Source organism: Micromonospora sp. NPDC049523, from assembly GCF_040676775.1.
Classification (GTDB): domain Bacteria; phylum Actinomycetota; class Actinomycetes; order Mycobacteriales; family Micromonosporaceae; genus Micromonospora_G.
The window spans coordinates 171,012-228,682 of sequence record NZ_JBFAPP010000005.1; the positions used below are offsets into that span (position 1 = coordinate 171,012).

Annotated in this window: 51 protein-coding genes (2 of these 51 cut by a window edge); 39 read left to right on the forward strand and 12 right to left on the reverse strand. The window is 70.7% G+C overall.

Translation table 11 applies throughout. The features are described 5' to 3' along the window. Positions 1-877: the beginning of a S9 family peptidase gene (locus AB0J90_RS09535; RefSeq protein WP_363593943.1), read on the reverse strand. The gene continues 1,214 nt to the left of window position 1, outside the view; 877 of the gene's 2,091 nt are visible here — the first part of the coding sequence; its start codon is at positions 875-877; the stop codon falls past the left edge of the window. 81 nt (positions 878-958) lie between these two features. Between AB0J90_RS09535 and AB0J90_RS09540 the strand changes: the two genes are divergently transcribed. Further along, positions 959-2,275 (forward strand): FAD-binding oxidoreductase, encoded by a 1,317-nt coding sequence (locus AB0J90_RS09540; RefSeq protein WP_363593945.1) that lies wholly within the window; start codon positions 959-961, stop codon positions 2,273-2,275. 76 nt (positions 2,276-2,351) lie between these two features. Here the strand turns inward: AB0J90_RS09540 and AB0J90_RS09545 are convergent, their stop codons facing one another. Next, complete coding sequence (locus AB0J90_RS09545; protein WP_363593947.1) at positions 2,352-3,380, reverse strand: aldo/keto reductase; 1,029 nt, start codon at positions 3,378-3,380, stop codon at positions 2,352-2,354. Between the two features lie 169 nt (positions 3,381-3,549). Here AB0J90_RS09545 and AB0J90_RS09550 point away from each other — a divergent pair, with 169 nt between their 5' ends. Continuing rightward, the gene (locus AB0J90_RS09550) at positions 3,550-4,170 is read left to right on the forward strand and encodes a TetR/AcrR family transcriptional regulator (RefSeq protein WP_363593949.1); all 621 of its coding nucleotides are present in this window, start codon (positions 3,550-3,552) and stop codon (positions 4,168-4,170) included. 5 nt (positions 4,171-4,175) lie between these two features. On the opposite strand, the gene AB0J90_RS09555 is transcribed toward AB0J90_RS09550, so the two are convergent. Beyond that, complete coding sequence (locus tag AB0J90_RS09555; RefSeq protein ID WP_363593951.1) at positions 4,176-4,793, reverse strand: helix-turn-helix domain-containing protein; 618 nt, start codon at positions 4,791-4,793, stop codon at positions 4,176-4,178. Positions 4,794-4,961: 168 nt separating this feature from the next. Continuing rightward, positions 4,962-7,025 (reverse strand): SpoIIE family protein phosphatase, encoded by a 2,064-nt coding sequence (locus AB0J90_RS09560; protein WP_363593953.1) that lies wholly within the window; start codon positions 7,023-7,025, stop codon positions 4,962-4,964. Positions 7,026-7,190: 165 nt separating this feature from the next. Here AB0J90_RS09560 and AB0J90_RS09565 point away from each other — a divergent pair, with 165 nt between their 5' ends. The 3 genes from AB0J90_RS09565 (at position 7,191) to AB0J90_RS09575 (ending at position 12,785) form a co-directional block, all read left to right on the forward strand. Beyond that, complete coding sequence (locus AB0J90_RS09565; protein ID WP_363593955.1) at positions 7,191-11,552, forward strand: HAMP domain-containing protein; 4,362 nt, start codon at positions 7,191-7,193, stop codon at positions 11,550-11,552. Positions 11,553-11,580: 28 nt separating this feature from the next. Continuing rightward, positions 11,581-12,135 carry a response regulator gene (locus tag AB0J90_RS09570; protein WP_363593957.1) on the forward strand — a complete coding sequence of 185 codons (555 nt, stop codon included), beginning with the start codon at positions 11,581-11,583 and terminating at the stop codon, positions 12,133-12,135. An 86-nt stretch (positions 12,136-12,221) separates the two neighbouring features. Next, a complete protein-coding gene (locus AB0J90_RS09575; RefSeq protein ID WP_363593959.1) occupies positions 12,222-12,785 on the forward strand; it encodes a hypothetical protein in 564 nt (187 codons plus the stop codon). A 10-nt stretch (positions 12,786-12,795) separates the two neighbouring features. Here the strand turns inward: AB0J90_RS09575 and AB0J90_RS09580 are convergent, their stop codons facing one another. Further along, on the reverse strand, positions 12,796-13,131 hold the full coding sequence (locus AB0J90_RS09580; protein WP_363593961.1) for an STAS domain-containing protein: 336 nt from the start codon (positions 13,129-13,131) through the stop codon (positions 12,796-12,798). 156 nt (positions 13,132-13,287) lie between these two features. Between AB0J90_RS09580 and hemL the strand changes: the two genes are divergently transcribed. From hemL to mqnP, 9 genes are all read left to right on the forward strand, one after another. Continuing rightward, complete coding sequence (hemL, locus tag AB0J90_RS09585) at positions 13,288-14,625, forward strand: glutamate-1-semialdehyde 2,1-aminomutase (RefSeq protein WP_363593963.1); 1,338 nt, start codon at positions 13,288-13,290, stop codon at positions 14,623-14,625. Positions 14,626-14,629: 4 nt separating this feature from the next. Further along, on the forward strand, positions 14,630-15,277 hold the full coding sequence (locus AB0J90_RS09590; RefSeq protein WP_363593965.1) for a histidine phosphatase family protein: 648 nt from the start codon (positions 14,630-14,632) through the stop codon (positions 15,275-15,277). Positions 15,278-15,281: 4 nt separating this feature from the next. Then, complete coding sequence (locus AB0J90_RS09595) at positions 15,282-15,962, forward strand: TlpA disulfide reductase family protein (RefSeq protein ID WP_363593967.1); 681 nt, start codon at positions 15,282-15,284, stop codon at positions 15,960-15,962. After that, positions 15,962-16,810 (forward strand): cytochrome c biogenesis protein CcdA, encoded by an 849-nt coding sequence (locus AB0J90_RS09600; RefSeq protein ID WP_363593969.1) that lies wholly within the window; start codon positions 15,962-15,964, stop codon positions 16,808-16,810. The genes AB0J90_RS09595 and AB0J90_RS09600 overlap by 1 nt, the downstream gene beginning before the upstream one ends. After that, a complete protein-coding gene (locus AB0J90_RS09605; protein ID WP_363593971.1) occupies positions 16,810-18,462 on the forward strand; it encodes a cytochrome c biogenesis protein ResB in 1,653 nt (550 codons plus the stop codon). Before AB0J90_RS09600 ends, AB0J90_RS09605 begins: the two co-directional genes overlap by 1 nt. After that, positions 18,463-19,458, forward strand: a complete 996-nt coding sequence (gene ccsB / locus AB0J90_RS09610; protein WP_363593973.1) for a c-type cytochrome biogenesis protein CcsB — start codon at positions 18,463-18,465, stop codon at positions 19,456-19,458. 119 nt (positions 19,459-19,577) lie between these two features. Continuing rightward, positions 19,578-19,982, forward strand: coding sequence for a hypothetical protein (locus AB0J90_RS09615; RefSeq protein WP_363593975.1), 405 nt, complete (start codon positions 19,578-19,580; stop codon positions 19,980-19,982). A 60-nt stretch (positions 19,983-20,042) separates the two neighbouring features. After that, positions 20,043-21,506 (forward strand): menaquinone biosynthesis decarboxylase, encoded by a 1,464-nt coding sequence (locus AB0J90_RS09620; RefSeq protein ID WP_363593977.1) that lies wholly within the window; start codon positions 20,043-20,045, stop codon positions 21,504-21,506. Continuing rightward, on the forward strand, positions 21,503-22,411 hold the full coding sequence (gene mqnP / locus AB0J90_RS09625) for a menaquinone biosynthesis prenyltransferase MqnP (protein ID WP_363593979.1): 909 nt from the start codon (positions 21,503-21,505) through the stop codon (positions 22,409-22,411). Before AB0J90_RS09620 ends, mqnP begins: the two co-directional genes overlap by 4 nt. Here the strand turns inward: mqnP and AB0J90_RS09630 are convergent. Further along, positions 22,395-23,414 (reverse strand): terpene synthase, encoded by a 1,020-nt coding sequence (locus tag AB0J90_RS09630; protein ID WP_363593981.1) that lies wholly within the window; start codon positions 23,412-23,414, stop codon positions 22,395-22,397. The two genes, mqnP and AB0J90_RS09630, sit on opposite strands and share 17 nt — an antisense overlap. A 183-nt stretch (positions 23,415-23,597) precedes the next feature. On the opposite strand from AB0J90_RS09630, the gene AB0J90_RS09635 reads away from it, so the two are divergent. Then, positions 23,598-24,248, forward strand: coding sequence for a UbiX family flavin prenyltransferase (locus tag AB0J90_RS09635; protein WP_363593983.1), 651 nt, complete (start codon positions 23,598-23,600; stop codon positions 24,246-24,248). Between the two features lie 62 nt (positions 24,249-24,310). Here AB0J90_RS09635 and AB0J90_RS09640 read toward each other — a convergent pair whose 3' ends face one another. Further along, positions 24,311-24,592, reverse strand: a complete 282-nt coding sequence (locus AB0J90_RS09640) for a BldC family transcriptional regulator (RefSeq protein WP_363593985.1) — start codon at positions 24,590-24,592, stop codon at positions 24,311-24,313. A gap of 248 nt (positions 24,593-24,840) precedes the next feature. On the opposite strand from AB0J90_RS09640, the gene AB0J90_RS09645 reads away from it, so the two are divergent. Further along, complete coding sequence (locus tag AB0J90_RS09645; protein WP_363593987.1) at positions 24,841-25,308, forward strand: Lrp/AsnC family transcriptional regulator; 468 nt, start codon at positions 24,841-24,843, stop codon at positions 25,306-25,308. 12 nt (positions 25,309-25,320) lie between these two features. Here AB0J90_RS09645 and AB0J90_RS09650 read toward each other — a convergent pair whose 3' ends face one another. From AB0J90_RS09650 to AB0J90_RS09665, 4 genes are all read right to left on the reverse strand, one after another. Continuing rightward, positions 25,321-25,959 (reverse strand): putative glycolipid-binding domain-containing protein, encoded by a 639-nt coding sequence (locus tag AB0J90_RS09650; RefSeq protein WP_363593989.1) that lies wholly within the window; start codon positions 25,957-25,959, stop codon positions 25,321-25,323. Positions 25,960-26,090: 131 nt separating this feature from the next. Beyond that, the gene (locus AB0J90_RS09655) at positions 26,091-27,815 is read right to left on the reverse strand and encodes a DEAD/DEAH box helicase (protein WP_363594370.1); all 1,725 of its coding nucleotides are present in this window, start codon (positions 27,813-27,815) and stop codon (positions 26,091-26,093) included. Between the two features lie 522 nt (positions 27,816-28,337). Continuing rightward, positions 28,338-30,110: a hypothetical protein gene (locus AB0J90_RS09660; RefSeq protein ID WP_363593991.1), complete on the reverse strand. Its 1,773-nt coding sequence runs from the start codon at positions 30,108-30,110 to the stop codon at positions 28,338-28,340. A gap of 206 nt (positions 30,111-30,316) precedes the next feature. Further along, positions 30,317-31,834, reverse strand: coding sequence for a C40 family peptidase (locus AB0J90_RS09665; protein WP_363593993.1), 1,518 nt, complete (start codon positions 31,832-31,834; stop codon positions 30,317-30,319). A 304-nt stretch (positions 31,835-32,138) separates the two neighbouring features. Here AB0J90_RS09665 and mqnE point away from each other — a divergent pair, with 304 nt between their 5' ends. From mqnE to AB0J90_RS09760, 19 genes are all read left to right on the forward strand, one after another. Continuing rightward, positions 32,139-33,308: an aminofutalosine synthase MqnE gene (mqnE, locus tag AB0J90_RS09670; protein ID WP_326561494.1), complete on the forward strand. Its 1,170-nt coding sequence runs from the start codon at positions 32,139-32,141 to the stop codon at positions 33,306-33,308. A gap of 114 nt (positions 33,309-33,422) precedes the next feature. After that, the gene (locus AB0J90_RS09675; RefSeq protein WP_363593995.1) at positions 33,423-33,842 is read left to right on the forward strand and encodes a hypothetical protein; all 420 of its coding nucleotides are present in this window, start codon (positions 33,423-33,425) and stop codon (positions 33,840-33,842) included. Positions 33,843-34,187: 345 nt separating this feature from the next. Further along, positions 34,188-34,724 (forward strand): hypothetical protein, encoded by a 537-nt coding sequence (locus AB0J90_RS09680; protein WP_363593997.1) that lies wholly within the window; start codon positions 34,188-34,190, stop codon positions 34,722-34,724. Then, positions 34,724-35,761: a phosphate ABC transporter permease subunit PstC gene (pstC, locus tag AB0J90_RS09685; protein ID WP_363593999.1), complete on the forward strand. Its 1,038-nt coding sequence runs from the start codon at positions 34,724-34,726 to the stop codon at positions 35,759-35,761. Before AB0J90_RS09680 ends, pstC begins: the two co-directional genes overlap by 1 nt. Positions 35,762-35,810: 49 nt before the next feature. Then, positions 35,811-37,250 carry a phosphate ABC transporter permease PstA gene (gene pstA / locus AB0J90_RS09690; protein WP_363594001.1) on the forward strand — a complete coding sequence of 480 codons (1,440 nt, stop codon included), beginning with the start codon at positions 35,811-35,813 and terminating at the stop codon, positions 37,248-37,250. A gap of 82 nt (positions 37,251-37,332) precedes the next feature. Beyond that, positions 37,333-38,898 (forward strand): phosphate ABC transporter substrate-binding protein PstS, encoded by a 1,566-nt coding sequence (locus AB0J90_RS09695; RefSeq protein WP_363594003.1) that lies wholly within the window; start codon positions 37,333-37,335, stop codon positions 38,896-38,898. Then, on the forward strand, positions 38,895-41,495 hold the full coding sequence (locus AB0J90_RS09700; protein WP_363594005.1) for a hypothetical protein: 2,601 nt from the start codon (positions 38,895-38,897) through the stop codon (positions 41,493-41,495). The genes AB0J90_RS09695 and AB0J90_RS09700 overlap by 4 nt, the downstream gene beginning before the upstream one ends. 156 nt (positions 41,496-41,651) lie before the next feature. Continuing rightward, positions 41,652-42,689 carry a hypothetical protein gene (locus AB0J90_RS09705; protein ID WP_363594007.1) on the forward strand — a complete coding sequence of 346 codons (1,038 nt, stop codon included), beginning with the start codon at positions 41,652-41,654 and terminating at the stop codon, positions 42,687-42,689. 294 nt (positions 42,690-42,983) lie between these two features. Further along, entirely contained in the window at positions 42,984-44,027 is a 1,044-nt protein-coding gene (locus tag AB0J90_RS09710; RefSeq protein ID WP_363594009.1) for a hypothetical protein, read from the forward strand. Between the two features lie 313 nt (positions 44,028-44,340). Next, positions 44,341-45,093: an Ig-like domain repeat protein gene (locus tag AB0J90_RS09715; RefSeq protein WP_363594011.1), complete on the forward strand. Its 753-nt coding sequence runs from the start codon at positions 44,341-44,343 to the stop codon at positions 45,091-45,093. Between the two features lie 114 nt (positions 45,094-45,207). Further along, complete coding sequence (locus AB0J90_RS09720) at positions 45,208-46,542, forward strand: Ig-like domain repeat protein (protein WP_363594013.1); 1,335 nt, start codon at positions 45,208-45,210, stop codon at positions 46,540-46,542. Between the two features lie 124 nt (positions 46,543-46,666). Further along, positions 46,667-47,452, forward strand: a complete 786-nt coding sequence (locus AB0J90_RS09725; protein WP_363594015.1) for a hypothetical protein — start codon at positions 46,667-46,669, stop codon at positions 47,450-47,452. Continuing rightward, positions 47,449-48,432, forward strand: a complete 984-nt coding sequence (locus tag AB0J90_RS09730) for a class E sortase (RefSeq protein WP_363594017.1) — start codon at positions 47,449-47,451, stop codon at positions 48,430-48,432. Before AB0J90_RS09725 ends, AB0J90_RS09730 begins: the two co-directional genes overlap by 4 nt. A gap of 118 nt (positions 48,433-48,550) precedes the next feature. After that, positions 48,551-49,273 carry a phosphate ABC transporter ATP-binding protein gene (locus AB0J90_RS09735; protein ID WP_363594372.1) on the forward strand — a complete coding sequence of 241 codons (723 nt, stop codon included), beginning with the start codon at positions 48,551-48,553 and terminating at the stop codon, positions 49,271-49,273. Positions 49,274-49,571: 298 nt separating this feature from the next. Beyond that, positions 49,572-50,798: an Ig-like domain repeat protein gene (locus AB0J90_RS09740; protein ID WP_363594019.1), complete on the forward strand. Its 1,227-nt coding sequence runs from the start codon at positions 49,572-49,574 to the stop codon at positions 50,796-50,798. 176 nt (positions 50,799-50,974) lie between these two features. Continuing rightward, on the forward strand, positions 50,975-52,138 hold the full coding sequence (locus AB0J90_RS09745; protein WP_363594022.1) for a DUF916 domain-containing protein: 1,164 nt from the start codon (positions 50,975-50,977) through the stop codon (positions 52,136-52,138). A 10-nt stretch (positions 52,139-52,148) separates the two neighbouring features. Beyond that, positions 52,149-53,006 carry a hypothetical protein gene (locus tag AB0J90_RS09750; protein WP_363594024.1) on the forward strand — a complete coding sequence of 286 codons (858 nt, stop codon included), beginning with the start codon at positions 52,149-52,151 and terminating at the stop codon, positions 53,004-53,006. A 17-nt stretch (positions 53,007-53,023) separates the two neighbouring features. Further along, a complete protein-coding gene (locus AB0J90_RS09755) occupies positions 53,024-53,446 on the forward strand; it encodes a hypothetical protein (protein WP_363594026.1) in 423 nt (140 codons plus the stop codon). Positions 53,447-53,460: 14 nt separating this feature from the next. After that, positions 53,461-53,769 (forward strand): DUF4229 domain-containing protein, encoded by a 309-nt coding sequence (locus tag AB0J90_RS09760; protein ID WP_363594028.1) that lies wholly within the window; start codon positions 53,461-53,463, stop codon positions 53,767-53,769. A 52-nt stretch (positions 53,770-53,821) separates the two neighbouring features. Here the strand turns inward: AB0J90_RS09760 and AB0J90_RS09765 are convergent, their stop codons facing one another. Beyond that, a complete protein-coding gene (locus AB0J90_RS09765; RefSeq protein ID WP_363594030.1) occupies positions 53,822-54,223 on the reverse strand; it encodes a YbaB/EbfC family nucleoid-associated protein in 402 nt (133 codons plus the stop codon). 137 nt (positions 54,224-54,360) lie between these two features. On the opposite strand from AB0J90_RS09765, the gene AB0J90_RS09770 reads away from it, so the two are divergent. The 4 genes from AB0J90_RS09770 to AB0J90_RS09785 all read left to right on the forward strand — a co-directional run. Beyond that, complete coding sequence (locus AB0J90_RS09770; protein ID WP_363594032.1) at positions 54,361-54,963, forward strand: hypothetical protein; 603 nt, start codon at positions 54,361-54,363, stop codon at positions 54,961-54,963. Continuing rightward, positions 54,960-55,271 carry a hypothetical protein gene (locus AB0J90_RS09775; RefSeq protein ID WP_363594034.1) on the forward strand — a complete coding sequence of 104 codons (312 nt, stop codon included), beginning with the start codon at positions 54,960-54,962 and terminating at the stop codon, positions 55,269-55,271. Before AB0J90_RS09770 ends, AB0J90_RS09775 begins: the two co-directional genes overlap by 4 nt. Further along, positions 55,268-56,059: a WXG100 family type VII secretion target gene (locus tag AB0J90_RS09780; RefSeq protein ID WP_363594036.1), complete on the forward strand. Its 792-nt coding sequence runs from the start codon at positions 55,268-55,270 to the stop codon at positions 56,057-56,059. The genes AB0J90_RS09775 and AB0J90_RS09780 overlap by 4 nt, the downstream gene beginning before the upstream one ends. 200 nt (positions 56,060-56,259) lie before the next feature. Next, positions 56,260-57,671, forward strand: partial view of a M14 family zinc carboxypeptidase gene (locus AB0J90_RS09785; RefSeq protein WP_363594038.1) — the 5' portion only. 478 nt of this gene lie beyond the right edge of the window; the window shows 1,412 of its 1,890 coding nt (coding positions 1-1,412); its start codon is at positions 56,260-56,262; its stop codon lies beyond the right edge, outside the window.

Genomic DNA, 57,671 nt, shown 5'->3' on the forward strand with positions numbered 1-57,671 from the left:
GGTGTTCGATCGAGTACTCGATGCCCTGCCGGCGCGGCGCGATGACCGCGGGCTCGCCGGTCGGGTTGCTGGCCGGGATGACCCGTACCTCGCTGGTGACCTTGCTGTGCGAGTCGATGACGATGAACTTCTCCGACCGGGTCAGCTCCACCCCGACCCAGAACCGCTCGTCGTCCTCCTGGTAGACGACGACGTCGTCGGCGGCCGCCGCGCCCACGGTGTGCCGCCATACCTGGTTGGGCCGCCACGCCTCGTCCACGGTCAGGTAGAACAGCGTGGACCCGTCGCCGGACCAGGCGGAACCGTAGAACGTGTCCGGCACCTCGTCGGCGAGCACCTCGCCGGTCTGGAGGTCCTTGACCCGCAGCGTGAAGCGCTCGTCCCCGGCGAAGTCCGTCGAGTACGCCAGCCAGCGCCCGTCCGGGCTGACGTCGAAGGTGCCGAGGGCGAAGAAGTCCTGGCCCTGCGCGAGCTGGTTGCCGTCGAGCAGGATCTCCTCGCCGTCCAGCGGGGCACCGTCACCGGTCGCCGGGGGCTCCGTCTCACCGTCGGCGACCGGGCGGCGGCACTGGATGCCGTACTGCTGGCCCTCGACCGTGCGGGTGTAGTACCAGTAGCCGCCCTTGCGGGCCGGCACCGACAGGTCCGTCTCCTGGGTGCGGTCCTTCGTCTCGCCGAAGAGCGTCTCCCGCAGCGCGGCCAGAGGTGCGGTGACCGCGTCGGTGTGGTCGTTCTCGGCGGTCAGGTAGGCGATCGTCGCCGGGTCCTCCTTGTTCGCAAGCCACGCGTACTCGTCGATGACGGTGTCGTCGTGGTGGGTGCGCTCGGTGGGGATCCGGTTCGCGACGGGGGCGGCAACGGGCGTCTCAGTGCTCACCCCGGCCACGTTACCGCCCCCGGCCCCGCCGGTCCGGCACCGACCGTTGGCAATCGTTCGAACATGTGTACGATAAACCTCGTGGGGACATCGACAGCGGTTGAGCGGACAACTGGTGGGGGGATCGGTCAGCGCCTGGCCGAGATCTGTGGAGAGCGTTTCGCCCGACCGGCCGGAATGGCCGACGGGGTTGCCGGAGCACCGGCTGCCTGGGTGGCCGCACCGGGCACCGCCGAGGCGGTGGGCGCGGTGCTGCGAGCGGCCGCCGACCGGGCGCTGTCGGTGGTTCCGCGCGGCGCCGGCACCAAACTGGACTGGGGTGCACCACCGTCGCGGGTGGACATCGTCCTCGACACCGGCCGGCTGGCCGGCGTCTGGCACCACTCCGGCGAGGACATGGTCGCGGAGGTCGGCGCCGGCACGCCGCTCCGGGCGGTGCAGGCCGCGCTGGCCCGTACCGGCATGCGGCTGCCGATCGACGCGCCCTCGGCCGAGGCGACCGTCGGCGGGGTGGTGGCCGCCGACGAGACCGGTCCGATGCGGCACCGGCACGGCTCGCCCGGCGACCGGCTGTTCGGGGTCAGCTACGTCGACGCGACCGGAGTGTTGCACCACGCGGGCGGCTGGGCGGCCGGTGAGACCGCCGGACACGACCTCGCCAGACTGCTCTGCGGATCGAACGGCGCCCTCGGGGTGCTGGTCTCGGCGACCCTGCGGGTGCAGCCGGTTCCGGCCAGCCGGATCTGGGTGACTCGTCAGGTCCGGTCTCCGCTGGAGATGTACAACCTGGTCCGGTTGATCCACGGCTCCTGGCTGAGCCCTGCGGCGATCGAGATCGACCTGCCCAGGGAGGGGCCCACCGGCTCCCGTGGTAGCCATCCGGCCGGGTCAGCTCTGGTGGCCGGCAGTCTTGCCGTACTGCTGGAGGGTGGGCAGGCCGACGTCGGGGGCAGGGTGGCCCGGCTGGTCGAGCTGCTGGAGGGCGACAGCCGGGTGCACACCGCCGCGCCGTCCTGGTGGGGCCGCTACCCGTTCACCGCCGACGACGTCGCGCTCCGCATCGACGTACCCTCCGCCGACCTGCACGCCGCCGTCTACGCGCTGCGCGACGCCGCCGGCACGCCGATCCCGGTGCGCGGCTCGGCCGGACTCGGGGTGGTCTACGCGGCACTGCCCGGCTACCTCGCCCCCGAGCAGATCGCCTCGATCCTTTCGGTGGTACGGCGGGTGCTGCTCGCCCGCAACGGCCGGTGCGTGGTGCTGTCCGCCCCGCCCCGGATCCGCCGGGAGATCGACTTCTGGGGCCAGCTTCCCACCCTGCCACTGCTTCGCCGGGTCAAGGAGCGTTTCGACCCGGACCACCGGCTCGCTCCCGGCCGCTACACCGGCGGCATCTGACTCCTCCGTCGGCACCCGAGCCGCTGACGCCCGGCACCGCGCCACCAGCAGGGTGCCGGGCGTCAGCTTTCCCGTACTACTGCTGCGGGTAGCGGACGTCCCGGTAGAAGCCGCTCTGCACCCAGTTCGGGTAGCTCGGCACCGGCTTGCTGATCTCGTCGAGTTCGGCCAGGTCCTGCTCCGTCAACGTCAGGTCGATGGCGCCGAGGTTGTCGGTGAGCTGGTGCGGCTTGCGGGCACCGACGGTGACGCTGGTGACCCCCGGCTTGGCCAGCACCCAGGCGAGCGAGACCTGGGCGATGCTGACGTCGTACCGCTGCGCGATGGTACGGACCACGTCGAGGATGTCGTACCCGCGCGAGTGGTCGACCGGCGGGAAGTCGGGGAAGCCCTCGCTCCCGCGCCGGCCGCTGGAGTCGCTGGCGTCACGGTTGAACTTGCCGGTCAGGAAGCCGGCCGCCAGCGGCGCCCAGACGAACAGGCCGACACCCTCGTCGAGCACCATCGGGATGATGTCCCGCTCGGCGTCCCGCCCGACCAGGGAGTAGTAGCTCTGCAGGGCGGCGAAGCCGTTCAGGTTGAGCCGACCGGAGACGCCCAGCGCCTTGCTGACCTGCCAGGCCGAGAGGTTGGCGGCGGCGATGTACCGGATCTTGCCCTGGTGTACCGCGTCGTCGAGGGTGCGCAGCGTCTCCTCGAACGGCGTCAGGTGATCGAAGTTGTGCATCATGTAGACGTCGATGTAGTCGGTCTGGAGCCGGCGCAGGCTCTGCTCCAGGTTCCGCATCAGGTGCAGCCGGGTCTGGCCCACGTCGTTCGGCCCCGGCCCGGTACGGGCGTGCGCCTTCGTGGTCAGGATGACGTCCTCGCGGCGGCCCCTGAGAATCGTGCCGAGCTGTTCCTCGCTCTCGCCGTCGCCGTACCCGTCGGCGGTGTCGATCAGGTTGACCCCGGCGTCGAGTGCGGTGCCGACGATCCGTTCCGAGTCCGCCACCCCGAGTCCGCCGACCATGTCCCAGATCGGGCCGGAGCCGCCGAAGGTCATCGCACCGAGGGAGATCTCCGAGACGTACAGGCCGGTACGGCCCATCAGGCGGTATTTCACCACAGCTCCCAGAAGGTCGTCGGTCGAGTCGGCCGGGCTCCGCCCCCTCACTCTGCTACCCGTGGTCGCCGGACAGGGGCGAAAGCCCTCAAGCCGTACGGATGGCATGAGCAGGCGTTCCGTGGCAGCAGACCATGATCATCGCGGTCGGTCCGGATACGATCTGGGCATGCCCTCGATCACCCGCCGCCCCTATCTGGGGCCCGAGCAGCGTGCCGGGGTGGAGGCCCAGGTGCTGGCCGCGACCGAACGCCTGCTGGCGGACGGGTCGACCTTCACCGAGCTGGGCATCCAGCGGATAGCCGCCGAGGCGGGTGTCGCGCGATCGACCTTCTACGTGCACTTCCGCGACAAGACCGACCTGGTCGTACGCCTGGCCGGGACGATGGTGCAGACGGCCTTCGACCTCGTCCGCTCCTGGCGCCCCGAGCAGGGGGTCGCCGGACTGGAGGACGTGCTGCTCCGGGTGATCCGGCACTACCGGGACCGGGCGCACGTGCTGCGGGCGGTCAACGAGGTGTCCGCGTACGACCCGGCGGTGCAGAGCCTGTGGAACGCGGAACTGGACCGGTTCGTGGAGTTCGGGGTGGGACTGCTCACCGAGCTCCAGGTGGCCGGGCGGATCCCGGCCGACCTCGATCCCCTGACGGTCAGCCAGGTGATCGTCTGGGGTGGCTACCGGGTCATCTCCAACCAGGTCATGACCGACGACCCCGGTCGCGACGTGGCGGTTGCCCGGGAACTCGCCAGAACGCAGTGGTACGGCGCCTTCGTCCGCCCCGGCACCTGATTCGGCTACGGCTGGCGCCGGTAGGCCCCGTACCACCAGATCTTGGCCAGTTCCGCGCCGAAGGCGTCGTCGCCGCTGCTGTCGTCGGTTGTCGCCACATGGTCGGCGATGGCCCGCTCCCCACCGATCACGATTATCCGGATCGCCTTTGTCACGTCCATGTCGGCCGGGACACGACCCGCCTGCTGCTCCGCCTCCAGAATCCGACCGCCGAATTCGAGGAACCGGTTGGACCCGGCCGCCCAGAACTCCCGCACCGCGGTGTCGTACCCGGCGACCTCGCTGATCGCGGCGAACACCACGGCGTACTCCCGGTAGAGCGCGGTGACCCGCTGGAAGACGTCGATCAGGGCATCCAGGCCGTCGGCGAGCTGCCAGGTGGCCACGATGTCGTAGCCGGACGTACGCATGGTGCCGGCGAGCCGCATGAGCAGTTCGCTCTTGTCCCGGAAGTGGGTGTAGAAGGTCGACCGGGCGACACCCGCCTCGGCGGCGATCCGCTGCACCCCGAGTTCGGTGAAGCTCACCCCTTCGGCCAGCAGGCGCACGGTCGCGGCCACGATCTCGGCCTCGACCGAGGCCCGGCGATCGGGGTCCACTGAGCGTCGGGTGATCGATGGCATGGCCGCCAGTCTAGATCGACCGGCTTCCACCAGGCCTCGCACCGACCCCACCAGGCCGTTCACCGGCTCCGGCTCCGGCGGCGCGGCCCGGCGGCTCAGACCGGGAGGGCGTCGTTGCGCAGTACCCGGCGGCTCAGACCGGGAGGGCGTTGCGCGGTACCCGGGGGCTCAAACCGGGAGGGCGTCGTTGCGCAGTACGAGGATGGCGATGTCGTCGCGCGGGGTCTCGCCGGAGAACCCGATCGCGGTCGAGCGCAGCCGGGCGGCGACCACGTCCGCCGAGTAGCCGGCCAGTGGCCCGGCGGCGTCCCGGAGCCGGTCGAGCCCGAACAGCTCGCGGCCACGGCGCCGCTCGGTCACCCCGTCGGTGTAGAAGATCAGCGAGTCGCCCGGACCCATCGGCACGCTCGCCGACGGGGTGGCGATCGAGTCCAGCAGGCCGAGCGCGGTGCCGCCGGTGCCGACGAACGAGGCCCGGCCGTTTCCGCGTACGAGCACCGGGCGGTCGTGGCCGGCCAGGTGCAGTTCGACCGAGAGCTGCCCGTCCTGGCGTTGGCCGACCGCGGCGAGGGCGAGCGTGCAGTAGCGTCCGCCGCCGCGCTCGACCAGGGTCTCGTTGAGGCGGTCGAGTGCCTCGGGCAGCGGCTTGCCGTCACCGACCAGCACCCGGATCACGTCCCGGACCAGCCCGGTGACCGCCGCGGCCTGTACGCCCTTGCCGGAAACGTCCCCGACCACCACCAGCCACCGCCCGTCCGGCAGCGGTACGACGTCGTAGAAGTCGCCGCCCACGTCGGCGTCGTCACCGGTCGGCACGTACTCGGCGGCGAAGCCGATGCCGTCGACGACCGGCAGCACCGGTGGCAGCAGCGACTGTTGCAGGGTGTGCGCGATCCGCCGCCGTTCGGCGTGGATGCGCGCGTTCTCGATCGCCAGCGCGGCCCGCCGGGCCACGTCCTCCAGCACCGCGACCTCGTCCGGGTCGTGCCGGTGTCGCAGGTGGCGTCCGACGGCGAGGGTGCCGAGACGCTGACCCCGGGCGACCAGCGGGACCGCGAAGCCGTCCATCGGCCCGCCGATCGGCACCTGGGAACCACTGCGGGACGCCTCCCGCAGGCGGGCCTGCACCGAGTCCGGACCGTCCTCACTGAGGACCTTGTGCAGTTCCGGCAGGACCGCCTCGTCGGCGTGGCTGGCCGCGGCGAGCTTGAGCCGGCCCCACTCGTCGGCGGTGTGCACCGCGCACCACTGGCCGAGCCGGGGCACCACGAGCTGCGGAATCAGCGCCATGGTCAGGTCGACGTCGAGGGACTGGGCGAGCAGTTCGCTCGCCTCGGCGAGGAAGGTCAACCAGGTCTGCCGGCGTACGTCGGCCCGGCGGAGCCGGTCGTTCTCCAGGTGCAGGGAGAGCCGTTCGGCCATCAGCGCGGCGAGCGGCTGGACATATCCCGAGGGTGCGGCGTCGAGTTCCAGTTCCCCGGCGTACGGGCGGTGCACGGCGAGCGGTACGCGGAGCAGGTCGTCGCCGGGGCGGGGGTGCCGGCCGTAGCGGGCGAGCACCTGGGACCCGTTGCCGTCGCCCCGGTCGAGTCGGACGGTGCCGCCGGCCGCGCCGACCATCTCGCCGACCCGGGCGAGCAGGTTGGCGGCGAAGTCCGGCAGCGGGTCGTCGGTGTACGGGTCGGGCACGGTGTGCATCAGCGCGGTGAGCGCGCCCGCGCTCGGTGTCGGGCCGGTGGGCGTACCGCTGGCCGGCATCGAGCCGGTGCGGCCGGGGGCGGTGTCGGGGGCGCTCTTGCGGTCGAGCCGGAACCAGACGCCCTTGCCGGTGGGGAGGTGGGTGGTGCCCCAGCGGCTGGCGAAGTGGTCGACGAGCAGCAGTCCCCGTCCTCGTTCCGATACCTCAGAGATGTCCGTCAGGTCGTTCTTGGGGCGGGCGGTTACCTTTTCCAGCGGTCCGACGGCAAAGTCGGAGACAGTCACGGTAAGTCCGCTCTCATCCGCGACGACCTCTATGTCCAGTTCGGTGCCGGCGTGCTCCACCGCGTTCGTGGACAGCTCGGTGGTGAGCAGAAGTGCCTCGTTGAGCAGTTCGTCCAGGTGCGCCTCGGCGAGCACCGACCGCACGATCGCCCGCGCGGCGGCCGGCGTACGGCGGTCGGCTGGTAGCCGTACCCGCCGGACACGTTCGTCCGCACCGTCGCTGAACGGCCCCCCGATTTCCGCTGACACCGTTTCATCCTCCACCGCGCGGCTGTCGGTGCCAAGCCTGCCGGCACGCCGCCCCAGGTCAGCATGGACTGGTATCAGCGGGATCGGAGCACAATGATGGGGGTGCCGCCGCCGCTACCGGGGCCGGCCAGGCACGGTCCACCTCCCCCAGCTGAGCGAGGAAGAATGACCACGGCGAAACAATTGTCCGCCGCAGACCCGTCGACCACCGACGACGCGGTCCTGCTCGGCGAGCTCGCCGAGGCGCTGCGGCGGGTCCGTCGCGGCGATCTCAAGGTACGGCTGCCGCGCCGCGCGGGAGTCGGAGGCGAGGTCGCGGACGCCTTCAACGAGGTGGTTTCCCTGCAGGAGCGGCAGAACCTGGACCTGCGGCGGGTCAGCCGGATAGTCGGCCGGGACGGGCGGCTCACCGAGCGGCTCGACGAGGAGGGCTTCGACGGTGCCTGGGCTGACGGGCAGCGGGCGATCAACTCGCTGATCGACGACCTGACCAACCCGACGACCGAGATCGCCCGGGTCATCGTGGCGGTCGCCGACGGTGACCTCTCCCAGCACATGGCGCTGGAGATGGACGGCCGGCCGCTGCGCGGTGAGTTCCTCCGGATCGGCCGCACGGTCAACACGATGGTGGACCAGCTCTCGTCCTTCTCCAACGAGGTGACCCGGGTGGCCCGCGAGGTGGGCACCGAGGGTGAACTGGGCGGCCAGGCCGACGTACGCGGGGTCGCCGGCACCTGGAAGGACCTGACCGAGTCCGTCAACACGATGGCGTCGAACCTGACGTACCAGGTGCGATCGATCTCACAGGTGGCCACGGCGGTGGCCCGCGGCGACCTGTCGCAGAAGATCACCGTATCGGCCAAGGGTGAGGTGGCCGAGCTGGCGCACACCTTCAACTCGCTCACCGACACGCTGCGCCTCTTCGCCGAGCAGGTGACCCGGGTGGCCCGCGAGGTCGGTACGGAGGGCAAGCTCGGCGGCCAGGCCGAGGTGCCGAACGTCGCCGGGACCTGGAAGGACCTGACCGACAGCGTCAACTCGATGGCGTCGAACCTGACCTCCCAGGTGCGCAACATCGCCCAGGTGTCGACGGCGGTGGCCCGGGGTGACCTGAGCCAGAAGATCACCGTCGCGGCGCAGGGCGAGATCCTCGAACTCAAGGACACCGTCAACACGATGGTGGACCAGTTGTCGTCGTTCGCCGACGAGGTGACCCGGGTGGCCCGCGAGGTGGGCATCGAGGGCAAGCTCGGCGGCCAGGCCCAGGTACGCGGTGTCTCCGGCACCTGGCGGGACCTGACCGAGAACGTGAACCAGCTCGCCGGGAACCTAACCTCCCAGGTCCGGAACATCTCCCAGGTCTCCACCGCGGTCGCGAAGGGCGACCTGTCGCAGAAGATCACCGTCGACGCCCGGGGCGAGATCCTGGAGTTGAAGTCGACGGTGAACACGATGGTGGACCAGTTGTCGTCGTTCGCCGACGAGGTCACCCGTGTTGCCCGCGAGGTCGGTACGGAAGGCAAGCTCGGCGGTCAGGCCCAGGTGAAGGGTGTATCCGGCACCTGGCGGGACCTGACCGACAACGTGAACTCGATGGCGTCGAACCTGACCTCGCAGGTACGGAACATCGCCTCGGTCACCACGGCGGTGGCCCGGGGCGACCTCGGCCAGAAGATCACCGTCGACGCTCGGGGCGAGATCCTGGAGTTGAAGTCCACGGTGAACACGATGGTGGACCAGTTGTCGTCGTTCGCCGACGAGGTGACCCGGGTGGCCCGCGAGGTGGGCACCGAGGGCAAGCTCGGCGGCCAGGCCCAGGTACGCGGCGTCGCCGGCACCTGGCGCGACCTGACCGACAACGTGAACTCGATGGCCTCGAACCTGACCTCCCAGGTGCGCAACATCGCCCAGGTTTCCACGGCGGTGGCGCGCGGTGACCTGTCGCAGAAGATCACGGTGGACGCCCAGGGCGAGATCCTGGAACTCAAGTCCACGGTGAACACGATGGTGGACCAGTTGTCGTCGTTCGCCGACGAGGTCACGCGGGTGGCCCGCGAGGTCGGCACCGAGGGCAAGCTCGGTGGTCAGGCCGAGGTGAAGGGTGTCTCCGGTACCTGGCGGGACCTGACCGACAACGTGAACTCGATGGCGTCGAACCTGACCTCACAGGTGCGCAACATCGCCTCGGTGACCACGGCCGTGGCGCGCGGTGACCTGCGTCAGAAGATCACCGTGGACGCGCAGGGCGAGATCCTGGAGCTGAAGAACACCATCAACATCATGGTGGACCAGTTGTCCTCGTTCGCCGACGAGGTGACCCGGGTCGGCCGCGAGGTGGGTATCGAGGGCAAGCTCGGCGGTCAGGCGCAGGTGAAGGGGGTTTCCGGCACCTGGCGGGACCTGACCGAGAACGTGAACCAGCTCGCCTCCACCCTCACCACCCAGCTTCGCGCGATCGCCCAGGTGTCGACCTCGGTGACCCGGGGCGACCTGACCCAGCGGATCACGGTCGAGGCGCAGGGCGAGGTCGCCGAGCTGAAGGACAACATCAACCAGATGATCGTCACGCTCCGGGAGACGACCAAGAAGAACGCCGAGCAGGGTTGGCTCGACTCCAACCTGGCCCGGATCGGTGGTCTGCTCCAGGGACAGCGCGACCTCGGCGAGGTCTGCCGGATGATCATGACCGAGGTGACCCCGCTGGTCGACGCGCAGCTCGGCGCGTTCTTCCTGGCCGACACCGAAGAGGCGTCGATGCGGCTGCGGCTGACCGCGTCGTACGGCTACGTCGCCCGGCACCACAATGTCACCTTCGGACCCGGTGAGGGACTGGTCGGCCAGGCCGCGCTCTCCCGGCGCACGATCAGGGTGAACGTCCCCGACGGCAAGCTCACCGTACGGTCCGGGCTGGCGGCGACACCCCCGGCCGACCTGGTGGTGCTGCCGGTGCTGTTCGAGGGCGAGATGCTCGGCGTGATCGAGTTCGCCAGCGTCGCCGCCTTCTCCGAACTGCACCTCACCTTCCTGGAACGGCTGGTGCTGACGATCGGCATCGCGGTCAACACCATCCAGGCCAACCGGCGTACGGAGGAACTGCTGGCGCAGTCCCAGCGGCTCGCCCACGAGTTGCAGGAACAGTCGGCCGAACTCCAGCGCACCAACGCCGAGTTGGAGGACAAGGCGCAGCTCCTCTCCGAGCAGAAGGGCAACATCGAGACCAAGAACCGGGAGATCGAGATGGCCCGGATCGGTCTGGAGGAGAAGGCGCAGCAGCTCAGCCGGGCATCGGCGTACAAGTCGGAGTTCCTGGCGAACATGAGCCACGAGCTGCGTACGCCGCTCAACTCGCTGCTGCTGCTGGCCCGGCTGCTCGCGGACAACTCGGAGCAGAACCTGACCGAGAAGCAGACCGAGTTCGCCCGGACCATCCACAGCGCCGGTTCCGACCTGCTGCGGCTGATCGACGACATCCTCGACCTGTCCAAGATCGAGGCCGGTCGGATGGACGTCGAGCCGACCGAGGTACGGTTCGCCGAGGTCCGGGGCTACGTCGAGCAGGCGTTCGCCCCGCAGGCCGAGGAGAAGAGCCTGGACTTCCAGGTTCGGGTCTCCCGTGACCTGCCCGAGGCGGTGATCACCGACGCCCAGCGGCTCCAGCAGATCCTGCGCAACCTGCTGTCCAACGCGGTCAAGTTCACCGACAACGGAGCGGTGACGCTGCGGATCGCGCCCGCGCCGGAGGGCATGTACTTCGACGTACCGGCGCTGGCCACGGCACGGCAGGTGGTCGCCTTCACGGTCATCGACACCGGCATCGGCATCTCCGACGACAAGCTGTCGCTGATCTTCGAGGCGTTCCAGCAGGCGGACGGCACCACCAGCCGGCGTTACGGCGGCACCGGGTTGGGGCTGTCGATCAGCCGCGACCTGGCCCGGCTGATCGGTGGCACGATCACGGTGGCCTCGGCGCCCGGTCAGGGTTCGACCTTCACCCTCTTCGTACCGGACGTGCTGGCGCCGGACGCGGTGGTCGCGCCGATGCCGATGCCGACCATGCCGGTCCGCAACGAGATGCCGCCGCTGCTTCGGTCGACGGAGTTGGAGCGGGTGAGCGCACCGGTCACCCGGCAGCTCGACGGCGCCACCGTACTGATCATCGACGACGACGTACGCAACGTCTTCGCCTTGACCAGCGCGTTGGAGCTGCACGGCATGACCGTGCTCTACTCGGACAACGGGGTGGACGGCGTACGGCTGCTCGCCGAGCATCCGGAGGTCGACATCGTGCTGATGGACGCGATGATGCCCGACCAGGACGGTTACGAGACCACCCGGGCGATTCGGCGCAACCACCGGTTCGCCGACCTGCCGGTGGTCTTCCTGACCGCGAAGGCGATGCCCGGCGACCGGGAGTCGGCGCTCGGGGCCGGGGCCAGCGACTACATCACCAAGCCGGTCGACCTGGACGAGCTGATCGAGCTGATGGCTTCCTGGGTCAACGGCAGCGGACGGGAGATGACCGAGTGAGCGAGTACGGCGGCAACGTGGTGGTCCGATGAGCGAGGTGGCGAAGGCGCTCCTGGTCGACGACCGGCGGGAGAACCTGCTGGCCCTGGAGGCGATCCTGCAGGGCCTGCCGGTGCACTCGGTCGCGGTGGAGAGCGGTGAGGCGGCGCTCAAGCAGCTGCTGGTGGACGACTTCGCGGTGATCCTGCTGGACGCCCAGATGCCGGACATGGACGGGTTCGAGACCGCGAGCCACATCAAGCGGCGGGAGCGGACCCGACACGTACCGATCATCTTCCTGACCGCCGCGGACCGGGACGCCCAGCTCGCGCTCCGCGGTTACGCGGTCGGCGCGGTCGACTACCTGACCAAGCCGTTCGACCCGTGGGTGCTGCGGGCCAAGGTGTCGGTCTTCGTGGACCTGTGGACCAAGAACCGGCAGCTCGTCGCCCAGGCCGAGGTGGTACGCGAGCGCAACGCCCAGTGGCGCAACCTCACCGACGCGGTCGACGAGGCCACCCGCCTCCTCCGGTCCGACGACCCGACCGCCCAGGCTCGCGCCACCGAGATCCTCGAACAGGCCCGCTGGGGCACCACCTCCTGACCCCCGTACGGCCCGAGGGTGGCTGTGGCGGATTCGTACCCCTCCAGGGGTGGTAATTCGCCGCAGCTCGGCCTAGGTCCGGTTGAATGGGTGTTGTGGACGTCACCAGGGACGGGCAGAGCTGGCGGATCGGTACGGCCGACGAGGTGGCCTGGCTCGCCGGGCAGACCACGCAGGGGCTCTCGATCACCACGGCGATCCCGCCGGTGTTCGACGCGTACGCCACCTTCTATCCACCCGACGGCGTCGGCTACCCGGCCCACGAACGCGCCGTGGTCGACGTGCTCGTCAAGCACACCCCCGAGCAACCCTGGTGGCTGGGCTACCTCGAAACCGGCGCCCACGACATCGTCTTCCCTCGCGCCCCGAGGGTGTCGCTGTACTGGAACTGGCCGTACGTGCTGGTGGAGGCCGGGCCCGAACAGGCCCTGAACTGGCGGACCGGTCACATGCGCGGGGACGGGCCGCTGCCCGATCTGCTCTTCCCCGCGGACCGGTCCTGGCTCGTCTCCGCGCTCTGGGACGACACCTGGACCGACATCGGCGGCACCGCCGACCTGATCACCGCCCTGCGCCACAACCCGCTGGTCAACGCCCGCCCGGTCGGACCCGACGAAGACGCGCTCCCGCCGGGACTGACGCGCGAGTGACCGGTCCCGTCTAGCTGTTGGCGGGTTCGTTGCGGATCATCAGGGCCGACCGCAGGCCGGTGATGTCCAGGACGCGGAGCAGGAAGTCGCCGACGTTGGTCAGGACCAGCAGGGTCTGGGCGTGACTGGCCTTACGGCTCAGCACGACCAGGGTGCCGAGCCCCTGTGAGTCACAGAACGTGACTCCGGCCAGATCAAGGACCAACCGGGGCGGCGCGTCGGAAAGTGCCTCGTTCACGACGGCCGACAGCCGGCTGGCGGTGAGCATGTCAATTTCGCCGGCGAGGCTGAGAATCACCTCGTCGGCGGTCCGCTGGACCGCGATGGTCAGCTCGGCTCGCTCCACCGGATCAGCGTATCGCGATCTAGGTGACTCGGCCGGGTGAGGCGTACAGCCACGCTGTCGGGGCCCGCTCCGGACAGGCGAGCGGGACGTGAGCGGGGTTACCCCAGCAGGGGTGGTTACCCTGCTGTGCGGCAGCGCTGACAGAATGGCGGCACCGTGACCGATACGTACTCTGCCGGCACCGGCCCGTACCCGGCCGACGCCCCGGCTTCCGAGGCCCTGTTCAACCGCGCCCGCGCCATCGTGCCGGGCGGGGTCAACTCTCCCGTACGCGCGTTCCAGGCGGTCGGGGGCACCCCGCGCTTCATGGTCCGTGGCTCCGGCCCGTGGCTGTTCGACGCCGACGGTCGGCGTTACGTCGACCTGGTCTGCTCCTGGGGACCGTTGATCGCCGGGCACGCCCATCCCGAGGTGGTCGCCGCCGTCCAGGCCGCCGCCGCGCTCGGCACCAGCTTCGGTACGCCCACACCGGGCGAGGTCGAGCTGGCCGCCGAGATCGTCGCGCGTACGCCGGTGGAGCAGGTTCGCCTGGTCAACTCGGGTACCGAGGCGACCATGACGGCGATCCGGCTGGCCCGTGGTTTCACCGGCCGCTCGAAGATCGTCAAGTTCGCCGGTTGCTACCACGGGCACGTGGACGCGCTGCTCGCCGCGGCCGGCTCCGGCGTGGCCACCCTCGGCCTGCCCGACTCGCCCGGCGTCACCGGCGCCGCGGCCAGCGAGACCATCGTGCTGCCGTACAACGACGTGGCCGCGGTCGAGGCGGTGTTCGCCGACGAGGGCCAGCACATCGCCGCGATCATCACCGAGGCGGCGCCGGGCAACATGGGCGTGGTGGCGCCCCGTGAGGGTTTCAACGCCGCTCTGGCCAGCATCGCCCACGCGTACGGCGCGCTGCTCGTGGTGGACGAGGTGATGACCGGGTTCCGGGTGTCGGCGGGTGGCTGGGCCGGGCTCGAACCGGTCGACGCGGACCTGTTCACGTACGGCAAGGTCATGGGTGGCGGACTGCCGGCGGCGGCCTTCGGCGGCCGGGCCGAGATCATGTCGCGCCTCGCCCCGGCCGGGCCGGTCTACCAGGCCGGCACCCTCTCCGGTAACCCGCTCGCCTGCGCCGCCGGGCTGGCCACCCTCCGGCTCGCCGACGAGGCGCTCTACCAGCGGCTGGACACCAACGCCGCCGCCGTGGGCAAGCTGGCGAGCGACGCGCTGGCCGCCGCCGGGGTGCCGCACAACCTGTCGTACGCGGGCAGCATGTTCTCGATCTTCTTCACCGCTGACGACGTGGTCGACTACGAGTCCGCTCGTACCCAGGACGTGTCCGCGTTCCGGGCGTTCTTCCACGCGATGCTGGCCAACGGCGTCTACCTGCCGCCGAGCGCCTTCGAGTCGTGGTTCGTGTCGGCGGCGTTGGACGACGCCGCGTTGGAGCAGTACGCGGCAGCCCTGCCCGTGGCAGCGGCTGCGGCAGCGGCGGCCAGTCTCGGGGGGTAGGCAAGTGAGCAAGACGGTCGTCCACGTGCTGCGGCACGGGGAGGTATACAACCCGGACAAGATCCTCTACGGTCGGCTGCCCGGTTTCCGCCTGTCCGAGCTGGGCGTCCAGATGGCGAAGGCGGCGGCCCAGTCGCTCGCCGACCGTGACCTGGCGTACGTGGTGGCGAGCCCGCTGGAACGTGCCCAGCAGACCGCGGAACCGTTCGCCGCCCAGTTCGGCCTGCCGGTAGCGGTCGACGACCGGCTGATCGAGAGCGCCAACTGGTTCGAGGGCAAGCGGGTGTCGCCCGGCGACGGCTCGTTCAGCGACCCGCGCAACTGGTGGGTGCTGCGGGACCCGGTGACCCCGTCCTGGGGCGAGGCGTACCGGGTGATCGCCGAGCGGATGTTCGCCGCCGTACACGCCGCCCGGGTGGCCGCCGAGGGACGCGAGGCGGTCTGCGTCTCGCACCAGCTCCCGATCTGGACCCTGCGCCGGTACGTCGAACGCAAGCGCCTCTGGCACGACCCGCGCAAGCGGCAGTGCGGACTGGCCAGCCTCACCTCGTTCCACTTCGACGGCGCCAAGGTCGTCGGCATCGGTTACTCCGAGCCGGCCGCGCACCTGGTCGCCATGTCGCCAACCGCGCGGACGGCCAAGGGGGCTTGACGACATGAGGTTCCCGCCGCGGGTCTGGCTCGGCGCGATGCTCTCCGCCGTCACGGTGGTGGCGCTCGCTGGCTGCTCCGGCGGCGAGAACTGGGAGTCGAAGTGCTCGACCAACGCGGACAAGGCGATCGAGTGCAGCCCGGAGAATCGGGCGCCCGCGCCGAAGGTCAGCGGTGAACTGCTCGACGGCGGCCAGTACGACCTGACCCAGGACCGGGGCCAGGTCGTCGTGGTCAACTTCTGGGGCTCGTGGTGCGCGCCCTGCCGGGCCGAGGCGGACGATCTCGAAGGCACCTACCAGGCGACCGCCGGGCAGGGGGTCCGGTTCCTCGGCGTGAACGTCCAGGACGGCCGGGACAAGGCCAAGGCGTTCGAGCAGAGCCTCGGGGTGACGTACGCCAGCCTGTTCGACCCCGGCAACCGGGTGTCGCTCAACTTCGAGATCCCGCCGAACAGCACCCCGGCGACGATCGTGCTCGACCGGGAGGGCCGGATCGCGGCCGTCTTCCGCAAGCCGGTCGTGCGCTCGATGCTGGAACCGGTGGTGGCCCGGATCGCCGCCGAGGCACCGCCGAGCGGCGGCGCACCGTCGCCCGCGACCAGCGCCGGTTCCGGTTCACCGTCGCCCGCGCCCGGTTCCGGCTCGCCGTTCCCGCCGGGCTCGCCGTCCCCGGTGGCCCGCTGATGGGCGACACCTTCGCCCGGCTCGCCGAAGACGGGCCGCTGCTGCTGGCGTTCGCCGCCGCCGCCCTCGCCGGCCTGGTCAGTTTCCTGTCGCCGTGCATCCTGCCGCTGGTCCCCGGCTACCTGTCGTACGTCACCGGCCTGGCCGGTGCCGACCTCGGCGCCACCAGTGGCAGGCAGGCCTCCGCGCCGTCGGATACCGCCGCACAGGCAAGCCCGTCCAGCGAGGGCGCGGTGGCCGTGGCGGTGGCGAGCCGGGAGGCTCGCGCGGTCAAGGGTCGGGTGCTCGCCGGCACCATGCTGTTCATCGCCGGCTTCACCGTCGTGTACGTGCTCAGCGCGATCCTCGTCGCCAGCGTTGGCCGGGTCCTCCTCGCCCAGCGCCGACCGCTGGAGATCGGCGTCGGGCTGCTGATCATCCTGCTCGGGCTCGCCTACCTGGGATTGGTCCCCGGCCTGCAGCGGGAGTTCCGGTTCCAGCGGCTGCCGGCGGCCGGCCTGATCGGTGCCCCGGTCTTCGGCGCCGTGTTCGCCCTGTCCTGGCTGCCCTGCTCCGGGCCGACGCTCGGTGCGGTGCTCGGCATGGCGACGGTCAGCGGGCAGACCGACCGGGCCGCGCTGCTGGCGGTGGCGTACTGCCTCGGGCTCGGGCTGCCGTTCGTGATCTTCGGGCTGGCCTTCCGGCGACTGCTCGGCGTGTTCAAGGCGGTCCGGCGCAACAGCGCCTGGGTCACCCGGATCGGCGGGGCGCTGCTGATCCTGGTCGGACTGGCCCTGGTCACCGGCGGCTGGCTCCACTTCGTGATCTGGTTGCAGACGACGTTCGGCGTGGGTGAGGTCAGCATCTGATGTCCAGCGTCGAACAGCGGACCGACCCCGGTACGCGCGCCACCAGCGACGGGCCGCCGCGCGTACGCCGGCCGAACCGGCTGTTGGCGCTGCTGCGCAACTCCTGGCGGCAGCTCACCAGCATGCGTACGGCGCTGATCCTGCTCTTCCTGCTCGCCGTCGCGGCCATTCCGGGCTCGGTGCTGCCGCAGCGCAACATCAGCCCGGAGAAGGTCAACGCCTACTTCGACCAGCATCCCGACCTCGCCCCGGTACTCGACCGGATCGGCGGCTTCGACGTCTTCGCCTCGATCTGGTTCTCCGCGATCTACCTGCTGCTGTTCACCTCGCTGGTGGGCTGCATCGCGCCGCGGATGCGCGACCACTTCCGTACGCTGCGCTCCGTACCGCCGGTTGGCCCGAAGCGGTTGGACCGGCTGCCGCAGCACGCGGTCCTGGCCGACCCGGAGGTGGCCGGTGCGCGGGGCGACGCGGACGCGGAACTGTCGGCGATCGCGGCGCTGCTGCGCAAGCGGCGCTGGCGGGTGGTGGTCCGGGGCAACACCGTCGCGGCCGAGAAGGGCTACCTCAAGGAGAGCGGCAACCTGCTCTTCCACATCTCGCTGCTGGCCATGCTCGTCGGGGTCGCGCTCGGTTCCTGGTACGGATGGCACGGCAACCGGCTGCTCGTCGCCGGCAAGGACTCCTCCTTCTGCAGCACACTCGACCAGTTCAGCGAGTCCGGTCTCGGGCCCCGGGTGCAGGCCACCGACCTGCCCCGGTTCTGCCTGGAGCTGACCAACTTCAAGGCCCAATTCCTGCCGTCGGGGCAGCCGGAGTCGTTCAGCGCCTCGGTGCTGGTGGACCAGGACGGCGGTGCGCAGCGGGCGGCGGACTTCTCGGTCAACTCGCCGCTGCGGCTGGACGGGGCGAACGTCTACCTGCTCGGCCACGGTTACGCCCCGGTGATCCGCTACACCGACCGCAACGGCAAATCGCAGACCCAGGCGTTCCCGTTCCTGAGCAACGACGGCAACCTCACCAGCGAGGGCGTGGCCACGTTCCCGGACGTCAACCTCGACCCGTCGACCGGGCAGCGCGACCCGAAGGCGCAGGTCGCCTTCGAGGGCATCTACCTGCCGACCGCGCCCGACGAGGCACCCTTCGTACGCTCCCAGTTCCCCGCGGAGCGGAACCCGGCGCTGATGTTGATCCCGTACCGGGGCAACCTGGGGATGGACGCCGGGATGCCGTCCTCGGTCTACAGCCTCAACCAGGAGCAGGTACGCGAGGGCAAGCTGACCCAGGTGGGGGAGGCGAAGCTGCTCCGCCCGAACGACCGGTGGACGCTCGACGACGGTACGACGGTCGAGTTCCTGGGCACCCAGCAGTACATCACCCTGACCGTCCGGTACGCCCCGGCCTCGACGTTGATGCTGGTCAGCTCGGTGCTGCTGCTGATCGGCCTGATGTTCTCGCTGTTCGGGCGACGCCGTCGGGTCTGGTTCCGGGTCACTCCGGCCGCCCCGGAGGATGGGTCCACGACGGGCGGTAGTAGCTTGATCGAGGCCGGTGGCTTGCCGCGCACCGACTATGCCGGATTCGCCGACGAGTTCAACCAGCTCGTCGCCGCGGTGGAACGCGGTGCCGGGGGCCGAGAAGGGACCGAGTAAATGGCCGCACTCTCCGACCAGCTCCTGGTGTTCACGATCCTGGGATACCTGATCGCGATGATCAGCCACGCCGCGTCGTACGCCTTCAGTGGCAAGGGGGCGGTCGCCGCGATCTCCCGCCCGGCCCGGCAACTCGTCACGGTCGGCGCCGGGGAGTCCGGTTCGGACGCTCCCGCTGCCGTCCCGCCGAGCGGCAGCGTCCCGCCGACCGGCGACGTTCCGGCGCGCTCGACCGGGCGGGCCGCGATCGCCGCCCGGATCGCCATGGTGGCCACCGTGCTCGCCACCGCACTGCACCTCGGCGCACTGGTCACCCGCGGTGTCGCGGCCGACCGGCTGCCCTGGGGCAACATGTACGAGTTCGTGCTGACGGTCACCTTCGTCGGTGCCGCCGGCTGGCTCTACCTGCTCTTCCGCTGGCCGTCCGTACGCCAGTTGGGGCTGGTCCTGACGCTGGTGATGGTGCTGCTGCTCGGCATCGCCGGGCTGGTGCTCTACACCCCGGTCGTGCCGCTGGTGCCGGCGCTGAACTCGTACTGGTTCGAGATCCACGTGACGACGATCGTGTTCTCGTCCGGCATCCTGCTGCTCGCGTTCGTACCCGCCGCGATGTACCTGATGCGGGCCGGGTACGAGTCCGGCAAGCGCAGCTTCCCGTACGTCCTGGCGCGCCGGTCGCCGAGCGCCGTCACGTTGGAGCGGCTGACCTTCGGCCTGAACGCGTTCGCCTTCCCGATCTTCACCTTCGCGGTGATCGCCGGGGCGGTCTGGGCCGAGGCGGCCTGGGGCCGGGCGTGGGGCTGGGACCCGAAGGAGACCTGGGCGTTCATCTCCTGGGTCGTCTACGCCGGTTACCTGCACGCCCGTGCCACCCCGAGCGTCAAGCGCAACGTGGTCGCCTGGATCTCGATCCTCGGCTTCCTGACCATGCTGATGAACCTGTTCGGGGTGAACTTCTTCTTCACCGGCCTGCACTCGTACGCGGGAGTGAACTGACAGCGGTTGCCCAGTGCTGCCCGGGTTCGACGGACGGAATCTAGCTGTTGACAAGATGCTTGGTGGGCGCCAATCTTGACACTGACAAGCTGTGTCGGAGTCGTCCGCCGGGAGCTGCCGTGACACCGGAAACCCGTACCACCGCCGCGATCCTGATCATCACGGTCGGCACCATCGCCTTCGGCGGGCTGTCGCTGCTGATGCAACTCGTTCGCCGGATCCCCGGCTACCTGGACAACCCCGTCCGGCGGGCGCTCTGGACCGCCGGACACGCCCACGCGGGCGTACTGGTGCTGTTCGCCCTGGTCGCCCTGCTCTACCTTGACCAGTCCGACTACGGCGACGGGATGAGGACCCTGGTACGGGTCCTGTTCGTGGCCGCGCCGATCCTGATGCCGCTCGGCTTCTTCCTCTCCGTCGTCCGCCCGTCGGACACCAAACCGAACAAGCTGATCTACCTCGTCATGCTCGGCGGGGCCAGCCTGACCGCCGGCACGGTCCTGCTCGGCATCGGCCTGCTCTGACACCACCCGTACGGCACCCCGGCTGAGTCGACCGGCCGGGCGGTGCGGGAGACTGGCAGCATGGTGGCTCGTGGCTTCCCGTACGCCGATCTCAAGGACTTCCTCGCCGCGCTCGAAGGCGCGGGCGAGCTGCGCCGGGTGACCGTGCCGGTCGACCCCACGCTCGAGATCAGCGAGGTGGTGACCCGGACCGTCCGGGCGAACGGGCCGGCGCTGCTGTTCGAACGCCCGACTCGGGGCGAGATGCCGGTCGCGATCAACCTGTTCGGCACCGAAAGCCGGATGGCGATGGCGCTCGGCGTGGACCGCCTCGACGAGGTCGGCGAGCGGATCGGCGCCATGATCAAGCCGGAACTGCCGGTCGGCTGGTCGGGCATCCGGGACGGCCTGGGCAAGGTGCTGCAACTCAAGTCGTTGCCGCCGAAGAAGGTCAAGACCGCGCCCTGCCAGCAGATCGTCTACCGGGGCGCGGACGTCGACCTGAACCGGCTGCCGGGGCTGCAGGTCTGGCCCGGCGACGGCGGAATCTTCCACAACTTCGGGCTGACCCACACCAAGCACCCGGAGACCGGCAAGCGCAACCTCGGCCTCTACCGGCTCCAGCAGCACTCGCACAACACGATCGGCATGCACTGGCAGATCCACAAGGACTCCACCGCGCACCACGCGGTCGCCGAACGCCGCGGCGAGCGGCTGCCGGTGGCGATCGCGATCGGCCCCGACCCGGTGGTCAGCTACTCCGCCTCCGCCCCGCTCCCCGGCGACATCGACGAATACCTGTTCGCCGGCTTCCTGCGCGGTGAACGGGTCGAGATGGTCGACTGCCTGACCGTGCCGCTGCAGGTGCCGGCGAACGCGCAGATCGTGCTGGAGGGCTACATCGAGCCCGGCGAGCGGCTGCCGGAGGGGCCCTTCGGTGACCACACCGGCTTCTACACCCCGGTCGAGCCGTTCCCGGTGATGCACATCGAGGCGATTACCACCCAGCGCGACCCGATCTACCACTCGATCGTCACGTCCCAGCCGCCGCAGGAGGACCACGGCCTGGGCAAGGCCACCGAGCGGATCTTCCTGCCCCTGCTCAAGATGCTGATCCCGGACATCGTCGACTACGACCTGCCGTCCGCCGGGGTGTTCCACAACTGCGTGATCGTCTCGATCCGCAAGCGTTACCCCAAGCACGCCCAGAAGGTGATGAGCGCGATCTGGGGCGCCCACCTGCTCTCGCTGGCCAAGCTGATCGTGGTGGTGGACGAGGACTGCGACGTGCACGACTACTCCGAGGTCGCGTTCCGTGCCTTCGGCAACGTCGACTACTCGCACGACCTGCTGATCACCCAAGGGCCGGTGGACCACCTCGACCACGCGTCGTACCAGCAGTTCTGGGGCGGCAAGGCCGGTGTCGACGCCACCCGCAAACTGCCCACCGAGGGCTACACCCGTGGTTGGCCGGAAGAGATGACCATGTCGCCGGAGATCCGTGCCCTGGTCGACAAGCGCTGGAAGGAGTACGGAATCCAGTGACCACCCTCACTGCCGCCGAACGTACCGGCCGGGTGAAGTCGTTCCTGAAGCTCGTCGCGATCGAGCACTCGGTCTTCGCCCTGCCGTTCGCGTACCTCTCCGCGCTGGCCGCGATGTTCGTCGACGGCGGGCACGTGCGCTGGGTCGACCTGCTGCTGATCACCATCGCCATGGTCGGCGCCCGTACCTTCGCCATGGCGGCGAACCGGATCATCGACCGGCGGATCGACGCGCGTAACCCCCGTACGGCCGGTCGGGAACTGGTCACCGGGGCGGTGAGCGTCCGCACGGCCTGGACCGGCGCGATCGTCGCCGTGGTCGTCTTCCTCGGCGCCGCCGCCGCGCTCAACCCGCTCTGCTTCGCGCTCGCGCCACTCGCCGTGGTGCCGCTGGTGCTCTACCCCTACGGCAAGCGGTTCACCGACTGGCCGCACGCCATCCTCGCGCTCGCCCAGGCGGTCGGCCCGGTCGGTGCCTGGCTCGCGGTCAGCGGCACCTTCGACGGCTCCGGCCCGGCCTGGCTGCTCGGCGCCGCGGTGGGACTCTGGATCGGCGGCTTCGACCTGATCTACGCCTGCCAGGACGCCGAGATCGACCGCGAGATCGGGGTACGCAGCGTGCCGGCCCGGTACGGCAAGCGGTTCGCCCTGCACCTGTCGACGGCGACGCACGTGGCAACGTTCGCACTGTTCGGCTGGTTCGGCGCGCTGATCGGCCTCGGCTGGCTGTTCTGGATCGGCCTACTGCTGACCGCGGTCGCGTTCACGTACCAGCACGTGGTGGTCAGCCCGACCGACCTGTCCAAGGTCAACCGGGCGTTCTTCACCGCCAACGGCTTCGTCGCCATCGCACTGTTCTTCTTCGCCCTGCTCGACCTGGTGTTCCGGCTCAACCTGCGCCCCTGACCCCGTCCGCCGGTGCGACCAGCGCCGGCACCGAGATGTTCGGTCCGCCGCTGTGCCGGTAGCGGACGCTCTCCAGCGACCAGTCGATGGTGCCGCGCACCGAACGGGTCACCCCGTCGAGGTGGTCGTGCAGCGGTTCGTCCAGCACCGGGCCGAACGACGGCATCGCCGCCCGCAGCGCCACGAACCGGTCCATGGTCTGCTGCCAGCGCCGGACCACCACCTCCACCGCCGTCCGGACCGGCAGCCCGTCCGCGCGGGCCACGGCGAGCACCAGGTTGTGCCCGCCCGAGGTGGCCGTGTCCCGGTTCAGCGAGAGCAGGTCGTTGAACCAGGAGAGCAGGTCGTTCCCGGTGGTCGCGAACTCGCGTACGGCCGGATGGTGGTAGACCGCGTCCGGCAGCGCCCGGCCGGTGGCGAACTCGATCAGCGTGTACGACACGTACGCGGCAGAGGTGGCCCGGCGCAGTTCGACGTACTCGGGCACGCTCGGGTGCCGGCCGGCGGCCTTGTTGCCCGCCTCCACCAGCGTTCCGTCGAGGTGGTGGGCGACGGCGTCCACGAACCGGTCCCGGGCCACGGGGGAGAGCCGCCGGCCGGGGACCCGCCAGGCGTCCACCAGCATCCGGCGCAGCGGCCCGGTGAAGCCCCGATGGCGGCTGCGCGGGCCGACCCGGAGCAGCCGCAGGATCCCGTCACGCAGGCCGCGGACGAAGACCGGATCCGGTCCGGCGGTCCCGTCACAGGCGTCGTCGAGCAGGAAGAACCAGGTGAAGAGCGCGGTGAGCGTACGCAGCTCCTCGGCGGACGTGTCCGGGTAGAGGCGGCCGGCGTACCGGGCGAAGCCGTGCCGGTGCAACTGTCGGGCGCCGGTGTCGTCCAGGGGCAGGCCGGCGCCGCGCAGCCAACCGGGCAGCCACTCCTGGACCTCGTCGGCGTACGGCGAAATTTCGGATGGAATCGGACATTCGAGCTTGATTTCCCAGGGTTCCTCCCTGTCCATGCCGTCGCCTCCCCAGAACGACCGGTACCGGGCCTGCGGAGAAGCATGGCATTTCCATGTCTGCCTGGCATTACTCAATCGCGTCGATGGACCACGGGGATTTGCCGCCGACCGGCGTGACCGGGGCCGCCGGGTGGTGGGCCGGTGGCACGCCCACCGGCCCGACCGGGCAGGCTTGGGGGTATGCGCAGGCCGTGGGTGGTGGGGGTTTCCGGAGCATCGGGTACGCCGTACGCGGCGGCGGTCATCGGCGGGCTGCTGGACGCCGGGGCGGCGGTGGACCTGGTGGTCTCCCGGGCAGCCCGGCTCACCATCCTCGACGAGACCGGTACGGCGTTCCGGGACGCGTACTGGCGCGACGACCTGGGCGCCTGGCTCGGTCGCGACCTGTCCGGTGCCGACCTGGCCTACTGGCCGGCCGGTGACCTTGCCGCCGGTCCGAGCAGCGGGTCGTACCCGGTGCTCGGGATGGCGGTGGTGCCGGCGAGTACGGCAGCGTGCGCGGGCATCGCCATCGGCCTGTCGAAGGACCTGCTGCAGCGCGCGGCCGAGGTGAACCTGAAGGAACGCCGGCCGGTGGTCGTGGTGCCCCGGGAGACTCCGGTGACCCGCAGTCACCTGGAGCATCTGATCGCGCTGCACGACGCGGGGGCGGTGGTGCTACCCGCCAGTCCCGGTTTCTACGGCGCGGGCGCGTCGGCCTCGGCGGGGCAACTCGTCGACTTCGTCGCCGGCAAGGTGCTCGATGCGCTCGGTGTGCCGCACTCGTTGTTCCAGCGGTGGGCCGGCGAACTCGGCGCGGGCCGCGCTCAGGGCCCGGATCGGGCCGGGTGAAACCCCGGTCCGGGCCGATGAAGCTCGGCCCGAGCCCGGGTGTTACCCAGTGGCCTAACTGATCAGTGCAGGCCGACGTTGCCGGCGCTGGCTGAATTCGGGCCTGTCGGCGTTGCCGGACCGGTATTGCGCGGCCGGTTGGCTATGCTGTCGTCGACCTCATCGAGCATGCCCTCGCCCTCGAGCAGAGCACGCACCTCCGACTCCCGGAACCGCCGGTGCCCGCCCGGTGTCCGGATGCTGCCGATCCTGCCAGCAGCAGCCCATCGGGTGACGGTCTTGGGGTCGACGCGGAACAGCGCAGCTACCTCGCCCGGCGTCAGCAGACGATCTCCAGTGTCCACAGCCCCCTCCTCGCGTCCACGAAGTCCCCGGACTGGTAAGACCGCCCCCGGGACAAAAGTGCCTGCCAGAGCCTTCGGTGGGGACGTACGGCAATTACAGCACCGCCAGAGTGTCGTGTCCGGCGAACGCGAAAACGCCCTGAGTGGGAAGTTAGCTTGGCCGATATGTGGTTTTTACGCGCTTTGAGCGCGGAGCACTGCCTACCGGTCGTTACCCATCCCATCCACCGGGATAGTGTCTACAGTCCGTGGACGCCATCGACCTGGTACTCGTCGATCTGCTGCAGACCAACGCCCGGCTCTCCTACGCCGAGCTGGCCCGGCAGGTCGGCCTCTCCGCGCCCGCCGTACACGAGCGGGTGGGCAAGCTCGAAGCCGGCGGGGTCATCCGCGGCTACCGGGCCGAGGTGGCGCCGGAGGAGGTCGGGCTCGGCGTCACCGCACTGATCGGCATCGTGCAGGACTCCGGCGGCGACACCGACGACGTGCTCGCCACCTTCCGGGAGATGCCCGAGATCGAATCCTGCTACTTCATGGCCGGCGTCGAGTCGTTCCTGCTCAAGGCGCGGGTCGGCACCATCGCCGAACTGGAGCAGCTGATCGTACGGCTGAACCGGACCGCCGGTGTCGCCTCGACCCGGACCGGGATCGCCCTCTCCACCAAGTGGGAGAACCGCCCCCAGCCCCGCGGCTCCCGCACCCCCGACGCGAGCTAACCCGGACGTGAACTAACGGCGTACCTCGGTGCCGACCCGCTCGGCCAGGCCCGGGTAGCTGACCACGTAACCGTCCGCGTCCAGGCCGAGGTCCGCCTCGAAGTCGTCGTCGCGGAAGCGTACGTTGCCGCCGTCCAGCGCCGTGTAGACCTGTTCGGAGGGAACCACCAGCAGGCTCGGCACCAGCACCCAGGCGACCGTGATCCGGTGCACCGTGCCCGGTGCGGCGTCGCGCAGCCCGAGTCGGCGTACCGGCAGGGTGTTGAACAGGGGGGCACCACCGAGGTCGATGTCGAGTGCGTTCACCAACCGGTCCGGCTCCTCGATCCCCGGAATGCCGGCTCCCGGCGCCCCGGCGGCGGACAGGGCGCCGTCCAGGTCGCCCTGTTCGGCGGTGCTGGCCCGCCAGCGCCCGGCCGCCCGCTCCAGCCGCAGGCTGCGCAGCCAACCAGCGCCCTCGACGCTCACCTCCAGCCGTACGGCCGCCCAGCTCTCGTCGGTGGTCAGCTCGTACCGGCAGGTGTAGGGGAGTGGATCCACCGCCAGTGCCACACCCCGCGCGAGCAGTCCACGGCGGTCGTCGAGCAGCACGTGGTCGGCGCCCGGCACGTCCGTACGGTTCCAGAGCAGCGATCTCGGCATCATCGGCATGGGGCGGACGTTACCGCCGGCAACGACGCCGTGCCGGCCGTGACGCCAGGACGAACAAAAGCGGCGGGTGCTGCGCCACGGTCGAACCGTGCCGCACCACCCGCCGCCCTCAGCGCCGGAAAGCGCGAAAATCAGTGCGTACGGGTCGGACGCCGCGCGCCGAACTGACGGTCGCCACCGGTACGCGGACGATCGCCCTGGGCGTCGGCCGGCCGGTCGTGCCGCGGCGCACTCTCGTGCCGGTACCCGCCACGGCGGTCGTCGGACCGCCACTCGCCACCGGAGCGCCACTCGCCCGCCGGACGTCCACCGGCAGCCCGGTCACCCTGCGGCCGGTCGCCCTGGGGACGGTCGCCCTGGGGACGGTCACCGAAGCGGCGCTCGCCCTGGGGCCGGTCACCGAAATTGCGGTCGCCCTGCGGCCGGTCGCCGTAGCGGCGCTCACCCTGGGGGCGGTCGCCGAAATTGCGGTCGCCCTGCGGCCGGTCGCCGTAGCGGCGCTCACCCTGGGGACGGTCGCCGTAGCGACGCTCACCCTGCGGCCGGTCACCGTAACGGCGCTCACCTTGGGGGCGGTCGCCGTAGCGACGCTCACCCTGCGGCCGGTCGCCGTAACGGCGGTCACCGCCGCGGGGACGGTCGCTGTAGCGCTCCGGCTCCACGACCACCGGCACCCCGCTCGGCGCCTGGGCACCGGTCAGCTCGGCCAGCACCGCGTCGCCGGGGCGTACCCGGGTCTGCGCCGGCTCGACACCGGCCTTCTCCAGCATCGCGAGCGTGGTCCGGCGCTGCTTCGGCAGGACCAGGGTCGCCACCGCACCGGACTCACCGGCCCGTGCGGTACGGCCGGCCCGGTGCAGGTAGTCCTTCGGGTCCTTCGGCGGGTCCACGTGCACCACGAGCGAGACGCCGTCGACGTGGATGCCCCGGGCGGCCACGTCGGTGGCGACCAGGACACTCGTCCGGCCTTCCTTGAACTCGGCCAGGGTGCGGGTGCGTACCCGCTGGGTCTTGCCGCCGTGCAGCGCCCCGGCGCGTACGCCGACCGCCGCGAGCTGCTCGACCAGCCGGTCCACGCCCATCTGCGTACGGGCGAACATCATCGTGCGGCCCTGCCGGGCGGCGATCGACGCGGCGATCGCGAACTTGTCGTGCGGCGGGATCAGCAGCAGGTGGTGGTCCATGGTGGACACCGCGGCGGTCGCCGGTGAGGTCGAGTGCGTCACCGGGTCGTGCATGAACCGCCGGACCAGGGCGTCGACGTCACCGTCGAGCGTGGCCGAGAAGAGCAGCCGCTGGGCGTTCGCCGGCGTCTTGGAGAGCAGATCGGTGACCTCGGGCAGGAAGCCCATGTCGGCCATCTGGTCGGCCTCGTCCAGCACCGTGATCTCGATCTCGTCGAGCTTGCACACCCCACGGGCGATCAGGTCACCGAGCCGGCCCGGCGTGGCGACGATGATCTCCACACCGCGGCGCAGCGCATCGATCTGCCGGTCGTACGGCACCCCGCCGACGGCGGTCTTGAGGAACACGCCGACGGCCTTGCCCAGCGGCACGAGCGCGTCGTTGACCTGCATGGCCAGCTCGCGGGTCGGCACCAGGATGAGCGCGCGGGGGTGCTGCGGCCGGGCTCGGCCACCGGCCGCGACCCGAGCCAGTACGGGCAGGCCGAAGGCCAGCGTCTTGCCGGAGCCGGTCTGGCCACGGCCGAGTACGTCCCGACCGGCCAGCGCGTCCGGCACGGTCGCCTGCTGGATCTCGAACGGCGTGCTGATGCCCTCGCGGTTGAGGGCGCGGACCAGCTGGTGCGGCAGGCCGAGCGCCGCGAAGTCCCGGACGGCGACCGGCTCGGCCACCACGGGCGCCGCCGCCTCGGACGGCTCGTCGGCCGCGGCGGTCTCCTCGGTCGCGACGGTTTCGTCGGCAGCAAGCTCGGTCGCGGCCTCGGCCGGCGACACCTCGATTGCCGGCGCGACCTGCGCGGCGGGGATGACCGGTGCGGACACGGGGGCCTGCGCGGTCGGGGCGAGCTGACCGGTCGATTCGGCCCGGGCGGCCGGGTCGGGCTGGTTGGCACTGTCGACAGAGTCGAAGACGGACGGGAACGTGCTGGGATCAGCGAAGGGCGTCAAGAAAAACCTCTCAAGCGGGGCGCATCTTCGCGAATGGCCCGCTGCGGCTAACGTCCGCCGCTGAATCGCCCGCAAGATCGCCCAGGGGCGCGCTTTGTGCGCGCCAGGTCAGTAATCGCGTCAAGTGTACGGCTTCTCGGCACGGCTGCCATCGACCGACCCCGGCCAGTGGGCAGGGTCACCCCACCGGACAACCCGTTCCGGCCAACGCTACGGCCAGCGTGGATGCCCGGTGGGCTCGGCCGCTCAGCTCCCGAGCAACCCGCCGAAAATGGCGCTGAACGTGTCTCCGGCGGCGAACACCACGAGCAGGCCGATCGCCACGAGCACGGCGAGACCGGCAACCAGCACCCCGATCATCTTCCCGGTGCCCGCGTTCGACGCCGACGAGTCCGCCCAGCCCTGGGCCAGGATGTGCCCGGTCAACGAACCCGTGTTCTCCACCGGGTTGCCGATCGGGATGGCGACCGTCATGTCCGCGGGCGGGGCGCTGTCCGGTCCGCCGTACACGGTTCCGCGACCACCCTGCTCGGCTGCCTTCCGGTGGTCTGCCCCCGGAAGCCGGATCGGCTGGGTGGCCTCCGCCGACGGTCTGGTGATCGGCTGGGTGGCCTCCGCCGACGGCGGCCTGGTGATCGGCTGGGTGGCGTCGGCCGACGGCGGGGTGGCGGTCGCGGGCGGCCGGGTGGTCGACGTACGCGCGGTGGTGGTGATCCGTTGGGTGACGGCGGGCGCCGCCGACGCCGGGTACGTCGTGCCGGTCATCGCGGGTGGCGGCGGGAACGGCGGCACCGGTGCCGGTACGGGCGGTCCCGGCGGGACCGGCGGTGCCGGCGGCACGGGACCCGGTCCGGGGGGCGGCGGAGTCGGCCGTGGCGGTGTGGGACCGGGGACCGGAGGCGTCGGCCCCGGTAGGGGCGGAGTCGGCGTGGGAACCGGTGGCGCGGGGAACGGAGCCGGTGCCGGTCCGGGACCGGGCGGGGTCGGCGGAGCGGGCCGCGGCGGTTCCGCCGGCTTCGGTGGCTCCACCGGATCCGGCGGCCGGGGCGGGTTGGGCGGCTCGACCGGCCCCGACTCCTCGACCGGCGTAACCTCCTCGACCGGCGCCGCGTCCTTCACCGACACCGCCTGCCCGGCCGCCGTGGTTCCCGTCACCGGCGCCGGGTCCTCGACCGGAGTGACGTCCTCGACCGGAGCCGCGTTCTCGACCGGAGTGACGTCCTCGACCGGAGCCGCGTTCTCGACCGGAGTGGTGTCCTCGACCGGAGCCGCGTCCTCGGCCGGAGTGGTGTCCTTCACCGGGTTGGCTCTTGCGGACAGGGCGGCGTATTCGCCGGTCCGGTACACCGTCGCCCGGCTGGCCGGCGTCGACGTGCCACCGGCCCGCTGGTCGGCGGCGGGCGGGGCGGCGCCGGGCACCGCTGCACTGGCGCGTGCCGCCGGGTTCTCGCCCAGCAGTCCGGAGCGCTGCGTGGGGACCACGTACGTGACCGTCGGGCCGGCCTTCGGCGGGTCGGAGGGCACCGGTGGTGTGCCCGTCGACTCCTGCTCCGGCTCTTTTCGGGGACTGCCGAACGCCGACCAGGGCAGGTCCGCCTGCGGCGTCTTGGGCGTACGGCGTTGCAGCGGGATGCTGCTCGGGGCAGCCCGGATCGGCGCCGGCTGAGCTGGGGTGGGCTCCGGGTCCGGACTGCCCGGCTCGCCGGCCCGGTACGTGGTTCCCGTCGATACGGTCGCCGGCACGGCAGCCAGCTCGGCGGCGCTCGGTACGGCACCGGCGACACTGGCCGCTCGTCCTCGTACGGCCGGGTTGTCGCTGTCGGCCGACCCGGTGGTGCCCACGGCCGCACCCGAGGCGGCGTCGTCCGCCACAGCCGGCTCGGCGCTGCCGGTGGCGGTGGTTGGTTCGACGGCACCGGCGGTCGGTTCCGGCCCGGCCGTGTCCGGTGGTGCCGTGGTCAGGGTCGCACTACTCGACCCGACCGGTCCCACCGTCGGCGGTGTCTGCTCTTGCGCCATCGTCTGCCTCCCGCGCCCGCGCCCGGACCGGTGGCGCCGGACCGGGAGTGCCCTCGATCCTCACCGTGCCACATCCGGGCACGGGCGGACAGTCGGAGCCCGTTGTCCGGTTCGAAGAGACGCGACGATCGAGCCGTCGACCCGAACGCACCGGGCCCGCCATGAGGCGGGCCCGGTGGTCACATCCGATCGACGAAACCCCTGTCCTAGGTGGTGCTCGGCGTACCGCCCGCCGTCGCCGGGGGCGTGGTGCGAACGGGCGGGTTCGGTGTGGTCGTCGGTACGCCGGCCGAGGTGGTCACGGGCACGTCCGGGGTCGGCTGCGGCGTGGTCGGCGCGGGCGTCGGGTCCGCCGGGGTGGGCGCGGTGGTCGGGGTGTCGTCGGGCGTCGTCGGGTCGTCCGACGGCGTGGGCGGTGGAGTCGTCGGCGGCGGGGTCGTCGGCGGTGGCGGGGTGGTCGGAGGCGGTGGCGTCGTCGGCGGTGGAGTGGTTGCCGGCGGGGTGGTCGGCGTCGTCGTCGGCGGGTTGGTCGGCGACTTCGTCGGACCGGTGACCGGTGCGTCCACCGGGTCGAAGATCCGCGTCGCGGCGTAGAACCGCGACCACCAGACGGTGGAGACCTTCACCACGTCGCCCGAGTTCGGAGCGTGCACCATCTTGCCGCCACCGATGTACATCGCCACGTGGTGCACGGTGGTCCAACTGCTGCCCGAGGCGAAGAAGATCAGGTCCCCGGGGAGCAGCGAGTAGCGGTCGACCGACCGGGTACGCGTGGTGTAATACTGGTCCTTCGCCACCCGGGCCAGCTCGTACCCGACGCCGGGGGAGCGGTACGCGGCGTACATCAGACCGGAGCAGTCGAACGCGTTCGGACCCTCGGCCGCCCAGACGTACGGGTCGCCCCGCTGGGCGAGTGCGTACTGCACCGCCTTGAGCGCCTTCGGGTTGGCCACCTTGCCGGCGACGCTGTCGTTGCCCACTCCGGCCGGGCTGAGCTGCTGCTCAGCGGTCTCCCGGGCCTTCTCGATCGCGGCTAGCTGGTCGGCGTTGTCCCGCTTCAGCTTCAGCAGGTCGGCCTCGAGCTGCTTGTACGCGGCTTCCTTGGTGGTGAACAGGGCGGCCGAATTGGTCGCGGCCGTCGCAGCGGTCAACTGCGCTTCGCGAGCGGCCTGCTCGGCGTTGCGGGCCCGGGTCAGCTCGCGAGCGGGCGCGATGCTGTCCGCGCCGGACTGCTCGCCCTTCTGTAGCCGGCTGAGTGCGCCCAGATCGTGCAGGTCGGAGCCGAGGGCGCCCGGCGGGAGCCCGGCGGCGTCCTTGAACGCGTCGGCGGCCGCCGCGTCGGCGGCCTCCTGCGCCTTGGTCAGCTCCTGGTGCGCGGTCTGCCACTGCGTGTTCGCGGTCACCAGCAGCCCGGCGGCGGTGTCGCGATCCGTGCGTAGCTGGAGTAACTCCTCACCCAGCAGGGCGAGCTGCGTCTCCTTGGCCTGGATCTGGGTGGCGAGCGGGCCGTTCAGCAGCGCCGGAAGCGGGGTCCGGGGACCGGTCGAGCCGGGCGGGGCGGTCGCACCGGGCAGGAGCAACGTACCGACCACGGCGGGCCGGGCGCCGGCATCGGGCACGGTGGTCGGGGCCGGATCCGCGTAGACCGGGCTGGCGAAGGCGAACGCGACCGCCGCGCTCAACAGTGCCGACCAGGCCAGCGGCCGTAGCACGGGGTTGATCAACGGTCGTCTGCGTCGTCTCGGTCGGCTGCCCGTTCTCATTGCCATTCCGCTCCCCATCCAGCATCAAGGGCCCCGGGCGGTGGTGCCCCGGTGCCCTCGTGTCCGGCGATGTGCCCGGCGTCCCACTTTTGTCTACCGCACCACGGCAAGGAAGTCGATTGGCGTAGGGGTAACAAGAGCCTGAGAGTCTGATGACAGCCGGACGTCCGGTGAACTACGTCGCTGTGGGGCCGGCCGTCCGGGTGCCGGTGCCGGGACCCACGTACGCTCGGTGCTGGATCGTAGGGAAGGGACGGGCCCCGACATGGACGCCGGACGCAAGCGCGAGCTGGAAGAGAAGGTCTACGCCGGGGAGCGGCTCAGCCGCCAGGACGGTGAGGACCTCTACGACAGTGACGACCTGGCGTGGTTGGGCCGGCTGGCCCATCACCGCCGGACCGAGAGCAACGGCGACCGGGTGATGTTCAACGTCAACCGGCACCTGAACCTGACCAACGTCTGCAGCGCCTCGTGTGCGTACTGCTCGTTCCAGCGCAAGCCGGGCGAGAAGGACGCGTACACGATGCGGATCGAAGAGGCCGTACGCAAGGCCAAGGAGATGCAGGACGAGCAGCTCACCGAGCTGCACATCGTGAACGGGCTGCACCCGACCCTGCCGTGGCGCTACTACCCGAAGGTGCTCCGCGAGCTGAAGGCCGCGCTGCCCAACGTGAAGCTGAAGGCGTTCACCGCGACCGAGGTGCAGTGGTTCGAGAAGATCAGCGGGCTGCCGGCCGACGAGATCCTGGACGAGCTGATCGACGCCGGCCTGGAGTCGCTCACCGGCGGCGGCGCGGAGATCTTCGACTGGGAGGTCCGCCAGCACATCGTGGACCACGCCTGTCACTGGGAGGACTGGTCGCGGATCCACCGGCTGGCCCACTCGAAGGGTCTGCGTACCCCGTCGACGATGCTCTACGGCCACATCGAGGAGCCGCGCCACCGGGTCGACCACGTGCTGCGGCTGCGTGAGCTGCAGGATGAAACCGGTGGTTTCACCGTCTTCATCCCGCTGCGCTACCAGCACGACTTCGTCGACTCGGCGGACGGCAAGATCCGGAACCGGATCCAGGCGCAGACCACGATGGCGTCACCGGCCGAGTCGCTGAAGACCTTCGCCGTCTCCCGGCTGCTCTTCGACAACGTGCCGCACGTGAAGTGCTTCTGGGTGATGCACGGGCTGTCGGTGGCGCAGCTGTCGCTCAACTTCGGCGTCGACGACCTGGACGGCTCGGTGGTCGAATACAAGATCACCCACGATGCCGACTCGTACGGCACGCCGAACACGATGCACCGCGACGACCTGCTGCACCTGATCTGGGACGCCGGGTTCCAGCCGGTCGAGCGGGACACCCGCTACAACGTGGTACGGGAATACGAGCGTCCGCCGACCCTGGCGCAGCGCCGCGCGGAACCGCAGCAGGTCTGGGCCTGATCCGGCCGGGGCCCGACCCGGCTCCGGTCGCCTGCTCTTAACCTGCTTCATGTCCGGCGTGTGTGTTGGCGTGCGGGCCGGGTCAGGGTTCCCGCGTAGCTTCCATTCACCGTGATGATTGATTATGTCGACCGTGGTCGAGTCGGGACCGGGCGTCGGAACCAGAAGCTCCGCCGTCCGCTGCTCGCCGCCCTGATCGTCCTGATGGCCACCGCGATCCTGGGGCTGTCCGGCTACGCCGCGGCGGCACCCACGCCGACGCCGGCCGGCACCGGTCCGGTACGCATCACAGTGGAGATCGGCACCCCGTCGGCCGGGCCCAGCCCGACGGGCAGTCCCTCGGCCAGCCCGAGCCCGACCGTCAGCGCCAGTCCCACCGGCAGCCCGTCGACGAGTCCGACCGCACCCGCACCGGGTGCCGGGGGGAACCTGCCCCGGACCGGACTGCCGCTGCTGTTCATCCTCGGCGCGGGCACCCTCCTGCTCATGGTCGGGCTGGGTCTGCGCGTACTCGCGCGTCGGCGTACCGCCTGACCCTCGGTCTGCCGCCCGACCAGCCCCACCCACCCGCCCGGATCGAAGCGCTCGCGTCGATCCGGGCGGTCGTATATGGAATGCCTTGATGCTGAATTGGACGTGGCAGAGCGCTATTGACCTATTGAGCTGCCTGGCGCTAATTGGTGCTACTGGGCGTTATCGAGTCAATGCATGGTACGCCCGCATTTGATCACCCCACGTGAACTGATGTTCACCCCGTGCATGTCTGGCGTGAGCGTACGGCTATGCGCACCGTCACAGGCTGTCCGGAGCCTGATCGCGTTAGTCGCTTACGGCGACGCCCACAATTGCGCGCCTCGCGCGCTTGACGGGAGGGGTCTGGTGCAGCAGTCGCGCTTCGTCTTCCTTTCCATGCCGACAAAGTCGAACGGACAGGTGGACGAGGGTGCCGAGGAGGTGCTGTGGATGCTCGTCTCACCCAACAATCGGCAACTCGGTCGTGGTGAAGAGGGTTGGCGTACGTATGCCGAGTGTTGGGCGGCGGTGGTCCGGTTGCGGGACGAGCACCGGCGGGCCGACGCGGTGGCCCTGACGGACGAATTCACCGGCCAGTGGGCCTGGCGATTGGATCTCGACAACGAGACCGTGGCCGTTTCCAGCCGGTCGTACCTGCGCGCCCGCGAGTGCAGCTACAACCTGGAACGGTTCCTGGCGGCCGTACCGACAGCCGAGGTGGTCGAGGGGACACGGGCCGTCCGGCGAGGTCGGCACCCGGTACGCGATCACGAGCCCGCCACCGAGCGGCGGCGCGGAGGCGTACCGCTTCGGTCCGGGATCTCCCCGATCCGGACCCGCCTCTCGGCCGGTGCCGCCGATCCCGCGCACCTGCGCGACGACGAGACGAATACCAGGCTGTGATGCGTACGCTCGATTCGCTGTCCACGACGGTCCCCAGCGCGCCGGACGGGCCGCCGGACGCACCGCGTCCGGCGCGGCAACGGCGCAGTCCGGCGGACCTGGCGTTCCGGGGTCTGCTCGGTGGCGGCGGCCTGGTGGTGCTGGCCGTGATGCTGCTCGTCGGTGGCTTCCTGCTGTTGCAGGCGCAGCGGGCGCTGGACGTCGCCGGCTGGTCGTTCCTGACCCGGCAGGAGTGGGAGCCGGATGCCGGAGCCGGCCACTTCGGCATCGCCGCGGTGCTCACCGGCACGGTGCTGATCGCCCTGGTCGCCATCACCTTCGCGGTGCCGCTGGCGACCGGTACGGCGCTCTACATCTCCGAGTACGCGCCGCGCCGGATCAAGCAGACCCTGATCAGCCTGGTCGACCTGATGGCCGCCGTGCCGAGCGTGGTGTACGGGCTGTGGGGGGCGTTCCTGCTGACCGGCAACGTGGTCGGCCTGGCCCGCTGGATCTCCACCTACTTCGGCTGGATCCCGCTGTTCGCCGTCGAGGGTGGGGATCCGCGCGACCCGCTCGCCTCGGAGTCGGTCTACACCGCCTCCACGTTCATCGCCGGCATGGTGGTGGCGATGATGGTGACGCCGGTCGCCTGCTCGATCATGCGGGAGGTCTTCTCCCAGGCCCCGGCCGGCGAGCGGGAGGGTGCGCTGGCGCTGGGCGCGACGAAGTGGGGGATGATCCGCTCGGTCGTCCTGCCGTTCGGTCGGGGCGGCATGATCGGCGGCACCATGCTCGGGCTCGGACGGGCCCTGGGCGAGACGATCGCCGTCGTCATGATCATCTCGCCGATCTTCCAGATCCAGCCGCACATCCTCCAACTCGGCAGTAACTCGGTGTCCGCACTGATCGCCCTGCGCTACGGCGACGCGACCCCGATCGGCATCTCGGCGCTCTTCGCCGCCGGACTCGCCCTGTTCACCATGACGTTGATCGTCAACTTCTTCGCCTCGATCGTCATCGCGCGCAGCCGTTCCGGCGCGGCGAGCGAGGCCTGAGCTGGTGCCGACGTTGACCCCGAAGCACGCGATCGAGGAGCACACCGGGATGTCGACCGAGACACTGTCCCCGGCGGCGGCCACACCCGTACCCGAAACCACGCGGGACCGGGTGCGGTCCACCACCATCCCCGCGACCGCGCCGGACGCGGCCGGCACCGAGGTGCGGCGCCGGACCGCGACCGTGCGGCACACCGACCTGTACGCCGGGTTCGGCGCCACCGTCGCCGCGCTGAGCCTGGTCGCGCTGATCTATACCCAGCTCGCGCCGTTCGACGGCGTACTCGGTTTTGTCGTCCTGGCCTACGTGGCGTTCATCGGCTTCTACGCGCTGCTCGTCTCGCTCGACGAGGACGGCCCGGCGGTACGCGACCGGGTGGTCGGCGCGCTCGTGCACAGCGTGGGGTTCCTGCTCCTCGCGGTGCTGCTGCTGGTCATCGGCTACACCCTGGCTCGCGGGTGGAAGGCGATGGTCCACCTCAACTTCTTCACCGAGGACATGTCCGTCACCTCGCCGCTCGCCGCGCTCGACGAGGGCGGGGTGCTGCACGCGATCGTCGGCACGCTGGAGCAGATCACGCTGGCGCTGACGATGACCGTACCGCTGGCCGTGATCTGCGCCGTGTTCCTCAACGAGATACCGGGCCGGTTCAGCCGCATGGTCCGTACGATCGCCGAGGCGATGACTGCGCTGCCGTCCATCGTGGCCGGTCTGTTCGTCTACGCGACGGTGATCCTGTCCCTCGGCTACGACCGCTCTGGTTTCGCCGCCTCGCTCGCGATCAGCGTGATGATGCTGCCGATCATCATCCGGGCGTCCGACGTGGTGATCCGGTTGGTGCCGGGAAACCTGCGGGAGGCCGCGCTGGCGCTCGGCGCCTCCCAGTGGCGCACGGTCTGGCACGTCGTCCTGCCCACGGCCCGTTCGGGACTGACCACCGCCGTCATCCTCGGCACGGCGCGGGGTGTGGGCGAGACCTCCCCGGTGCTGTTGACCGCGGGGGGTGCCGACGCGGTCAACTTCAACCCGTTCAAGGACTGGCAGAACTCGCTGCCGCTGGTCACGTACAAGTCGGTGGCCCAGCCCTCGGAGAACATGGTCGCCCGGGGGTTCGGTACGGCCGCCACGCTGATGCTGCTGGTGCTCCTGCTGTTCATCCTGGCCCGGCTCGTCGGCGGCCGTGGTCCCGGACAGCTCAGCCGGGGCCAGCAGCGTCGCCGGGTCCGGCAGTCGGCGCAGGACCGGGCGCGGTATGCCCGCCGCGAAGCAAGCCCGGTGGACATCTTCGACCTCTCCCCGGCCGCCGACCAACCGGCCGCCGACCAACCGGCCGCCGACCAACCGGCCGCCGACCAACCGGCCGCCGACCAACCGGCCGCCGACGGACCGGCCGGTGCCGATCCCGGCGGGCACGCCGCAGCCGGACCGGGGCCACGGACAGCCCACGAGGCAGTTTCCCGAAATGACAGCGAGGACCGAAATGCTTGACAGGACGTCTTGGAGCAGGCGGCCAGGCGCGGGTTGGCGCAGGCGGGCGGGTGCGGGGCTGCTCGCCCTCGCGGCGGTTGCCGTGACGGCGCTGTGGGTCGCACCGGCGACCGCCGCCGCACCCGCCCCCAGCGGCCGCAACTACGTGGCGGTCAGCGGCAGCGGCTCGACCTGGAGCGAGAACGCGCTCAACGCGTGGCGGGCGGCGGTCCGGCAGCAGGGGATGACGATCAACTACAGCGGCGGCGGCTCCACCGTGGGCCGGAACAACTTCCGGGAGGGGACGGTCGACTACGCGGTCTCCGAGATCCCGTACGGACTCGAAGGCGACGGTTCGACCCGGAAGTACGCGTACATGCCGATCGTGGCCGGCGGCACGTCGTTCATGTACAACCTGAAGATCGGTGGCAAGCGGGTGACCAACCTCCGCCTCTCCGGCGAGGTGATCACGAAGATCTTCACCGGGGCCATCAAGCAGTGGGACGACGCCGCGATCAAGGCGGACAACCCGGGACTCGCGCTCCCCTCCCGGAAGATCATCCCGGTGGTGCGCTCGGACGGGTCCGGCACCACCGCCCAGTTCGTCATCTGGATGAACAGCCAGCATCCGGGGATCTGGCGGCCGTACTGCACCGCGCTGCGCAACGAGCAACAGTGCAACGTCCTGTCCAACTTCCCGACCAAGCCGGGTGCCGGTTTCGTGGGGCAGTCCCAGTCCAACGGCGTCTCCTCGTACGTGGCGCAGCCCTACGCCGAGGGCGCCATCACCTACGTCGAGTACTCGTACGCGCTGAAGAACCAGTTCCCGGTCGCGAAGGTGCTGAATTCGGCTGGCTACTACATCGAGCCTAGGGCGACGAGCGTGGCGGTGGCACTGACCAAGGCGGAGATCGACCGGGTCGACCTGACCCAGAAGCTCGGCGGCGTCTACAGCAACTCGGACAAGCGGTCGTACCCGCTCTCGTCCTACTCGTACATGATCATCCCGATCGCGCTCGAATCCGGGCTGACCCTGGACAAGGGCTACACCCTGGCGAAGTTCGCCTACTACTTCCTCTGCACCGGCCAACAGTCGGCCGACTCACTCGGCTACTCGCCGCTGCCGAAAAACCTGGTCGAGGCAGGCCTCCTGCAGGTCGAGCGGATTCCGGGCGCCGTGCACGAGGACATCAAAATCGAGAACTGCAAGAACCCGACCTTCTCCCCGGACGGCACCAACCTGCTCGTGCGCAACGCGAAGGACCCCGAGCCCTGCGACCAGCGGGGGCCGACGCAGTGCGTGACCGGCACCGGCGGCGCCCGGCAGAACACGGCCACCAGCGGAAACAGCCAGAACAGCACCGGCGGCGGCAACACCGGCACCGGCGCCACCAACCAGAACAACACCCCGGGTACGGCTCAGCCGACCACGGGCGCCCCGGCGGCCGTCGACCCGGACACCGGCGAGGTGATCGGCGGCGGCGACGGTGGTGGCGAACAGTTCGTCGCCGGAGTGCCGGTGTCGCTCGACGGTGAGGGCGGCTGGCAACTGCGGCACACGATGATGGTGCTGGCCGCACTGCTCCTGATCGCGCTGGTCGTCGGCCCGCCGCTGATCTTCCGCCGGGCCGGTTCGACCTCGGCCGGCGACATACGGGGTAATCGGTGACGCGGGTCCGGGGCGCGGCCCCCGTACGCCGCAGGCTGACCGCGGCGGTGCTGGCGGTGCTGGTGGCACCGCTCGCGCTGCTGGTGACCGGAGCACCGGACGGCCACCGGCCGGTGCTCGCGGCGCAGGTCGCGGACACCCCGACCGAGTCGGCCATGACCAAACACGGTCGGCCGGGCAAGTACCAGGACTTCTCCGCGCTCCAGGTCACGGTCTCGCAGACGAAGAGCCTGGTCAACCAGGCCATCACCGTCACCTGGAAGGGTGGCGAACCGACCGAGCCGGTCCGCTACTTCGGCAAGAACTTCCTCCAGGTCATGCAGTGCTGGGGGCCGGACCCGGACGCCCCGGACTTCCGGGAGACCTGCCTGTGGGGCGCGAGCGGGGCGAACCCGACGGAACTCTTCACCGGGCCGGACGCCCTGCACCGCCGGGTCAGGGCAAGCTTCCAGGCCAGCGGCGGAGTACGCGAGGTGGACCCGGCCGAGGCCGCCCTGCCCGAAGGCGTCCGGCTGCCCGACGGTGCCGAGTATCCGCCGTTCCGGTCGGCCCAGGGCGATCGGCAGACGTGGGGGACCAGCCCGTTCGGGGAACCCGCCTGGGTCCCGCCGATCGAGAACTACTTCGACCGGAACACCACCAACGAACTCCCGTTCGGACGTACGGCACGTGACGGCACCGGTCGCGCCACCTTCGAACTCCAGACCACCACCGAGGAGCGGGACCTGGGCTGCGGGGACCCGATCCAGCAGACCGACGGCTCGACCAAGGGCCGACCCTGCTGGCTGGTCGTCGTACCGCGGGGTGGGTACGACTGGAACGGCGAGCCGCTCGACGGCAACGCCCAGGGTGGTCGGGTCGTCGACGGGTCACCGTTGTCGGCGACCTTCTTCGCCGACCGGATCGTGTTCCCGCTCGAGTTCGAGCCGGTGGGCAGCTTCTGCGCGGAGAACAGCGAGTTGCGGCAGACGGTGGGCTCGCATCTGATGGAGGACGCGGCCGCGTCCTGGTACGGCGCCCTGTGCGCCGGCAGCAGTCGGCCGCCGCTGGTGCTCAACCCGATGGGCGACGTCGAGGCGAGCCAACAACTGCGCACCGAGGTGTTCGGCGCACCGGTCGGTCTGGCGTACGTCACCGACCCGGTGGTCCGAACCGAGTACGACCCACCGATCGTCCACGCCCCGGTCGCCCTCGGCGCGGCGGTGATCACATTCCAGATCGAGGGGCGGGTTCCACAGACTGCGCCGGACGTCGACCAGGAACTGGCCAACGTGCAGGTCCGCGATCTGAAGTTGACGCCACGGCTGGTCGCGAAGCTGCTCACCCAGTCCTATTCCAGGGAGATCGTGCAGGGCGCGGTCGGCGACCGGGTGACGTACCCGAGTCTGCGCCAGGATCCGGAGTTCCTCGATCTCAATCCGGTCTTCGCCAGGTTCGAGACGAACTTCCACCCGTCCGGGATCCTGGTCACCGACGGCAACTCGGCGCTGGCACACCAGGTCTGGCAGTGGGTGCTGTCCGATCAGGAGGCGGTGTCCTGGCTCGCCGGCGCCAAGGACCCGTCGGGGATGACGGTCAACCCGAACTTCCTGCCCGTCTTCGCCGGGGGTACCGCGCCGGCGAACTTCCCGAAGGCCGACCCGAACTGTTTCGACATCGACGGTCCGGTGATCCCGGACGGTCCCGACGACGGGGACGAACCAGACGACGGTACGGCGCCCGAGCGTTGCGCCACGCACATCTCGCCGTACGTGGACACCCTGCGCAAGGCCGCCAGCCAGACCCTGCGCGGCCAGTCCGGGGCGCAGAACTGGGTGATCAACGGTGACTGCCCGCCGGGTCAGAAGGACTGCTGGAAGTCGGATCCGCCGCAGCCCGTCGGGCAGCGTTTCATGCTGTCCATCACCGACGCGGCGTCCGCCGCCCGGTACGCGCTGCCCACCGCGCAACTGCGCAACCGCGCAGGGGAGTTCGTCGGGCCGACCCAGGCGAGCCTGCTCGCGCAGGTGCAGAACGCCGCCGAGCCGAGCGCGGTCGAGGGCGTGACGCAGAACAATCCGCACAAGCCGGTGACCGGCGGTTACCCGCTGGCGATGCTGACGTACGCGGCGGTGAACCTCGGTCTGCCGAAGGACCAGCGGACCGACTACGCCCGTCTGCTGCGCCACGCCGCCACCACCGGTCAGGTGCCCGGCGTGCAGTTGGGACAACTGCCTCCGGGGTACGTCCCGTTGCCGCAGCCGTTGCGGGACCGGACCCTCGCCGCCGCGACCGAGGTGGAGAACTACACCGCGCCCACGCCGTCCCCGACCGACACCGAGAGCCCACCGCCGCCGCCACCGGCGGCCAACCCGAAGCCGCCGACCCCGGGTGCGCCGCCGGCACCGAGTGCCACCGCGAGCCCGAGTCCCAGCGCCGTCCCGCCGACGCCCGTGGCGCAGACGACGTTGACCCTGGGACAGCCGGTCGGGTGGATCCGTTTCCTCATCCTCGTTGTCCTCGGGCTCGGGTTGGCGAGCATCGTCGCCGGTCCGGCCATGTGGCTGCGCGGATATCGCAGGTCGCCGTCGAACAGTTCTGCCCCGCCTCGCACCTAATTGCTCTCATCGATTCATTCGGCCTACATGTTGGCGAAACAATACGCACTTGACGTTCCCTTGATCACGGTATCGAGAAGTGCTCTCCGAGACTGATGCTCCTGACGGCCCACCGAATTTCAGAGGCGGGTGCTGTCTCTTTCGAAAGGGAGAACAATGCAGGTGAAGATTTTCGGCAGAACGGCCGGCATCGTCGGGGGTGTGGCCCTCGCGATCGCGCTGCTGGCCAACCCGGCCGTGGCCGACCCGAGCTCGGCGACCGACTACCGGCAGCTCGCCGGGACCGGGTCGGACACCACCCAGGACGCGATGAACGGACTGGCCGAGGCGATCACCATCGGTGGCAGCAAAGTCATCGCGTCCTGGGACGCGCGTGGCTCGGCGAACATCAAGACCAAGGCCACCGGCTGCGAGTTCGCCCGCCCGAACGGCTCCGGCGCCGGTCGTACGACGCTGCGTAACTCGGAGACCGCTGGCAACGCGATCGCCGGCTGCGTCGAGTTCGCCCGCTCGTCCAGCGGCACCACCAACGTCCCGAGCGGCAACGGTGTCTGGATCCCGTTCGGCGTCGACGCCGTCTCCTTCGTGATCAACCAGACCAGCGACCTGCCGATCAACATGCCGGTCGGGCAGCTACGCAACATCTACCGCTGCATCATGGAGGACATCGCCGGCACCCCGGTCCAGCCGCTGTTGCTCCAGGCCGGCTCCGGTACCCGGCAGTTCTGGAACCAGCAGATGGGCATCACCGACCAGGAGATCGCGCTCGGCGACTACCCGTGCCTGCTGCCGCCGGCACAGGGCGGCACCGGCCTGGACCCGGTCCAGGAGCACGACGGCCGGGTGCTGGCCGGACACCTCGACTACCTGCTGCCGTTCTCGATCGCGCAGCACATCGCGCAGGGCAACAGCCTGCCGGGCGTCGAGGACCGGCGTGGCCCGTCGGACCTCGGCAGCATCGGCGGCGCCTCGCCGTACGCGACCGGGTCCAACCCGCGGACGCTGAACACGAACTTCCCGTTCCGCCGGGACGTGTACAACATCGTGCCCACCGCCGACCTGGGCAACAGCCTGATCGACCAGGTCTTCACCGGCGCGGACTCGCTGGTCTGCCAGAACACCGCCGTCATCCAGCGCTACGGCTTCGGTGCCGCCGCGACCTGTGGCGACACCTCGCTGCGGGGCACGCTCTGAGCGGTGGCGGGCCGGCCGTCGTCGGCTGGTGACGTACCACGGCAAGCTCGTGCTCGCGGCCGGATCCACGGCCGCGAGCACGAGGCCGCTCCAGGTCGCCCACCCCGCAGGGCGCCGCTGATGACCGAGCGTAGTCAGTTGGATTCATCTGGCCTTCATGCGGGCGAAGTATTGGGCGCGAAACGTTTCCGAAATACGGGTGTCGATGTCTTCGGGAGTCGGTGAATGCTGGTCGTGGCCCATTCAAGTATGGAAATGGGCCGAACCTCCTGTCTCTCTCAGAAAGGGAGAACAATGCAGGTTAAGTCCTTCGGCAAGGCGTTCGCGGTAGCCTTCGGCGCCGCTGTCGCCGTCGCGCTGGTGGCCAACCCGGCCGTCGCCGACCCGGACCCGATCACCGACTACCGGACACTGGCCGGCACCGGCTCGGACACCACCCAGGACGTACTGAACGGGCTGGGGAACGCGATCACCATCGGTGGCAACAAGGTCATCGCCTCCTGGGACGCGCGGGGCACGGCCTCCATCAAGACCAAGGCCGCCGGCTGCTCCTTCAGCCGCCCCAACGGGTCCGGCGCCGGCCGTACCTCGCTGCGCGACTCGGAGACCGCGGGCAACCCGATCGCCGGTTGTGTCGACTTCGCCCGCTCGTCCAGCAGCACCACCCACACCCCGAGCGGCAACGGCGCCTGGATCCCGTTCGGCGTGGACGCCGTGACGTTCGCCATCAACCAGAGCAGCGACCTGCCGATCAACATGAGCCTCGGCCAGCTGCGCAACATCTACAAGTGCGTCGTCAGCGACATCGCCGGTGTCGACGTGCAGCCGCTGCTGCTCCAGGCAGGCTCGGGCACCCGGCAGTTCTGGAACCAGCAGATGGGCATCACCGACGCGGAGATCGCCGCCGGTGACTACGAGTGCCTCGTGCCGCCGTCGCAGGGTGGTACCGGCGTGGACCCGATCCAGGAGCACGACGGCCGGGTGCTGACCGGGCACAACGACTACATCCTGCCGTTCTCGATCGCCCAGCACATCGCGCAGGGCAACGGCCTGCCGGGCGTCGAGGACCGCCGCGGCCCGTCGGACCTCGGCCGGATCGGTGGTGTCTCGCCGTACGCGACCGGGACCACCCCGCCGAACGAGGTGCTGAACACGAGCTTCCCGCTGCGTCGCGACGTCTACAACATCGTGCCGACCGCCGACCTGACCAACGCCACCATCGACGCGGTCTTCACCGGCTCGGACTCGCTGGTGTGCCTGCAGACCACCCTGATCCAGCAGTACGGCTTCGGTGCCGCCGCCAACTGTGGCGACACCTCGCTGCGCGGCAACCTCTGACGATCGGTTCCCTGATCCGGTCCATCGCCCGGGTCTGATCCGGTGAACGACGTCGCGCCCGTGGACGGCACAACCGGCCACGGGCGCGACGCCACCCGCCCCTTCGACCACCGCTCCCACGCGTTCATCTGGCCTTCACGATGGCGAGGCATTCGAGCACGAAACGTTTGAACAGTTCGGGTGTTCGTATTCCCGGCCCGCCAGGAATGCTGATTGCGATTCACCACAGCGGGGTTTGTGGCTCGAATCCGGTATTTGCGTCAAACCGTTTCTTCGAGGAACCGCAGGACCGTACCGAGAGAGGAAGTGCTTCGTGAGCAAGGCCAAGTCTCTGCTCGGCCGGGCGGCAGCAGCGCTGTCGACCGCCGCGATCGTGACCCTTGCGCTGGCCGGTTTCGCCGGGCCCGCGCAGGCGGAAAGCCCCATTCTCGGCACCATCGCACTGTCACCGGCCAGCGGCAGCGTGACCGACAACCCGTTCGTGACGAGCGCCGTCGCCTCGGCCGCCTGTCCGACCGGGTACGGCGACAACGTGTCGCTGCGGGTCGGCGCGGTCGGTGGGCCGTACAACCTGCTCGCCCGGATCAGCAGCGACAGCGGCTACGACCAGGCGCCGGTCACGCTGGCCGCCAACCGGTCGCTCGCCACCGCTCTCGGCGCCACCCCCGCCGACGGCACCTACGAGGTCACGATCACCTGCTCCGGTGGCGAGACCGGGACGTACCCGAAGAACTTCTCCACGCTCATCGGCGTCACCGGCGGCAACTGGGCCGTGAAGAGCGCGGCGGCCACCAGCACCAGGCTCACCGCCAAGCCGATCCTGTTCGCCTTCAAGGGCCAGAAGGTGACCCTGGCCGCGACCGTCGCCCCGAACGCGGCCGGCACCGTCGAGTTCTTCGCCGACTCCACCAGCGTCGGTACGGCGCCGGTGACCAACGGCAAGGCCACCGTGTCGACCACCGCGCTGCCCGGTGGCCTGCTCAAGCTCGAAGCGACGTTCACCCCGGACGACCCGCGCCTGCACAAGCCCTCCCACTCGCAGATCTGCTACATCGTGATCGGTTGACATATCGCGCCATTGCGCGGGCGGGTGGCCGGAAGTCCTATGTGGACCTCCGGCCGCCCGGCCGTGTTTCCCCGACGGAGAACGGTCGTGTTTCCCATCAGAGAAAGGAATCTCGTGAACAGGCTCACCCGCCTCGTCCACCGAGCCGGCGCGTCGATGGTCGCGGCCGGGATACTCGGCGTCGCCGCCATGACCGGTGCCGTGCTGGTCGGGCTCGCCCCGTCGGCACAGGCCGCCGTGCTGGGCGCGCTCACCCTCAACCCGACCAACGGCACGCTGGGCGCCAGCCCGGCACTGATCGGAGCCTCGACCCCGGCGGCCTGCCCGGCCGGCTTCGGTGACCAGGCCGTCCTGAAGGTCGGCCCGGTCGCCGGCACGTTCTTCAACCTGGCCAAGATCGCGTCGGACGGGGATTACGACAAGCAACCCTTCACGCTCGCCGCCAACCGATCCATCCTCAAGGCGATCGAGCCGAATTCGATGACGGCGGGCGACTACCGCATCACCGTCACGTGTGTCAGCGGGACGCTGGGTGACCACCCCGACCAGTTCGAGACGGTGATCACCGTCGAGGGCACCAACTGGCATGTCAAGGGTGGTGGCGGCCCGACGAACACGCCGACGACCACCACGCTTTCCGCCTCGCCGACCGGCACCGCCGGACTGGACGAACTGGTGACCCTGACCGCCCAGGTGACCCCGCCGAGCGCGACCGGAACCATCCAGTTCAAGGCCGGGGAGGGCAGCACCGCCATCGACCTGGCCGAGCCGGCCGAGGTGACGGAGGGCGAGGCCACGGCGAGCGTACGCGGTGACGTGCTCGGCGACGGGGTGCACCAGATCACCGCGATCTTCGTACCCGCCGCAGGTGCCAGCTACGGACCGTCCACCTCCGCACCCCTTGAGTACGAGATCACCGACGCGTCCGTACGGACCACCACCACGCTCGTGGTGACGCCGACGGGCTCGGCGACACAGCATGGGGAAGTCGTCCTCACCGCGACCGTCACGCCCGCTACCGCAGTGGGCAAGGTGAAGTTCATCTACCGCAGCGCCTCGACCATCGGCAACCCGGTCCAGCTCGTGCAGGGCACGGCGACCGTACGGACCACCACACTGCCGCCCGGCGAGTACGCGCTGACAGCCAGGTTCGAACCGACCGACCCGGCAGCCTGGGAGCCCTCGGATTCACCCGAGGTGCCGTACCGGGTCATAACGGCGGCCACCCCCACGGCAACCCCGACCGCCTCGGCGACCCCGACGAACTCGGCAACGCCCAGCGAATCACCGAGCCCGACGCCCAGCGAGAGTCCGAACCCGGGTGGCGGCGGAGGCGGAGATCTGGCCCTGACCGGTAGCTCCATCCCGACGCTGGTCACCGGCGGATCCGTGCTCGTCGGCACCGGCGTCGGCGTCCTGCTGCTGTCCCGGCGCCGCCGCGGCCACTGAACGGTCCGAGCCGGCCCGCGACCCCTCACGGGCCGGCTCCGACGCCACGCGTCACCCGCCCGGGGCGGCGCGGACACGGCGTCTGATCGGTAGCCGGGCCAGCGGTGACGAGGAAGGAAGAGCAATGTCCAGACTGGAATCGCCGCATCGCCGCGCGACGGCGGTGCTGCTCGCGGCGGCCGCGGTGTCCGCGGTCGGGCTGCCGGCAGGGGCGGCGGAGGCTGTGCCGGTCCGGCGTGCCGGCGCCATCGGCCCGCTGACGGTCGAGCCGACCAGCGGAACCGTCGACGCCAACCCGATGCTCGTCTCGGCCACCACCCCGGCGCCCTGCCCGGCCCGGTACGGGGCGGCGGCGATGCTCCGGGTCGGTCCGGTCGGCGGCCCGTACAGCAACATCGTGCGGCCGGGACAGGCCGGTGACTACGACAAAGCGGCGTTCACCATGACCTCCAACCGGTCGATGCTCACCTCGCAGGGTCAGCCGCCGACGGACGGCGAGTACCAGATCGTCGTCGAGTGCGTCAGCGGCGACCTCGGTCCGCACCCCGACCGGTTCGTCACCTCGATCGTCGTCAGCGGCAACACCTGGCGGGTCAAGGGAATGGCCGCACCACCCGCCGCACCACCCACCCGGGCCGGTTCCAGCACCAACCCGCCCGCCCCGGTCGGTCCGGCGGCGACCGCCCCCGTGACCGCCCCGGCGACCGACAGCGGCCCGCCGCGGACCGGTCCCGCCCCGGCCGAGGCTTCGACCCCACCCGGCTCACCGGCGGCCGACGCCCGACTGGCCGGCGAACCCGTACGGGACGGGACGGCACTGCCCTGGGTGCTCGGCGCGCTGGTGGTCGTACTGGCCGCCGCCGGTGCCGCGGTACCGCTGATCCGTCGTCGAAGGAGAGTCCAGCCGTGACCGTGAGCGCCACCCCGCCGACCGCGCCCCCGGCCGGCGACCGACCGGCGGGTCCGGTCACCCCGCCGACCCCACCCGACGTCACGGCCACCCCGCCGGCCGTCGTACCGCCGCGTCCGGCCAGGGGCGCCGAAATCCCGGCGGTACGGATCACCGGCGTGGTGCTCACCCTGCTCGGCGTGCTGCTACTGGGCTTCGTCGTACACCTGACGTTGATCTCGGAGATCCGTTACGACCGGTCGCAGCAGGTCGCGTACGCCGACTTCCGCAAGGACCTGGCCGAAGCCGTGGCACCGGTCGGGCAGAGCGGTTTCGACAACCAGATCCTCCGGCTCGGCGCGCCCGTGGCGGTGCTGCGCATCCCCGCGCTCGGCACCCAGCAGGTGGTCTTCGAGGGGACCACCGCGGGGGTGCTGGCGGACGGGCCGGGACACCGCCGCGACACACCCCTGCCGGGCCAGGCGGGCACCAGCATGATCATGGGACGGCGGGCGGCGTACGGCGGGCCGTTCAAGGGTCTGCCGCTGCTCCGCGCCGGTGACCAGGTGATGGTGGTGACCGGCCAGGGCGAGCACGAGTACCGGGTCATCGGCGTACGGCACGGGGGTGAACCGCAACCGCCGAGGCTCGCCAGCGGTGCCGGCCGGCTGGTGCTGGCCACCGCCGCCGGCCGGCCCTACCTGCCGACCGACGTCGTGTACGTGGACGCCGACCTCGTCTCCGAGGCCCAGCCGGCCCCGAAACGGCGCATCGGCCCGGGGTCGCTGACCCGGGCGGAGAAGACGATGGCCGGTGATCCCACCGCGTGGACCGCTCTGCTCCTGTGGGGGCAGGCGCTGCTGATCGCCGCGTACGCGGTGAGTTGGGCCTGGGCCCGGTGGGGCGGCTGGCAGGCGTGGGTGGTCGGTGCCCCGCTGCTCAGCGCGCTCGGCCTCGCCGTCGCCGACCAGGTCGCCCGAGTCCTGCCCAACCTCTACTGATTACGGAGCCGACGTGACTCTCGACAAGACCCTCACGCTGTCCGCCGATCCGGCCGCGCCCGGTGCGCTGGCGGCACTGGAGGCGCGGTCGATCTCGGCCTGGTTCGGTCAGCACAAGGTGCTCGACCGGGTGTCGCTGACCATGGCGGCCGGCGAGGTGACCGCGCTGATCGGACCCTCCGGCTGCGGCAAGTCCACCTTCCTGCGCATCCTCAACCGGATGCACGAGCTGATCCCGTCGGCGACCCTGGCCGGCGAGGTGCTGCTCGACGGCGACGACCTGTACGCGTCGGCCCGGCGGATCACCGACGCCCGGCGCCAGGTCGGCATGGTCTTCCAGAAGCCCAACCCGTTCCCGACCATGTCCATCTACGACAACGTGCTCGCCGGTCTGAAGCTGACCGGCGTCCGGGCCGATCGCGACGTCAAGGACGCCCTGGTGGAGGAGTGCCTGACCAAGGCCGGGCTCTGGAAGGAGGTACGCGACCGGCTCCGGTCGCCCGGCGGTGCGCTCTCCGGCGGGCAGCAGCAGCGGTTGTGCATCGCCCGGTCGTTGGCGGTCCGGCCCCGGGTGCTGCTGATGGACGAGCCCTGTTCGGCGCTCGATCCGACCTCGACCCGCCGGATCGAGGAAACCATCGCCGAACTGGTGTCCGAGGTGACGATCGTGATCGTCACGCACAACATGCAGCAGGCGGCGCGAGTGTCCAATCAGTGCGCTTTTTTCCTCGCCGAACACGGCACCCCCGGCGCCATTGTCGAGCACGGCCCGACGGAGCTGATGTTCGACAGCCCGCGCGATCCTCGTACCTCCGATTACGTACACGGACGGTTCGGATAGGCGACGACGCCGACCGGCCGATCGGGGCTGGCCGGTCGGCGGCGACCCGAAATGACGAATTGCCAGGCGGGGCCTGGTTTGACATCTGCTATTAACACAACGGCTCTATCCGATTCCGCGAATTGTCAGTCCCGCGTCGGCTCGGCCGTAACCCGCAATTTTCCTTATGCATGTCCGGCGTAGACGTTGGCCTCCACGGCGGGTCACAGCCCGTGTGCAGCCTGATCGAGTTGCGGCCGGTCACCGCTCCCAATGAGGGAGAGCCGCCGTACCGCACTTCTCCTGAAGGAAGTGATCCATGAAGGCAACCAAGTCCCTGCTCGGCCGTACGGCCGCTCTGGCCGGCGCGGTCGCGCTGTCGGTGGTCGGTCTGGTCGGCGTCGCAGCGCCCGCCCAGGCCGCCGCCCTGGGTACGCTCACGCTCAACCCCACCACCGGTGACGTGGCCGCCAACCCGGCGCTGCTCGGGGCGACCACGTCGGCGGCCTGCCCGGCCGGCTTCGGCGACCAGGCAGTGCTGCGGTTCGGTCCGGTCGGCGGCCAGGTCGCGAACCTGAACAAGATCGCGAGCATCGGCAACTACGACCAGGCTCCGTTCACCCTCGACGCCAACCGGTCGATCACCACCGCCCTCGGCGCGGCACCGGCCAACGGCGAGTACCTGTTCGTGATCGAGTGCATCAGCGGCGTCAACGGCCCCCACCCGGACCGCTTCGAGACCGCCGTCACCGTCACCGGCGGTGCCTGGAAGGTCAAGGGCGCCGTGGAGCCGGCCACCCCGACCACCACCGCGCTGGCCGCCAGCCCGGCCGGTCCGGTCGAGCTGGGCACCAACGTCACCCTGACCGCCACGGTCGCCCCGGCCGCCGCCACCGGCTCGGTCGACTTCCGCCGCGGCGGTGCCTCGCTCGGCAGCGCCCCGGTCTCGAACGGCACGGCCACCCTCACCACCAACGCCCTCTCGGCCGGCACCAACTCGCTGACCGCCGTCTTCACCCCGGCGGACGCGGCGGCGTTCGCGCCGTCCACCTCCTCGGCCGTCTCGGTCCAGGTCACCGTGCCGGGCAGCCTCAGCGCCACCCAGGAACTGACCGCCGACGTGGCGCCGGGCGCGTTCTCGCTCGCCGTCGCCGGCAACGCCGTCGCCCTGACCGGTGGCGTCGTCGGCGGCGCGGCCACCGGTGCCCTGAACAAGGCCACGGTGACCGACCTGCGCGGCACCAACGCCGGTTGGAACCTGACCGGCCAGGTCGAGCCCTTCGTCGGGCCGGCGGGCGCCACCATCGCGGCGAACCAGCTCGGCTGGGTGCCGACCGCCAGCGAGGTCGACGAGAACTCCGGCACGGTCGTCGCGGGTGCGGCGGCCAACCCCGGTGCCGGCCTGGGCGACGCGCGCGCGTTGTGCAGCGCCGCGCAGGGCAGCAGCGCGGGTGTCTTCGAGTGCGGCGCCGCGCTGACGCTCGACATCCCGGACACCGCGGCTCCGGGCAGCTACAGCGCCACCCTGACCCTCACGCTGGTCTGATCCACCGGGTCTGACCAGCCAAAGGTCTGGGACCACCGGTGCGGCGCCACCCCTTGATCCCCCCACGGGGACGGTGGCGTCGCGCCGCTGGGACGACAACGGCGGGGGTACCTCGGGCACACCAGCCCGTGGCACCCCCGCCGCACCTCCGTTTCTGCGACCCGGGAGCCGTACCCATGACCGCCGCCCGTAGCCCACGCGTCCGTGCCATCTTGTTGCTCGCCGCCGCCGTGTCGGCGCTGGCCGTGGCGCCGCCACCCGCCCCGGTGCGAGCCGCGCCGGGCCCGTCCGCTCCCGCGCCCGCCGGTTCGGCCCCGGAGGAGTTCCGGTGGGCGGTGCAGCCCTCCAGTGCGACCGCCCCGACCGGGCGCAACCAGTTCATCTACGACCTGGGTCCCGGCCAGCAGGTCGACGACCACGTCGCGATCACCAACCTCTCGGCCAAACCGCTGACCTTCACGGTGTACGCCACCGACGCGTTCACCGCGACCGACGGCGCCTTCGCGCTGCTGCCGGCGAGCCAGCCGGCGAAGGACGCGGGCACCTGGGTCGGCTTCGACCGCAAGCCCCTGACGATCAAACCGGGGCAGCGGGTCATCGTCCCGTTCCGGCTCGCGGTGCCGGCGAACGCCGCCCCCGGGGACCATGCCGCCGGGGTCGTCGCGTCCGTGGCCGAACAGCGGGTCGACGCCGAGGGGCAGCGGGTCAACGTGGACCGGCGGGTCGCGGCCCGGATCTACCTGCGGGTGGGCGGACCGGTCACCGCAGCCGCCGAAGTCGAGTCGGCCCAGGTGACGTACGACAACCCGGTGCTGCCGTTCACCCGTGGCCCGATGACGATCACCTACCGGGTACGCAACACCGGCAACATCCGGGTCAACGGCAAGGTACGCCTGCGTGCCACCGGACTGCTCGGCCTCCCGCTGGGCGGAACCCAGCAGCTCGACCTGCCGGAGTTGCTGCCCGGCGCACAGGTCACCCTGACCCGGCGGCTCGACGGCGTACTGCCGGCCGGGCTGGTCACCGGTGTGGTGGAGGTCGACCCGTCGACCAGCCAGGGCGCGTTGCCGCAGACGACCCGTACCAGCTCGGTCCTGGCCCCGCCGTGGACGCTGCTGTACCTGGTGCTCCTGGTCCTCGCGGTGGTAGGCGCACGGTGGTGGCGTCGCCGCCGCAACACGACCACGGTCCCCGACGGCGGCCCGACCGGGCCAGCGCCAACCGCCGCGCCAACCGCCACGCGGGCTGGGAAGCCGTCGGGCGCGTCGGCCGGGAAGCCGTCGGCCGGGCCGTCCGAGGCGCCCACCGGTGACGCCGTGAGCGCCGACGCCCGTGCCTAGATCGCGTCCGTTGATCAGGTTCGTGCTCGCGCTCGGGGCCGCCGCCGTCGTCGCGCTGCCGGCAAATGCTCCGGCGGCGCTTGCCGCGCGGGCCGAGCCGAGCATCGTGCTCGACCGGGCCGAGGTCGCGGTCGGCGACCAACTCGCGGTACGGCTGGCCGGCTGGCCGGCCGGCAACGTGCAGGTGGAACTCTGCGGCAACGAGGCCCAGCGGGGCTCGATCGACTGTGCGGTGGGCGGGGCCGCGAGCGCCGCGGTCCTGCCCGACGGCTCCGGTGCGGTGGCGCTGACGGTGCCGGCGCCGCCGGGCGCCTGCCCGTGCGTGATCCGGGTCCGGCCGGTCGCCGGCGGCGAGACCCGAACCGCCCCGGTGGCGGTCAAGGGCGTCCCGGTGCGGACCGCCCCGCCGGCCGCGCCGGTCCCGACCGAGCTGGCCGCGTCCGGCGTACGGATCGTCGGGGCGGGTTCGCCCTGGGCCGCGCTCTTCGCCGGCCCGGCACACCGTACGGTGAAGGTGACGCTACGTAACCCTGGTCAGGCGCCGGTGCTGAGCCCCCGGCTGGCGCTGACCAGTGGTCGGCCCGGCCGCACCACGGTCATCGTCGCGGCACCCCCGGTGGGCCTGCTGGCACCCGGTCAGGAGCGCACATTCGACCTGCCCGTCACGTTCGGGGCGCCCACCTGGGGTCGGTACACCGTTCGGGGCGAGTTGCTCGGCGCCGACCAGCCGGAGGTGTTCTACGCGCACACCCACTCGTACCCCTGGGGTCTGATCCTGCTGCCGGTACTGGCCCTCGCGTACGCGACCGTGCGCTGGTCGCGGCGGGCGGGCCGGGGCGCCGTGGCGGCGGACCGGCGGTCGACCTGACGTACCCTCGACGGGTCATGAGCGAAGCGCAGAGCAGTTTTCCCCGGCGGGACGACAGCGGCAGGATCACCGGCCTGGCCGATCTCGGTGGCGTGGTCCTCGCCGGCCTGGTCATCGGTGTGCTGGCGCTGGTCCTGTTCGACTGGGCCTTCGAGTCGATCGGCCTGGCCGACTTCGGCAAGACCAACGGCTGGCTGGCGGTGATCCTGCCGGCCTGGCTCTTCGTCGAGGAGTACCGGGCATGGGGGCCGGGACCGGCCAGGGCGGCGGCGGCCGTGGTGGCTGCCGGGGTCGGGCTGACCACCGGTCTGCTCGCCGCGGGGCTGGCTGCCGGAGCGCCGCCCATCGTGTCGGGCGCGGCGGCGGCCGGGGCGTTCGCGCTGGTATATACGCTGATCTGGTATTTCGGCGTCCGGTGGTTGAACCGCCGGACGGGTTGATCGGAGATGGAATCGTGAGTCCCGCCGTGAAGTACACGCTGGGCCGGGTCGGGCTGTTCCTGGTGGTCATGGCCGCGCTGCTGCCGGTTCCCATGAGCATCTTCCTCAAGCTCATGCTGGCGGTGGTGTTCTCGGCGGCGGCGTCCTTCTTCCTGCTCAAGACCTGGCGTGACGAGATGGCCCAGCAGGTGGCCGGGGCGGTCCAGCGGCGGCAGGAGGAGAAGGCGCGGCTGCGCGCGGCACTCTCCGGTGACGACCAGCCCGCCACGGCCCCGCCGGCCTCCTCGACCACCCCGCCGGCCGACCCCGACACCACTCGCTGAGCGCCGGGGTCACCGCACCTCGCCTACCGGGAGGCCGGTCGGGGCTCGCGGCTCAGCGGTCCAGGTCGCGCCGTCGGGCCACCCGGTCCAGGTCGTCCATCAGGCCGTCCAGCCGGCGCATGCCCTCGTCCAGCTTGCCCAGCGAATCCTCGCTCGGCGCGGCCGCCAGCACCGGGGCGATGATCTCGTTCGCGCGGGTGCCGTACTCCCGTTGGGCCTCGCCGATGGCGGCGGTGACCTCCGCGGCGACGTCCTCCGCCGACAGCCGCATCGCGCCGGGGTCGATCCGCAGCTCCTGAATCGCGCCACCCGGACCGGTGCGCGCCCGCACGTAGCCGCGCGGCGATTCGCCGGTGCCGTACTGGTCGGCGAGGTCGTCCTGCATCCGCTGGATCCGCGCCACCTGCTGGTGGGCGTACTCGGCGAGATCCTCCAGATTCCGGATGTCGGGCACGTCGAATCCTCTCGGCGGGTGTCGGCCGCCAGGAGGGCCCCTGCGCAACCGAATGCGATGACAGGGCGCCGCTTCCCTACGGCGGGTCAGGGTGGACAGGATAGCGAGGCCGGTTGGGGCGGTGGCATTCTTGCCCGGTGGCCAAGGATGACACGCTCCACATTGAGCCGGCGCTGCGTCCACTCCTCGCGCCCGGGGAGCGGTTGCTGACCGCCGCGATGCTGATCAAGGACGTCGGTACGACCGACGACGTCTCCATTTCCGACGAGCTGAAGAACCTGCTCGACCCGACCATCCTGCTCGGCCTGGGCACCCATCCGGGCAACCTGTTGCAGCGGGCAACGTTCGGCCGGGCGGTGATCGGCCCGGAAGACAGCCCGGCCCGACGGCTGTACGACGCGGTCGACGCGACCACCTCACCCACCCTCGCGGTCACCGACAGCCGGTTGCTGGTCGCCGATCGCAAGACGGTCGACCGCGTCGGTGGAAGTTGGACCGACCGGTGGTTCGGTCCGGTGGAGTACGCCGCGACGCTGACCCACGAATCGCCACGGGACGCTATCGTCGGGGCGATCATGGCGCCGGCGGGTGTGCTCCGCCGAGGACGGTTCCTGGTCGTCTTCACCGACGGATCGGTCTGTGCCCTGATCGGCGGGCCGCCGAACGCGGGTCGGCGGGCGGCGGAAGCCATCGGCCCGCCCCGCCCGGCGGCGGGTACTCCTGGGGAGGAGCAGGCATGACACAACCGGTGAAGGTCTATCTCGACGCGATGACCAGGTACGCGGACGCGATGCAGGACCTCGGTACGGCCTTCGGCAACACCCGCGCCCTGCTGGTGGACGCCGACGTGAGCGAGGACAGCTTCGGGATGCTGCCGGAGTCCCGTGAGGTCGCGACGGTCTACGAGCAGCGCACCACGGACGGGCTGGAGGTGCTGCGTACCGGCGAGGACGTGTTCGGCGAGTTGGCGGTGGCGTTCCGCCAGATGCGGGACAACTACCGGGGCACCGACCAGGCCGCCTCCGACCGGTTCGGGGGAGGGAAGTGACCCGGGCGCCGAGCGGCGCGGAGCGGATCGAGGAGTATCTCGGCCCGGCCGGTGCGGCGTACGCGGTGATCAAGCCGATCGTCGAGTTCCTGGCCCACCCGATGGACGCGGTGACGGGTGACCCGGACCTGCTCAACGCCCAGGCGAAGGCGTGGCGGGACGCGGCGACCCGGATGGACCAGTTCGTCCTCGACGAGGTGGGCGCCCGAACCGACCTGCTCTCCTACTGGGAGGGGGAGGCGGCCGAGTCGTTCAACGCGCAGATGAGCCAGATCAACCAGTCGTTGGCCGAGATCGGTGACCACTTCGTAGCCACCGCGGAGTTGCTGGAGGGGTCGGCCGAGGGGGCTCGACAGGCGCAGGAACTGGTCGAGCAGATCGTCAAGGAGCTGATCGCCTGGGCGATCATCACCATCATCGTGGCGCTCGCCTCGGCCTGGATCACCGCGGGCGCGTCGCTGCTGGCGGGCGGCGCGGCCACCGGGGTGGAGGCGGCGCTGGCCGGGACCCGGGCGGCGGCGGTCGGGGTGAAACTCGCCAACCTGCTGCGCAAGGTGGCCACCTTCCTGAAGAAGATGAGCGACTTCGCGCGGGCGTACAAGCTGACGAGCATCCACAAGGTCGGGGTGCAGAACTGGGTGGGTGCCCGTTACGCCACCCAGGCCGGCTACCAGTTGCTGGCCACCAACTGGGTGATCAAGCAGACCATCGTCAAGCCGGTCCTCGGCCCGACGGTCGACAAGGTCACCGGCGCCGACCAGGCCTGGGACCTGCCCCAGGTGCTCTGACCAACGCCGGTTCGAGGCCGTGCCGACACCCGGCGCTGAAACCGAGCGCCAGGAGAACCGACCCTTCCCGGCGGTTTTCGCCGGTGTGACGATGATGTTGAGATGGAACAGGGAGAGTGATCGTCATTGATATGACCATGTGAGGGGTGATGCAGTGTGCGGTACAGAGCGGGAATCTCCGCACCCCCAGGAGGTTTTGCATGCCCTTCCGTACCCTCGTACCCCGGCGGTCGTCCCGGCGCCGGACCATCGCCCTCGCGACAACCGTCGCGATCGGCCTGTTCGCAGTCGTGACCAGCCCGGTCTCCGCAGATCCGAAGCCGGGCACGATCAGCGCCGCCACCAGCGCCGAGTACCGGGTGCTCGGTCCGCGCACGCTGGAGGACCGCAACGCCGTCGTCAAGACCGGCGCGGCGATCAACTACAGCGAGCACGGCATCCTGAACGTCACCGCGACCGCGGCCGAGGTGAAGGCGATCACGGCACTCGGCTTCACCCTGGAGGCCGTACCGGCGCCGCCCGCACGCGGTGCCACCGACGGTGTCGGCATCAACGCCTTCCCGCCCGCCGACTCGAACTACCACGACTACGCCGAGCTGACCGCGGTGATCAACCAGGTGGTCTCGGACCACCCGACGATCGCCCGCAAGTCCAGCATCGGCAGCTCGTACGAGGGTCGGGACCTGCCCGTCATCAAGATCTCGGACAACGTCGGTACGGACGAAGCCGAGCCGGAGATCCTGTTCAACTCCCAGCAGCACGCCCGTGAGCACCTGACCGTCGAGATGGCGATCTACCTGCTCAACCTCTTCACCGACAGCTACGGTTCCGACTCCCGGATCACCAACATCGTGAACACCCGGGAGATCTGGATCGTGCCGACGGTCAACCCCGACGGCAGCGAGTACGACATCGCCACCGGTTCGTACCGGTCCTGGCGGAAGAACCGGCAGCCGAACAGCGGCTCGTCGAACGTCGGCACCGACCTGAACCGCAACTGGGGCTACAACTGGGGCTGCTGCGGCGGTTCCTCCGGCACCACCTCGTCGGAGACCTACCGCGGCCCGTCCGCCTTCTCCGCCCCGGAGACCCAGGCGCTGCGCAACTTCGTCAACAGCCGGGTGGTCGGCGGTACCCAGCAGATCAAGGCGAACATCGACTTCCACACGTACTCGCAGCTGGTGCTCTGGCCGTACGGCTACACCACGGCGAACACGGCGGCCGGCCTGAACGCCGACCAGGAGGCGACGTTCCGCACGCTGGGCCAGCAGATGGCGGCCACCAACGGCTACACCCCGGAGCAGTCCTCCGACCTGTACATCACCGACGGCGACAGCCTCGACTGGCTGTGGGCGACGCACCAGATCTGGGCGTACACCTTCGAGATGTACCCCGGGTCGTCCGGCGGCGGCGGCTTCTACCCGCCCGACGAGGTCATCCCGGCGCAGACCTCCCGCAACCGCGAAGCGGTGCTGATCCTCGCCGAGGCCGCCGACTGCCCGTACCGGGTGATCGGCAAGCAGGCGCAGTACTGCGGCGGCGGTGGCGGCGGCACCACGGTCTGGTCGGACACCTTCGAGACCGCGACCGGTTGGACCACCAACCCATCCGG

Excerpts from the sequence above, each read along its gene's own strand:
- pstA (WP_363594001.1), top strand. The coding sequence starts at position 35,811 with ATGTCGACCGAGACACTGTCCCCGGCGGCGGCCACACCCGTACCCGAA.
- pstC (WP_363593999.1), top strand. The coding sequence starts at position 34,724 with ATGCGTACGCTCGATTCGCTGTCCACGACGGTCCCCAGCGCGCCGGAC.
- AB0J90_RS09595 (WP_363593967.1), top strand. The coding sequence starts at position 15,282 with ATGAGGTTCCCGCCGCGGGTCTGGCTCGGCGCGATGCTCTCCGCCGTC.
- AB0J90_RS09650 (WP_363593989.1), bottom strand. The coding sequence starts at position 25,959 with ATGCCGATGATGCCGAGATCGCTGCTCTGGAACCGTACGGACGTGCCG.
- AB0J90_RS09660 (WP_363593991.1), bottom strand. The coding sequence starts at position 30,110 with ATGGCGCAAGAGCAGACACCGCCGACGGTGGGACCGGTCGGGTCGAGT.
- AB0J90_RS09555 (WP_363593951.1), bottom strand. The coding sequence starts at position 4,793 with ATGCCATCGATCACCCGACGCTCAGTGGACCCCGATCGCCGGGCCTCG.
- AB0J90_RS09600 (WP_363593969.1), top strand. The coding sequence starts at position 15,962 with ATGGGCGACACCTTCGCCCGGCTCGCCGAAGACGGGCCGCTGCTGCTG.
- AB0J90_RS09575 (WP_363593959.1), top strand. The coding sequence starts at position 12,222 with ATGGGTGTTGTGGACGTCACCAGGGACGGGCAGAGCTGGCGGATCGGT.
- AB0J90_RS09605 (WP_363593971.1), top strand. The coding sequence starts at position 16,810 with ATGTCCAGCGTCGAACAGCGGACCGACCCCGGTACGCGCGCCACCAGC.
- AB0J90_RS09705 (WP_363594007.1), top strand. The coding sequence starts at position 41,652 with ATGCAGGTGAAGATTTTCGGCAGAACGGCCGGCATCGTCGGGGGTGTG.
- ccsB (WP_363593973.1), top strand. The coding sequence starts at position 18,463 with ATGGCCGCACTCTCCGACCAGCTCCTGGTGTTCACGATCCTGGGATAC.
- AB0J90_RS09675 (WP_363593995.1), top strand. The coding sequence starts at position 33,423 with ATGATTGATTATGTCGACCGTGGTCGAGTCGGGACCGGGCGTCGGAAC.
- AB0J90_RS09775 (WP_363594034.1), top strand. The coding sequence starts at position 54,960 with ATGACACAACCGGTGAAGGTCTATCTCGACGCGATGACCAGGTACGCG.
- AB0J90_RS09630 (WP_363593981.1), bottom strand. The coding sequence starts at position 23,414 with ATGGACAGGGAGGAACCCTGGGAAATCAAGCTCGAATGTCCGATTCCA.
- AB0J90_RS09565 (WP_363593955.1), top strand. The coding sequence starts at position 7,191 with ATGACCACGGCGAAACAATTGTCCGCCGCAGACCCGTCGACCACCGAC.
- AB0J90_RS09620 (WP_363593977.1), top strand. The coding sequence starts at position 20,043 with ATGGTGGCTCGTGGCTTCCCGTACGCCGATCTCAAGGACTTCCTCGCC.
- AB0J90_RS09745 (WP_363594022.1), top strand. The coding sequence starts at position 50,975 with ATGACCGCCGCCCGTAGCCCACGCGTCCGTGCCATCTTGTTGCTCGCC.
- AB0J90_RS09725 (WP_363594015.1), top strand. The coding sequence starts at position 46,667 with ATGTCCAGACTGGAATCGCCGCATCGCCGCGCGACGGCGGTGCTGCTC.
- mqnE (WP_326561494.1), top strand. The coding sequence starts at position 32,139 with ATGGACGCCGGACGCAAGCGCGAGCTGGAAGAGAAGGTCTACGCCGGG.
- AB0J90_RS09755 (WP_363594026.1), top strand. The coding sequence starts at position 53,024 with ATGAGCGAAGCGCAGAGCAGTTTTCCCCGGCGGGACGACAGCGGCAGG.
- AB0J90_RS09550 (WP_363593949.1), top strand. The coding sequence starts at position 3,550 with ATGCCCTCGATCACCCGCCGCCCCTATCTGGGGCCCGAGCAGCGTGCC.
- AB0J90_RS09740 (WP_363594019.1), top strand. The coding sequence starts at position 49,572 with ATGAAGGCAACCAAGTCCCTGCTCGGCCGTACGGCCGCTCTGGCCGGC.
- AB0J90_RS09570 (WP_363593957.1), top strand. The coding sequence starts at position 11,581 with ATGAGCGAGGTGGCGAAGGCGCTCCTGGTCGACGACCGGCGGGAGAAC.
- AB0J90_RS09710 (WP_363594009.1), top strand. The coding sequence starts at position 42,984 with ATGCAGGTTAAGTCCTTCGGCAAGGCGTTCGCGGTAGCCTTCGGCGCC.
- AB0J90_RS09635 (WP_363593983.1), top strand. The coding sequence starts at position 23,598 with ATGCGCAGGCCGTGGGTGGTGGGGGTTTCCGGAGCATCGGGTACGCCG.